This window comes from Paractinoplanes deccanensis (assembly GCF_016862115.1).
GTDB classification, from domain to species: Bacteria; Actinomycetota; Actinomycetes; order Mycobacteriales; family Micromonosporaceae; genus Actinoplanes; species Actinoplanes deccanensis.
On the sequence record NZ_BOMI01000007.1, the window covers coordinates 1 to 55,345 of the forward strand.

At 72.3% G+C, this 55,345-nt stretch carries 56 protein-coding genes and 1 riboswitch (1 of these 57 cut by a window edge); of the genes, 17 read left to right on the forward strand and 39 right to left on the reverse strand.

The window, feature by feature from the left end; translation table 11 throughout:
- Positions 1 to 195 precede the first annotated feature (195 nt).
- The 6 genes from Ade02nite_RS02610 to Ade02nite_RS02635 all read right to left on the reverse strand — a co-directional run bounded on the left by Ade02nite_RS02610 (position 196) and on the right by Ade02nite_RS02635 (position 3,933).
- Positions 196 to 1,239 carry a glycosyltransferase family 2 protein gene (locus tag Ade02nite_RS02610; RefSeq protein WP_203759857.1) on the reverse strand — a complete coding sequence of 348 codons (1,044 nt, stop codon included), beginning with the start codon at positions 1,237 to 1,239 and terminating at the stop codon, positions 196 to 198.
- A gap of 17 nt (positions 1,240 to 1,256) precedes the next feature.
- Positions 1,257 to 1,799 carry a dihydrofolate reductase gene (locus tag Ade02nite_RS02615; protein ID WP_239168472.1) on the reverse strand — a complete coding sequence of 181 codons (543 nt, stop codon included), beginning with the start codon at positions 1,797 to 1,799 and terminating at the stop codon, positions 1,257 to 1,259.
- Between the two features lie 8 nt (positions 1,800 to 1,807).
- Positions 1,808 to 2,608, reverse strand: coding sequence for a thymidylate synthase (locus Ade02nite_RS02620; protein ID WP_203759859.1), 801 nt, complete (start codon positions 2,606 to 2,608; stop codon positions 1,808 to 1,810).
- 102 nt (positions 2,609 to 2,710) lie between these two features.
- Positions 2,711 to 2,968 carry a hypothetical protein gene (locus Ade02nite_RS02625; RefSeq protein ID WP_203759860.1) on the reverse strand — a complete coding sequence of 86 codons (258 nt, stop codon included), beginning with the start codon at positions 2,966 to 2,968 and terminating at the stop codon, positions 2,711 to 2,713.
- Positions 2,969 to 2,996: 28 nt separating this feature from the next.
- Positions 2,997 to 3,605 carry an NAD(P)H:quinone oxidoreductase gene (gene wrbA / locus Ade02nite_RS02630; protein ID WP_203759861.1) on the reverse strand — a complete coding sequence of 203 codons (609 nt, stop codon included), beginning with the start codon at positions 3,603 to 3,605 and terminating at the stop codon, positions 2,997 to 2,999.
- 73 nt (positions 3,606 to 3,678) lie between these two features.
- The gene (locus Ade02nite_RS02635; RefSeq protein WP_203759862.1) at positions 3,679 to 3,933 is read right to left on the reverse strand and encodes an early set domain-containing protein; all 255 of its coding nucleotides are present in this window, start codon (positions 3,931 to 3,933) and stop codon (positions 3,679 to 3,681) included.
- Between the two features lie 82 nt (positions 3,934 to 4,015).
- Here Ade02nite_RS02635 and Ade02nite_RS02640 point away from each other — a divergent pair, with 82 nt between their 5' ends.
- Entirely contained in the window at positions 4,016 to 4,465 is a 450-nt protein-coding gene (locus Ade02nite_RS02640) for a GNAT family N-acetyltransferase (protein WP_203759863.1), read from the forward strand.
- On the opposite strand, the gene hemQ is transcribed toward Ade02nite_RS02640, so the two are convergent.
- The 3 genes from hemQ to hemE are packed head-to-tail and all read right to left on the reverse strand — an operon-like array spanning position 4,462 to position 7,646.
- Positions 4,462 to 5,163 carry a hydrogen peroxide-dependent heme synthase gene (hemQ, locus tag Ade02nite_RS02645; protein WP_203759864.1) on the reverse strand — a complete coding sequence of 234 codons (702 nt, stop codon included), beginning with the start codon at positions 5,161 to 5,163 and terminating at the stop codon, positions 4,462 to 4,464. The genes Ade02nite_RS02640 and hemQ overlap by 4 nt on opposite strands.
- Positions 5,164 to 5,167: 4 nt before the next feature.
- On the reverse strand, positions 5,168 to 6,559 hold the full coding sequence (gene hemG, locus Ade02nite_RS02650) for a protoporphyrinogen oxidase (protein WP_203759865.1): 1,392 nt from the start codon (positions 6,557 to 6,559) through the stop codon (positions 5,168 to 5,170).
- A 49-nt stretch (positions 6,560 to 6,608) separates the two neighbouring features.
- Positions 6,609 to 7,646, reverse strand: coding sequence for a uroporphyrinogen decarboxylase (gene hemE / locus Ade02nite_RS02655; RefSeq protein WP_307871192.1), 1,038 nt, complete (start codon positions 7,644 to 7,646; stop codon positions 6,609 to 6,611).
- 73 nt (positions 7,647 to 7,719) lie between these two features.
- On the opposite strand from hemE, the gene Ade02nite_RS02660 reads away from it, so the two are divergent.
- Complete coding sequence (locus tag Ade02nite_RS02660) at positions 7,720 to 8,292, forward strand: DUF3000 domain-containing protein (protein WP_203759866.1); 573 nt, start codon at positions 7,720 to 7,722, stop codon at positions 8,290 to 8,292.
- Here the strand turns inward: Ade02nite_RS02660 and Ade02nite_RS02665 are convergent.
- Positions 8,279 to 9,313, reverse strand: a complete 1,035-nt coding sequence (locus tag Ade02nite_RS02665; protein ID WP_203759867.1) for a S1C family serine protease — start codon at positions 9,311 to 9,313, stop codon at positions 8,279 to 8,281. The genes Ade02nite_RS02660 and Ade02nite_RS02665 overlap by 14 nt on opposite strands.
- A gap of 143 nt (positions 9,314 to 9,456) precedes the next feature.
- Here Ade02nite_RS02665 and Ade02nite_RS02670 point away from each other — a divergent pair, with 143 nt between their 5' ends.
- From Ade02nite_RS02670 to Ade02nite_RS50200, 5 genes are all read left to right on the forward strand, one after another.
- Positions 9,457 to 10,773, forward strand: a complete 1,317-nt coding sequence (locus tag Ade02nite_RS02670; RefSeq protein ID WP_203759868.1) for a ribonuclease D — start codon at positions 9,457 to 9,459, stop codon at positions 10,771 to 10,773.
- Between the two features lie 213 nt (positions 10,774 to 10,986).
- On the forward strand, positions 10,987 to 12,183 hold the full coding sequence (locus Ade02nite_RS02675; protein WP_203759869.1) for a thiolase family protein: 1,197 nt from the start codon (positions 10,987 to 10,989) through the stop codon (positions 12,181 to 12,183).
- Positions 12,180 to 14,240, forward strand: a complete 2,061-nt coding sequence (locus tag Ade02nite_RS02680; RefSeq protein ID WP_203759870.1) for a 3-hydroxyacyl-CoA dehydrogenase NAD-binding domain-containing protein — start codon at positions 12,180 to 12,182, stop codon at positions 14,238 to 14,240. Before Ade02nite_RS02675 ends, Ade02nite_RS02680 begins: the two co-directional genes overlap by 4 nt.
- 179 nt (positions 14,241 to 14,419) lie before the next feature.
- The gene (locus tag Ade02nite_RS02685) at positions 14,420 to 15,532 is read left to right on the forward strand and encodes a hypothetical protein (RefSeq protein WP_203759871.1); all 1,113 of its coding nucleotides are present in this window, start codon (positions 14,420 to 14,422) and stop codon (positions 15,530 to 15,532) included.
- Positions 15,533 to 15,679: 147 nt separating this feature from the next.
- On the forward strand, positions 15,680 to 16,999 hold the full coding sequence (locus Ade02nite_RS50200; RefSeq protein ID WP_275409865.1) for a DUF2637 domain-containing protein: 1,320 nt from the start codon (positions 15,680 to 15,682) through the stop codon (positions 16,997 to 16,999).
- Positions 17,000 to 17,135: 136 nt separating this feature from the next.
- Here the strand turns inward: Ade02nite_RS50200 and Ade02nite_RS02695 are convergent, their stop codons facing one another.
- The 6 genes from Ade02nite_RS02695 to dxs all read right to left on the reverse strand — a co-directional run bounded on the left by Ade02nite_RS02695 (position 17,136) and on the right by dxs (position 25,105).
- Positions 17,136 to 18,377 carry a sensor histidine kinase gene (locus Ade02nite_RS02695; RefSeq protein WP_203759872.1) on the reverse strand — a complete coding sequence of 414 codons (1,242 nt, stop codon included), beginning with the start codon at positions 18,375 to 18,377 and terminating at the stop codon, positions 17,136 to 17,138.
- Entirely contained in the window at positions 18,374 to 19,048 is a 675-nt protein-coding gene (locus Ade02nite_RS02700) for a response regulator transcription factor (RefSeq protein ID WP_203759873.1), read from the reverse strand. Before Ade02nite_RS02700 ends, Ade02nite_RS02695 begins: the two co-directional genes overlap by 4 nt.
- A gap of 67 nt (positions 19,049 to 19,115) precedes the next feature.
- Positions 19,116 to 20,381: an outer membrane protein assembly factor BamB family protein gene (locus Ade02nite_RS02705; protein ID WP_203759874.1), complete on the reverse strand. Its 1,266-nt coding sequence runs from the start codon at positions 20,379 to 20,381 to the stop codon at positions 19,116 to 19,118.
- 54 nt (positions 20,382 to 20,435) lie between these two features.
- The gene (locus Ade02nite_RS02710) at positions 20,436 to 21,800 is read right to left on the reverse strand and encodes a PQQ-binding-like beta-propeller repeat protein (RefSeq protein WP_203759875.1); all 1,365 of its coding nucleotides are present in this window, start codon (positions 21,798 to 21,800) and stop codon (positions 20,436 to 20,438) included.
- A 3-nt stretch (positions 21,801 to 21,803) separates the two neighbouring features.
- Positions 21,804 to 23,102: an outer membrane protein assembly factor BamB family protein gene (locus tag Ade02nite_RS02715; protein ID WP_203759876.1), complete on the reverse strand. Its 1,299-nt coding sequence runs from the start codon at positions 23,100 to 23,102 to the stop codon at positions 21,804 to 21,806.
- An 80-nt stretch (positions 23,103 to 23,182) separates the two neighbouring features.
- Complete coding sequence (gene dxs / locus Ade02nite_RS02720; protein WP_203759877.1) at positions 23,183 to 25,105, reverse strand: 1-deoxy-D-xylulose-5-phosphate synthase; 1,923 nt, start codon at positions 25,103 to 25,105, stop codon at positions 23,183 to 23,185.
- 101 nt (positions 25,106 to 25,206) lie between these two features.
- Positions 25,207 to 25,289, forward strand: a riboswitch (ZMP/ZTP riboswitch).
- Positions 25,290 to 25,305: 16 nt separating this feature from the next.
- On the opposite strand from dxs, the gene Ade02nite_RS02725 reads away from it, so the two are divergent.
- Entirely contained in the window at positions 25,306 to 26,175 is an 870-nt protein-coding gene (locus Ade02nite_RS02725; RefSeq protein WP_203759878.1) for a bifunctional 5,10-methylenetetrahydrofolate dehydrogenase/5,10-methenyltetrahydrofolate cyclohydrolase, read from the forward strand.
- On the opposite strand, the gene Ade02nite_RS02730 is transcribed toward Ade02nite_RS02725, so the two are convergent.
- From Ade02nite_RS02730 to Ade02nite_RS02740, 3 genes are all read right to left on the reverse strand, one after another.
- A complete protein-coding gene (locus Ade02nite_RS02730) occupies positions 26,159 to 27,178 on the reverse strand; it encodes an NADP-dependent oxidoreductase (RefSeq protein ID WP_203759879.1) in 1,020 nt (339 codons plus the stop codon). The genes Ade02nite_RS02725 and Ade02nite_RS02730 overlap by 17 nt on opposite strands.
- 577 nt (positions 27,179 to 27,755) lie before the next feature.
- Entirely contained in the window at positions 27,756 to 29,015 is a 1,260-nt protein-coding gene (locus tag Ade02nite_RS02735; RefSeq protein WP_203759880.1) for a class I SAM-dependent RNA methyltransferase, read from the reverse strand.
- A complete protein-coding gene (locus tag Ade02nite_RS02740; protein WP_379035264.1) occupies positions 29,012 to 31,051 on the reverse strand; it encodes an APC family permease in 2,040 nt (679 codons plus the stop codon). The genes Ade02nite_RS02735 and Ade02nite_RS02740 overlap by 4 nt, the downstream gene beginning before the upstream one ends.
- 65 nt (positions 31,052 to 31,116) lie before the next feature.
- Here Ade02nite_RS02740 and Ade02nite_RS02745 point away from each other — a divergent pair, with 65 nt between their 5' ends.
- Both Ade02nite_RS02745 and Ade02nite_RS02750 read left to right on the forward strand, forming a co-directional pair.
- Entirely contained in the window at positions 31,117 to 31,782 is a 666-nt protein-coding gene (locus tag Ade02nite_RS02745; RefSeq protein ID WP_203759882.1) for a potassium channel family protein, read from the forward strand.
- The gene (locus Ade02nite_RS02750) at positions 31,779 to 32,456 is read left to right on the forward strand and encodes a potassium channel family protein (protein WP_203759920.1); all 678 of its coding nucleotides are present in this window, start codon (positions 31,779 to 31,781) and stop codon (positions 32,454 to 32,456) included. Before Ade02nite_RS02745 ends, Ade02nite_RS02750 begins: the two co-directional genes overlap by 4 nt.
- Here the strand turns inward: Ade02nite_RS02750 and Ade02nite_RS02755 are convergent.
- From Ade02nite_RS02755 to dut, 4 genes are read right to left on the reverse strand one after another with little or no spacing between them, the layout of a single operon-like run.
- Positions 32,440 to 33,201 (reverse strand): DUF3159 domain-containing protein, encoded by a 762-nt coding sequence (locus Ade02nite_RS02755; protein ID WP_203759883.1) that lies wholly within the window; start codon positions 33,199 to 33,201, stop codon positions 32,440 to 32,442. The genes Ade02nite_RS02750 and Ade02nite_RS02755 overlap by 17 nt on opposite strands.
- On the reverse strand, positions 33,198 to 33,578 hold the full coding sequence (locus Ade02nite_RS02760) for an OB-fold nucleic acid binding domain-containing protein (protein ID WP_203759884.1): 381 nt from the start codon (positions 33,576 to 33,578) through the stop codon (positions 33,198 to 33,200). The genes Ade02nite_RS02755 and Ade02nite_RS02760 overlap by 4 nt, the downstream gene beginning before the upstream one ends.
- Positions 33,579 to 33,618: 40 nt before the next feature.
- Positions 33,619 to 34,293 (reverse strand): DUF3710 domain-containing protein, encoded by a 675-nt coding sequence (locus Ade02nite_RS02765; protein WP_203759885.1) that lies wholly within the window; start codon positions 34,291 to 34,293, stop codon positions 33,619 to 33,621.
- The gene (gene dut / locus Ade02nite_RS02770; RefSeq protein WP_203759886.1) at positions 34,280 to 34,762 is read right to left on the reverse strand and encodes a dUTP diphosphatase; all 483 of its coding nucleotides are present in this window, start codon (positions 34,760 to 34,762) and stop codon (positions 34,280 to 34,282) included. Before dut ends, Ade02nite_RS02765 begins: the two co-directional genes overlap by 14 nt.
- A 104-nt stretch (positions 34,763 to 34,866) precedes the next feature.
- Between dut and Ade02nite_RS02775 the strand changes: the two genes are divergently transcribed.
- A complete protein-coding gene (locus tag Ade02nite_RS02775; RefSeq protein WP_203759887.1) occupies positions 34,867 to 35,346 on the forward strand; it encodes a DUF3093 domain-containing protein in 480 nt (159 codons plus the stop codon).
- On the opposite strand, the gene Ade02nite_RS02780 is transcribed toward Ade02nite_RS02775, so the two are convergent.
- Complete coding sequence (locus Ade02nite_RS02780) at positions 35,343 to 36,158, reverse strand: hypothetical protein (RefSeq protein ID WP_239168474.1); 816 nt, start codon at positions 36,156 to 36,158, stop codon at positions 35,343 to 35,345. The genes Ade02nite_RS02775 and Ade02nite_RS02780 overlap by 4 nt on opposite strands.
- Before the next feature lie 138 nt (positions 36,159 to 36,296).
- Complete coding sequence (locus Ade02nite_RS02785; protein ID WP_097322121.1) at positions 36,297 to 36,593, reverse strand: DUF4193 domain-containing protein; 297 nt, start codon at positions 36,591 to 36,593, stop codon at positions 36,297 to 36,299.
- A gap of 352 nt (positions 36,594 to 36,945) precedes the next feature.
- Between Ade02nite_RS02785 and Ade02nite_RS02790 the strand changes: the two genes are divergently transcribed.
- On the forward strand, positions 36,946 to 37,485 hold the full coding sequence (locus Ade02nite_RS02790; protein WP_203759888.1) for a LytR C-terminal domain-containing protein: 540 nt from the start codon (positions 36,946 to 36,948) through the stop codon (positions 37,483 to 37,485).
- 27 nt (positions 37,486 to 37,512) lie between these two features.
- Here Ade02nite_RS02790 and Ade02nite_RS02795 read toward each other — a convergent pair whose 3' ends face one another.
- Positions 37,513 to 38,367 carry an inositol monophosphatase family protein gene (locus tag Ade02nite_RS02795; RefSeq protein ID WP_203759922.1) on the reverse strand — a complete coding sequence of 285 codons (855 nt, stop codon included), beginning with the start codon at positions 38,365 to 38,367 and terminating at the stop codon, positions 37,513 to 37,515.
- A gap of 319 nt (positions 38,368 to 38,686) precedes the next feature.
- Here Ade02nite_RS02795 and Ade02nite_RS02800 point away from each other — a divergent pair, with 319 nt between their 5' ends.
- Both Ade02nite_RS02800 and Ade02nite_RS02805 read left to right on the forward strand, forming a co-directional pair.
- Positions 38,687 to 40,303 (forward strand): RNA polymerase sigma factor, encoded by a 1,617-nt coding sequence (locus tag Ade02nite_RS02800; protein WP_203759889.1) that lies wholly within the window; start codon positions 38,687 to 38,689, stop codon positions 40,301 to 40,303.
- A 242-nt stretch (positions 40,304 to 40,545) separates the two neighbouring features.
- Positions 40,546 to 40,785 carry a DUF7455 domain-containing protein gene (locus tag Ade02nite_RS02805; RefSeq protein ID WP_203759890.1) on the forward strand — a complete coding sequence of 80 codons (240 nt, stop codon included), beginning with the start codon at positions 40,546 to 40,548 and terminating at the stop codon, positions 40,783 to 40,785.
- Positions 40,786 to 40,998: 213 nt separating this feature from the next.
- Here Ade02nite_RS02805 and Ade02nite_RS02810 read toward each other — a convergent pair whose 3' ends face one another.
- From Ade02nite_RS02810 to Ade02nite_RS02830, 5 genes are all read right to left on the reverse strand, one after another.
- A complete protein-coding gene (locus Ade02nite_RS02810) occupies positions 40,999 to 41,256 on the reverse strand; it encodes a helix-turn-helix transcriptional regulator (protein ID WP_203759891.1) in 258 nt (85 codons plus the stop codon).
- Positions 41,256 to 41,747, reverse strand: coding sequence for a hypothetical protein (locus Ade02nite_RS02815; protein WP_203759892.1), 492 nt, complete (start codon positions 41,745 to 41,747; stop codon positions 41,256 to 41,258). The genes Ade02nite_RS02810 and Ade02nite_RS02815 overlap by 1 nt, the downstream gene beginning before the upstream one ends.
- A 65-nt stretch (positions 41,748 to 41,812) precedes the next feature.
- Positions 41,813 to 43,546, reverse strand: a complete 1,734-nt coding sequence (locus tag Ade02nite_RS02820; protein ID WP_203759893.1) for a DEAD/DEAH box helicase — start codon at positions 43,544 to 43,546, stop codon at positions 41,813 to 41,815.
- Positions 43,547 to 43,628: 82 nt separating this feature from the next.
- Positions 43,629 to 44,225, reverse strand: coding sequence for a trimeric intracellular cation channel family protein (locus Ade02nite_RS02825; protein ID WP_203759894.1), 597 nt, complete (start codon positions 44,223 to 44,225; stop codon positions 43,629 to 43,631).
- 8 nt (positions 44,226 to 44,233) lie between these two features.
- Positions 44,234 to 44,458 carry a DUF3039 domain-containing protein gene (locus Ade02nite_RS02830; protein ID WP_203759923.1) on the reverse strand — a complete coding sequence of 75 codons (225 nt, stop codon included), beginning with the start codon at positions 44,456 to 44,458 and terminating at the stop codon, positions 44,234 to 44,236.
- A 125-nt stretch (positions 44,459 to 44,583) separates the two neighbouring features.
- On the opposite strand from Ade02nite_RS02830, the gene Ade02nite_RS02835 reads away from it, so the two are divergent.
- The gene (locus Ade02nite_RS02835; RefSeq protein WP_203759895.1) at positions 44,584 to 45,531 is read left to right on the forward strand and encodes a pseudouridine-5'-phosphate glycosidase; all 948 of its coding nucleotides are present in this window, start codon (positions 44,584 to 44,586) and stop codon (positions 45,529 to 45,531) included.
- Positions 45,513 to 46,421, forward strand: a complete 909-nt coding sequence (locus tag Ade02nite_RS02840) for a carbohydrate kinase family protein (RefSeq protein ID WP_379035335.1) — start codon at positions 45,513 to 45,515, stop codon at positions 46,419 to 46,421. The genes Ade02nite_RS02835 and Ade02nite_RS02840 overlap by 19 nt, the downstream gene beginning before the upstream one ends.
- Here the strand turns inward: Ade02nite_RS02840 and Ade02nite_RS02845 are convergent.
- The 3 genes from Ade02nite_RS02845 to sigB form a co-directional block, all read right to left on the reverse strand.
- The gene (locus Ade02nite_RS02845; RefSeq protein WP_203759896.1) at positions 46,403 to 46,804 is read right to left on the reverse strand and encodes a DUF3099 domain-containing protein; all 402 of its coding nucleotides are present in this window, start codon (positions 46,802 to 46,804) and stop codon (positions 46,403 to 46,405) included. The genes Ade02nite_RS02840 and Ade02nite_RS02845 overlap by 19 nt on opposite strands.
- An 84-nt stretch (positions 46,805 to 46,888) precedes the next feature.
- Positions 46,889 to 47,458: an HhH-GPD-type base excision DNA repair protein gene (locus tag Ade02nite_RS02850; protein ID WP_203759897.1), complete on the reverse strand. Its 570-nt coding sequence runs from the start codon at positions 47,456 to 47,458 to the stop codon at positions 46,889 to 46,891.
- 94 nt (positions 47,459 to 47,552) lie between these two features.
- Positions 47,553 to 48,524 (reverse strand): RNA polymerase sigma factor SigB, encoded by a 972-nt coding sequence (sigB, locus tag Ade02nite_RS02855; protein WP_203759898.1) that lies wholly within the window; start codon positions 48,522 to 48,524, stop codon positions 47,553 to 47,555.
- 245 nt (positions 48,525 to 48,769) lie between these two features.
- Here sigB and Ade02nite_RS02860 point away from each other — a divergent pair, with 245 nt between their 5' ends.
- Positions 48,770 to 49,558, forward strand: a complete 789-nt coding sequence (locus tag Ade02nite_RS02860) for a sporulation protein (RefSeq protein ID WP_203759899.1) — start codon at positions 48,770 to 48,772, stop codon at positions 49,556 to 49,558.
- A 9-nt stretch (positions 49,559 to 49,567) separates the two neighbouring features.
- Here the strand turns inward: Ade02nite_RS02860 and dtd are convergent, their stop codons facing one another.
- From dtd to Ade02nite_RS02885, 5 genes are all read right to left on the reverse strand, one after another.
- On the reverse strand, positions 49,568 to 49,990 hold the full coding sequence (dtd, locus tag Ade02nite_RS02865) for a D-aminoacyl-tRNA deacylase (protein ID WP_203759900.1): 423 nt from the start codon (positions 49,988 to 49,990) through the stop codon (positions 49,568 to 49,570).
- Positions 49,991 to 50,686: a phosphotransferase gene (locus Ade02nite_RS02870; protein ID WP_239168475.1), complete on the reverse strand. Its 696-nt coding sequence runs from the start codon at positions 50,684 to 50,686 to the stop codon at positions 49,991 to 49,993.
- Positions 50,687 to 50,990: 304 nt separating this feature from the next.
- Positions 50,991 to 51,341, reverse strand: coding sequence for a hypothetical protein (locus Ade02nite_RS02875; protein WP_203759901.1), 351 nt, complete (start codon positions 51,339 to 51,341; stop codon positions 50,991 to 50,993).
- 815 nt (positions 51,342 to 52,156) lie between these two features.
- A complete protein-coding gene (locus Ade02nite_RS02880) occupies positions 52,157 to 54,703 on the reverse strand; it encodes a bifunctional acetate--CoA ligase family protein/GNAT family N-acetyltransferase (protein WP_203759902.1) in 2,547 nt (848 codons plus the stop codon).
- Between the two features lie 50 nt (positions 54,704 to 54,753).
- Positions 54,754 to 55,345, reverse strand: partial view of an acetoin utilization protein AcuC gene (locus Ade02nite_RS02885; protein ID WP_203759926.1) — the 3' portion only. Its footprint extends 590 nt past the window's final position; only the last 592 of its 1,182 coding nucleotides appear in the window; the start codon falls outside the window, past its right edge — the gene reads right to left on this strand; it ends in the stop codon at positions 54,754 to 54,756.

A 55,345-nucleotide genomic window follows, 5' to 3' on the forward strand; every position in this document is an offset into this window, starting at 1 on the left:
GCGCCCCGGCACAGAAGGCCGAGAGCGCCCCGGCACAGAAGGCCGAGAGCGCCCCGGCACAGAAGGCCGAGAGCGCCCTGGCGCAGAAGAAGGCCAGAAAGCGGCCCGCTCGCGGCGCGGCGTGATGCCGCGCCGGGCGGCGGAGTGGCGGCAGGCCAGGCCGGCCACCGGCAGGTCAGGCCGGCTGGTGGCAGGTCAGGCCGGCTGGTGGCTCGTCGGGGTCGGGGTGGCCAGCTCGACAGCCTCCACGTCGTCGGTGATCGGGCCGCCGGGGACGGGCCGGGCGATCGTCGCCACGTCGAGGGCCGCGGTGTCGAAGGCGACCAGGAACGCCGGCCGCCCCTGGCTGGCCGCGTAGATGCGGCCGATGTACTCGCCGAGCAGGCCCACACAGACCAGCTGGATGCCGCCCAGCAGCAGCACCGCCAGGTAGAGCGACGTCCAGCCGGGCACCGTCTCGCCGGCCAGCCACCGGATCAGCGCGACCGCGATCAGCACGACGCAGGCGAAGAAGCTGAACAGGCCGAGCCAGGTCGCCGCCTTCAGCGGGGCCGCGGAGAAGCTCGTCACGCTGTCGATGGTCAGCTTGATCATCTTGGAGAGCGGGTACTTCGTCTCGCCCGCGACACGCTCGGCGCGCACGTAGGGCACCTCGGCGCTGGCGAAGCCCAGCGACGGCACGATGAGGCGGTAGACCGGGCGCGGCTCGGGCAGCTCGTTGAGCACGTCGACGACCGCGCGGCTCATCAGGCGGAAGTCGCCGGCCTGGTCGGAGACCCATGGGCCGACGAGCCGGCGCATCATCCGGTAGTAGAGCCCGGCGGTCTGGCGCTTGAACGCCGTGTCGGTGCTGCGGTCGCTGCGGACGCCGTAGACCACGTCGACCTTTTCGCGGCGGGCCGCCTCGAGCATCTCGCCGATCACCTCGGGCGGGTCCTGCAGGTCGGCGTCGATGCTCACCACGTACCCGCCCCGGGAGGCCCGCAGGCCGGCGCGCAGGGCGGTCTGGTGGCCGACGTTGCGGCGCAGGGCCACCACGCGCAGCTGCGGCCAGTCGGCGCGCAGCTGCATGAGCCGCGAGACGGTCGCGTCGCTGCTGCCGTCGTCGACCGCGACGACCTCGTACGGCTCGTCGAGGGCGTCGAGGACGGGCCGCAGGCGCGCGACGAAGTGGTCGACGGCCTCGCGTTCGTTGAACATCGGCGTGACCACGGAGAGTGTCACCGGCGACAAAAGCATGAAGTGACCTCTTCCTGCTAGGGCTCGAGACGATCGGCGTCGGCCGGAAGATTAGCCGCTGCACCGCCCCGACGCGTGCCCAGGTCGGCAGCTTGCCCGCTGCGAACCAATTCCTCGACCACGTAGCGCAGGCCGCTCTCCGAAGTCTGCCAGTCCGAGCTGGACGTGACGACCCATCCGTCACCCAAGTCGGGGGCGTACGTGTCGCCGTCCACCGCCAGGTCGACCCGGGTGCGCAGGATGTGGTCCGCCACCGGGAGGAAAGCCTCGTACACGGCCTGACCGCCGATCACCCACACGTCGCCGGAGAGATCCACATCACTCACCGAGTGCACCACCTCGGCACCCTCGGCCGACCACGCAGGGTCACGCGTCAGCACCACGTTGTGGCGCCCCGGCAGCGGGCGAAACCGGGCCGGCAGCGAGTCCCACGTGGCGCGCCCCATCACCACGGTGGCGCCGGTGGTGCGCTCCCGGAAGGTGCGCTGATCCTCCGGCAGCCGCCACGGGATGGTGCCCTTCACGCCGACGACGCGGCCGTGCGCCTCGGCCCAGATCATGTGGACCGTCATACGGCGACGGGCGCCTTGAGCGCGGGGTGGTGCTCGTAGCCCACGACCTTGAAATCCTCGTACTTGTAGTCGAAGAGCGACGGCGCCGGCGCGATCTCGAGCGTGGGGAAGGAGTAGGCCTCGCGGGACAGCTGCTCGCGCACCTGCTCGACGTGGTTGCTGTAGATGTGGCAGTCGCCGCCGACCCAGATGAAGTCGCCCGGCGCCAGCCCCACCTGGTCGGCCACCATGCGGGTGAGCAGCGCGTAGCTCGCGATGTTGAACGGCACGCCCAGGAACAGGTCGGCGCTGCGCTGGTAGAGCTGGCAGGAGAGCTTGCCGTCGGCGACGTAGAACTGGAACATCGCGTGGCACGGCGCCAGCGCCATCTCGGGCAGGTCGCCCACGTTCCACGCCGAGACGATCATGCGGCGCGAGTCGGGGTCGCGGCGCAGCGTGTCGAGCACGCCGCTGATCTGGTCGACGTGGCCGCCGTCGGGCGTGGGCCACGAGCGCCACTGCACGCCGTAGACCGGCCCGAGCTCACCGGAGGCGTCGGCCCACTCGTCCCAGATGGTCACGCCGTTGTCGCGCAGCCAGGAGACGTTGCTCTCGCCGCGGAGGAACCACAGCAGCTCGACCGCGACGGACTTGAAGTGCACCCGCTTGGTGGTGATCAACGGGAAGCCGGCCGACAGGTCGTAGCGCAGGCGCTCGCCGAACAGGCTCACCGTGCCGGTGCCGGTGCGGTCGCTCTTCGGGGTGCCGGTGGTCAGGACCCGGCGCAGCAGGTCCTCGTACTGGGTGTCGACGGGCATGGCAGCCAACCTACCCGCCGGGAGGCACCGCACGGATGTACGGCCTCCCGGCGGGTCCCGGTCGCGGCCGGCGGCCGGGTTTCACCCCGGTGGCTGGGGTGGTCAGCTGGCCCAGGTGTCCGACATCTGCGGAAGGTGCTCGTTGAGCGCCTGCAGGTCCCGCTGGGGCCGGCTCTGGTCGGGCGGCGGCGACTGGTTGGCGACGAAGCCGAGGTCGGCGCCGAGCTGCTGCCACCGCTCGTAGAGGATCTGGTCCTGCAGGACGGCGCGGACATCCTGGTGCGCCGCCCGCAACTCTTCCAGGGCGGCCTCGTACCGGGCGACCCGGGTGTGCAGGTCGACGGTCTCGTACGTGGTCATGGTGTCAGATTAGCGGCGAACGCGACTTTTATTCGCTTTTCAGCCGACCGCCGACCGACACGATCCGCTGCGCCAGGTGATCGAGGGCGTTCAGCTGCGCGTCCTCCAGCGGCGCGTCGTTGCTTCCGCCGGTGACGTGCGAGACGCCGTACGGGTTGCCGTCGGCGAACTTGAGCGGGTCGGTGTAGCCGGGCGCCACGACGATGCCGCCGAAGTGGTAGATCGTGTTGTAGAGCGCCAGCAGCGTCGACTCCTGCCCGCCGTGCGCGGTCATCGAGGCGGTGAAGCCCGCGTACGCCTTGTTGGCCAGCAGCCCCTGGCTCCACTGCGGGCCGAGCGTGTCGATGAACTGCTTGAGCTGGCTGGCCACGTTGCCGTACCGGGTGGGCGAGCCGAACAGGACGGCGTCGGCCCAGACCACGTCGTCCGCCGTGGCCTTCGGCTCGTCCTTCGTCCGGTCGAAGTGCTGGCTCCACGCCGCGTTCGAGGCGATCGCCTCCGCGGGCGCCAGCTCGGGCACCTGACGCAGGCGCACCTCCGCGCCGGCCTTCTCCCCCGCCGCGGCGAGGCGCTCGGCCATCTTGTGGATGGTGCCGGTGGACGAGTAGTAGATGACGGCGAGCCGCGTTCCGGCCATGGTCTCCTCCTCAGGATCTGCTTGCCAAGTCAAGCGAATCCCCGGAGGTACCGGGCCGAAACCGCGAAACGGGCTACACGCGCAATTCGCCGCCGAGCTCGTCGTCGAACCAGACGCCGCCGGTGGCGAGGTAGCGGAACTGGTAGTGGCCGGGCCCGACCGTCACGCTGACCGTGCGGGTGCCGTCGCGGCGCGGCTTGAGCTCGTGCCGGCCCGGCTCCCAGCCGTTGAACGTGCCGACCACGCTGACCTGCCCGTCGACCGCCTTGTCGGGCAGGCAGAAGGTCACCCGGGTCTTGTTGCCGAAGAGCTTGCTTCGCTTGATCATGAAGGCCTCCACACCTCGGGCTTCCATCCGTACAACGGACGGCCGCGATACGGGTGACGCCGCGCCGCATAGGCTCGCAGTCATGCATCCGGAGCCTCGCGACGAAGTCAGGACCGCGTCCTTCCGCGACCTCGACACCACGACCCTCTACGCCATCCTCAAGCTGCGCGCCGACGTCTTCGTGGCCGAGCAGGAGTGCGCCTACGCCGACCCCGACGGCCGCGACACCGAGCCCGGCACGCGGCATGTGTGGGTGTCCCACGACGGCGAGGTCAGGGCCTACCTGCGCATCCTGGACGACGGCGACGTCCAGCGCATCGGCCGCGTGGTCACCGCCAAGAGCGCCCGCGGCGCCGGGCTGGCCGGCCGGCTGATGGCCGAGGCGCTCACGGTCATCGGCAACCGCCCGAGCGTCCTGCACGCCCAGGCGTACGCCAGCGGTTTCTACGCCAAGTTCGGCTACCGGCAGACCGGCCCGGAGTTCCTCGAGGACGGCATTCCGCACGTCCCCATGCGGCGCGAAGCGCCCTAGGGCAGGGCGGCCACGATCTCGCTGACCGAGCGGCGGCGGCCCGTGTAGAACGGGACCTCCTCGCGCACGTGCCGCCGCGCCTCGGAGGCCCGCAGGTCACGCATGAGGTCGACGATGCGGTAGAGCTCGTCGGCCTCGAAGGCCAGCATCCACTCGTAGTCGCCGAGCGCGAACGACGCCACCGTGTTGGCCCGCACGTCCGGGTAGCCGCGCGCCATCTTGCCGTGCTCGGCGAGCATCTTGCGGCGCTCGTCGTCGGGCAGCAGGTACCACTCGTACGACCGCACGAACGGGTAGACGCAGAGGTAGGGCCGCGCCTCCTCGCCCGCCAGGAAGGCGGGGATGTGGCTCTTGTTGAACTCGGCGGGCCGGTGCAGGGCCATCTGCGACCAGACCGGCGCCAGGTGCCGGCCGAGCCCGGTGCGGCGGAAGAGCGAATAGGCCTCCTGGAGCGCGTCGGACGACTCCGAGTGCCACCAGATCATGACGTCCGCGTCGGCGCGCAGGCCGGACACGTCGTAGGTGCCGCGGATCGTCACGTCCTTGGCGGCGAGCTGCTCGAAGAGGCCGTCGACCTCGCCCGCCAGCTCGTCGCGGAGCGCCGGCAGCGGCGCCTGCGCCCGGAAGACCGACCACATCGTGTACCGGATCGTCGCGTTCAGCTCGTTGAGCCGCGCCGCGTTGGTCTGCTCGCTCATTTCCTCAGCCCTCCCATGCCTTGCTCACGTCTTCGGCGGCTCGCTCGCCGCTCGCGATGCACACCGGGATGCCGATGCCGTCGAAGGCCGCTCCGGCGAGCGCGAGGCCCGGCGGCAGGGCGGCCCGGGCCGCGGCGAGGCGGTCGAGATGTCCCGGCGCGTATTGCGGCAGGCCGCCGCCCCAGCGCTGCACCCACGAGGCCACCGGCGGCGGCAGCTCGCCGCCGAGCAGGGCACCCAGGTCGGACATGGCCCGCTCGAGCAGCACCGCGTCGTCGAACTGCAGCCGCTCCTGTTCGCCGGCGCGCCCCAGCGACGCCCGCACGATCACCGGCCCGTCGCCCGGCAGCGACCACTTCGTGGTGACGAACGTGGCCGCCTTGACGAGGGTCCCTTCGCTCGGCGGCACCAGAAATCCGGAGAGATCCGGAAGCGGCGTCCCGGGCGGCAGCGCCAGGCCCACCAGAGCCACGCTCGCGTAGTCGAGAGCGCCCAAGGCCGCGGCAGCGGCGGGAGCCACACCGGACAAAAGCCGCGCGGCAGGAGAAGCCGGCACGGCCAGCACCACCGCGTCCACGTCGTCGGTCTGCGGCGCCGGCACCGGTCCGAGCAGCAACCGCCACCCGTGCGCGGTGCGGGCGATCTCGCGGACCGGAAGTCCCAGGCTGATCCGGGCGCTACTGGCCGCGGCGGCCGCGCCCACCAGGCGGCTCATGCCACCCTCGACCGCGCCGAAGATCGGCTTGCCGGGCACTCGCCGGCCGGCCCGCTGCGCCGCTCGCACCGCGTCGCGCAACGTGTGCTCGACCCGGGCCGTGCGCGCCAGCTGCGGCATCGTCACCTGGAGCGACAGCCCGTCGGCCCGCCCCGCGTAGACGCCGCCCAGCATCGGATCGACGAGCCGGTCGACGACCTCGTCGCCGTACCGCTCGCGGACCAGCGCGCCGACCGCCACGTCCTCGCCCTCGGCGAGCAGCGGCCGGCCCGCGTCGTGGTCGCGCTCCGCGTCGGCGTGCGCCACGTCGCCGAGCTGCGCCAGATCACCCGGCACACCGACCAGCGTGCCCCCGGGCATCGGCGCGAGCCGGCCGCCGAACGCCAGCGCCGCCGGGACCCGGGCCGGATGCCTGATGGCGTCGCCGAGGCCGAGCCGCTTCACCAGAGCGACGGCGGCCGACTCGGCACCGTCGGCGCCGGTCATCAGGAACGACTCGGCGCCGCGCTCGACGGTGACCCCGCCGAGCTCGCCGGTGCGCAGCTTGCCGCCGAGGGCGCCGCTCTGCTCGTACACGATGATCTCGGTGTCCGGCGGCGTCAGGTCCCGCAGGCGCACGGCGGCCGCGAGGCCGGCGATGCCGCCTCCGATGACCGCAACCCGCTTCCGCACGTTTCCCACCCTCCCAGGTCGCGCCCCCGGGCCCTCGGCGGGGGTTCGCGAATGTGACCTAGTGTGCCGACGTCTCGTGGACGAAGGCGACCAGCCTGGTCAGCGCGTCCGGATCGGTCTCGGGCAGCACGCCGTGGCCGAGGTTGAACACGTGCCCGGGCGCCGACCGGCCCTGCTCGAGCACCCGGCGGGCCTCGCGCTCGACGACCTCGCGGCCGGCGAAGAGCACGGCCGGGTCCAGGTTGCCCTGCACCGACTTCGCCGGGCCGATCAGCTGCGTCGCCCGATCGAGGGGCGTGCGCCAGTCGACGCCGACCACGTCTGCGCCCGCCTCGCCCATCGCCCGCAGCAGCACCGCGGTGCCCACGCCGAAGTGGATGCGCGGCACGCCCGCGCCGGCCAGGCCGGTGAGCACCCGCGACGAGTGCGGCAGGACGTATTCGCGGTAGTCGGCCTCGCTGAGCGCGCCGGCCCACGAGTCGAAGAGCTGGACCGCGCTGACACCGGCGTCGATCTGGGTGCGCAGGAACGCGAGCGTGATGTCGGCGAGGCGGGACAGCAGCGCGTGCCAGAGCTGCGGCTCCGCGTACATCATGGCCTTGGTCTTGAGGTACGTCCGGGACGGGCCGCCCTCGATCAGGTAGCTCGCCAGCGTGAACGGCGCGCCCGCGAAGCCGATCAGCGGTGTGGCGCCCAGCTCCTTGACCAGCAGCCGCACCGACTCGGCGACGAAGCCGACGTCGTCGGAGGTGATCCGGCGCAGCCGCTCGACGTCCGCCGGGGTGCGCACCGGCTCGGCCACCACCGGGCCCGTCCCGGCGACGATGTCGAGGTCGATGCCGGCCGCCGCGATCGGCACGACGATGTCGCTGAACAGGATCGCCGCGTCGACGTTGTGCCGGCGCACCGGCTGGAGCGTGATCTCGGTGACCAGGTCGGGACGCCGGCACGACTCCAGCATCCCGATGCCCTCCCGGATCTTGCGGTACTCGGGCAGCGAGCGCCCGGCCTGCCGCATGAACCAGACCGGGGTGTGCGGCACGTCGAGGCCGCGGCAGGCGCGCACAAAGGGCGAATCGTTCAAGACTGAGGTCACCGCGCCATCGTGCCACGACACGCGGGGAGCGCCGATCGGCTACGGACACGCGGCGGCGGCATAGTCTTCCCCCATGGCGTCCCCCTCCGCTGAACCTCCGGCGTTCGCCCGCGCGGTCGCCGGCCTGCGGGTGCCGGCGCCACGGTCCGAGATCCTCCTCGAGGAGATCGCGGCTCCGCAGCGGCTCGCCCCGTGGTCGTTCGCGCTGAGCGCGACCGTCCTGCGCTCCGGCGACGAGGTCGCCGGCGGCCGGCTGATCCTGCTGCACGACCCGGCCGGCCACGAGGCGTGGCACGGCGACATCCGGCTGGTCACGCTGGTCACCGCCGAGCTCGAGGAAGACCTGGCCGACGATCCGCTGCTGCCCGAGGTGGCGTGGACGTGGCTGACCGACGGCCTCGACCAGCACGCGGCGGCCTACACGGCGATCGGCGGCACGATCACCCAGACCACGTCGACCCGCTTCGGCGAGCTGGCCGGCCCGGCGCCCACCGCCGACCTGGAGGTCCGCGCCTCGTGGACGCCGACCGCCGACGACTTCACCGCCCACCTGCTGGGCTGGTGCGCCATGCTCGCCTCCACCGCCGGCCTGCCGCCGCCGGGTGTGGCGCTGCTGGGTCAGAACAGCCGCTCTAACACACCGTGAAGGTCTCGCAGGCCGTCTTGATCGGGATGGCCAGGCCGATGCCCTCGGCGTCCTTGGCCTTGGCCGTGGCCAGCCCGACGACCTGGTTGGCCGCGTTCACGACCGGCCCGCCCGAGTTGCCCGGGTTGATCGGCGCGTCGAACTGGATCGTCGGCCCGTCCGGGTCGTCCGGCCGATAGGCGCTGATCACGCCGGTGGTCACGGAGTCGTCCAGGCCGAGCGGCGCGCCGACCACGACCACCTGCTGGCCCGGCTTGACCGTGGCGGTCGCCGTCGCCAGCCCCGCGATCTTGGTGTCGGCGTGCAGCAGCGCCAGGTCCTTGCCCTTGTCGACGTCGACGATGGTGGCGGTGATGCGGGTGCTGCCGCGCTCGAGCGACACCCGGCGCCCGCCGTCGGTCCACACCTCGGCCACCACGTGGTAGTTCGTCATCAGGTTCGACTCGTTGCCCTTGGCCTTCCTGCCGACCGAGAACGCGGTGCCGGTGAAGCTGCCGGCGCGCACCCGGAAGACGCTGGGCAGTGCCGCCGACGAGACCGCCTCGGGGTCGAAGACGCCCGCCAGCTGCTTCTCCAGCCGGTCGGTCCGGTCCTTCTCGGCCGCGAGCACCGTCGCCAGGTCCTGGTTGTGGTCGCTCATTCCCTCGATGCGGTACGCCTGCCAGCCCGCGACCAGGAGCAGCAGCACCACCACGCCGACCACCACCGGCTTGAAGCGCCCGCCCGCCGCGGCCCGCCGTGGCACCGGCTCGGGCTCGGGGCTCGCCACCTCGCCGGGCCGCCCCTGCTGGTGCTGCTGCGGCGGCGGCACCTGCCATTGCGGGTCCTCGATCCACTGCTGCTGGGCCGGTTGTCCCCAGGGGTCGCTCGCCGGATCGTTCCACCGCGGCGCCGGCTCCTCCCAGCGCGGCGCCTCGTCCCACGCCGGGGCGCCCGTGCGCTCCTCGGCCCTCCGCCGCCCGTCGTATCGGCGCTGCTCCGTGGAGCCCGCGGGCGTGAACGGTTCGAAGGTCATGGTCATCCGGCGCGGCCTCCCGGGTATCGGCGCTGCGGGAGGTAATACGGAGCGGAGCGCCGTTCGGATCAGCCCGGTTGTGGATCAGGAAACGGCGCGCCGGGACCCGGCTGCGCACGGGCAGGGGGGCGCCCCCGTACGGTTACGGAGTGACCGACGATGCATCTCTGATCCGTCGGGACACACCGGAGCCCGCAAGGGACGGACGACCGCAGGCCGAGCCGCCCGACCCGACGTCTGGTGGTCCCGACGCCGCGCCCGCTACTTCCGTCCCCCTGACCGCGCCGCGCGAGGGCACGCCGCGTCCCGTGGAGACCGCCGCCGAGCTGGCCGACGTGGTCGCCCGCATGGCGTCCGGCAGCGGCCCGGTGGCCGTGGACGCCGAGCGCGCTTCCGGCTACCGCTACACCCAGCGCGCCTACCTGGTGCAGTTGCGCCGGGCCGGCGCCGGCACCGTCCTGATCGACCCGCTCCCCCTGGACGACCTGCGCACCCTCGACGACGCGCTGGCCGACAGCGAGTGGGTGCTGCACGCCGCCTCCCAGGACCTGGCGTGCCTGGCCGAGATCGGCATGAAGCCCCGCCGCCTCTTCGACACCGAGCTGGCCGCCCGCCTGGCCGGCTTCGAGCGCGTCGGGCTGGCCGCCCTCACCGAGCAGCTGCTCGGCTACTCGCTGGAGAAGCACCACTCGGCGGCCGACTGGTCGACCCGCCCGCTCCCCGAGTCCTGGCTCACCTACGCGGCCCTGGACGTCGAGCTCCTGACCGACCTGCGCGACCACTTGGCCGCCGAGCTGGACCGCCAGGGCAAGTCCGCCTGGGCCGCCGAGGAGTTCGCCGCCCTGGTGGCCAGCGCCGACCGCCCGCCCAGGGTCCGCCCCGACCCGTGGCGCCGCACGTCGGGCATCCATCGCGTACGAGGCGCGCGAGCACAGTCCCGCGTCCGCGCCCTGTGGTACGCCCGCGACAGCGTCGCCGCCCGCCGAGACTCGGCCCCGGGCCGCGTCCTCCCCGACTCGGCCATAGTCGCCGCCGCCGAACAGGACCCGAAGGACGAGCGAACCCTGCTGGCCATCCCCGGCTTCGGCGGCCGCTCGGTCCGCCGCCTGGCCCGGGTCTGGCTGGACGCCCTCGACGAGGCAAGGTCCCTGCCGGACGACGCGCTCCCGGTGAACCAGCCGGTGGACGGCCCACCCCCACCCCACCGCTGGGCGGAACGTGACCCGGTGGCCGCCGCCCGCCTGACCAGATGCCGCGCGGTGGTCATAGCCACGGCCGAGGAACACACCCTCCCCCCGGAAAACCTGATCAGCCCCGACTACATCCGCCGCCTGGCCTGGTCACCCCCAGAGGACATAACGGCACAAACAGTGGCCGACACGCTAAGAGGCTTCGGCGCCAGAAACTGGCAAACAGAACTCTTGGCCACGCGACTAGCAGAGGCCCTGCCAGACCCCACGGCCTAGGGGTTTGGGTGGTCCCGTTGCGACGGCACAAGGGACCACCCAAACCCCGCCACCCACCAACCGCAAGCTCCTAACCTGGGTCCCAGCAGCGATGGCCGGGGTCTGGGGCAGAGCCCCAGGGTTTTGTTGCTGTGACGTTTCCACACGCCGCTGGCCCCGATTAGTTACTGGCGAGTAGCATTCACCGCACACCCGCCCGCAAGGAGGCTTGCTGTGCCCCGTGAGATACGCGAGGTCGTCTTCGTAGACGGCGTCCGCACCCCCTTCGGCAAAGCGGGCGGCATGTACGCCGAGACCCGCGCCGACGACCTGGTCATCCGCTGCATCCGCGAGCTCATGCGCCGCAACCCGCAGCTTCCGCCGGACCGCGTCGACGAGGTTGCGATCGCCGCCACCACCCAGATCGGCGACCAGGGCCTGACGATCGGCCGCACCGCCGCCCTGCTCTCCGGCCTCCCCAAGACCGTTCCCGGCTACGCGATCGACCGCATGTGCGCCGGCGCGATGACCGCCGTGACGAACGTGGCCGGCGGCATCGCCATGGGCGCGTACGACGTGGCGATCGCCGGCGGTGTCGAGCACATGGGCCGCCACCCGATGGGCGAGGGCGTCGACCCCAACCCGCGCATCCTGGCCGAGAAGCTGGTCGACCCGAGCGCCCTGGTCATGGGCTCGACGGCGGAGAACCTGCACGACCGCCTTCCGAACATCACCAAGGAGCGCACCGACCGTTACGGGCTCAACTCGCAGCTCAAGACGGCCAAGGCGTACGCGGACGGCAAGCTCCAGCCCGACATGGTCCCGGTGGCGATCCGCAGCGCCGAACAGGGCTGGGGGCTCGCGACCGTCGACGAGGCGCCGCGTGAGACCTCGATGGAGAAGCTCGCCACCCTCAAGACCCCGTTCCGCCCGCACGGCCGGGTCACCGCGGGCAACGCGGCCGGCCTCAACGACGGCGCCACCGCCGCGCTGCTGGCCAGTGAGGACACGGCCCGCGAGTTGGGCCTGCCGGTCGCGATGCGGATGGTGTCCTACGGCTTCGTCGGCGTCGAGCCGGAGATCATGGGCTACGGCCCGATCCCGTCGACCGAGAAGGCGCTGAAGAAGGCCGGCCTGACGATCGACGACATCGGCCTGTTCGAGCTGAACGAGGCGTTCGCGATCCAGGTGCTCGCCTTCCTCGACCACTACGGCATCGCCGACGACGACCCGCGGGTCAACCCGTGGGGCGGCGCGATCGCCATCGGCCACCCGCTGGCCTCCTCCGGCGTCCGCCTGATGACGCAGCTCGCGCGCCACTTCGCCGAGCACCCCGAGGTCCGGTACGGCCTCACCGCCATGTGCATCGGCATCGGCATGGGCGGCACGGTTATCTGGGAGAACCCGAACTGGGAGGGCTTCGCCAAGTGATCTCGCACCCGCAGGAAGTCGTCACCAAGGCCCTGCTCCGCCTCGTGGCCGTGCCCGGCCTCGAACGCCCGGCCGCGTTGATCACTCTCGACAACGGCCTCGACTACAAGAAGCCGAACAGCTTCGGCCCGGGCGGCCTCGCCTCCCTCGACGAGGCGATCACCAAGGCCACCGAGGCCGAGCCGGCGTTCATCGCGCTGACCGGCAAGCCGTACATCTTCTGCGTCGGCGCGGACATCACCGGCATCCCGTACATCACGTCGCGGGAGCAGGCCGTCGAGCTGGGCGAGCTGGGCCACCGTGCCTTCGCCCGCCTGCGCGATTCGCGCATTCCGACCTTCGCCTTCATCAACGGCGCGGCGCTGGGCGGCGGCCTCGAGGTCGCCCTGCACTGCCACTACCGCACGGTCTCCGGCGGCGCGGCGGCGCTCGGCCTGCCCGAGGTCGCGATCGGCCTGGTGCCCGGCTGGGGCGGCAGCCAGCTGCTGCCCAACCTGATCGGCGTGCCCGGCGCGGCCCAGGTCATCCTGCAGAACCCGCTCACCCAGAAGACGCTGCGCCCCAAGCAGGCGGCCGAGCTCGGCGTCGCCGACCAGCTGTTCGAGCCGGCCGACTTCCTGGAGCGCTCGCTCGAATGGGCGGCCGGGGTCGTCAAGGGCGACGTCACCGTCGAGCGGCCCGAGGTCGACAAGGACATGTGGGAGGGCGTGCTCTTCTTCGCCAAGCAGCAGCTCGACGAGAAGCTGCACGGCGCGGTCCCGTCCGCCAACAAGGCCCTCGAGCTGCTCGCGCTGGCCAAGGACGCGTCCTTCGCCGACGGCACGGCCGCCGAGACCCAGGCGCTCGCCGACCTGATCATGGGTGACGAGGCGCGGGCCAGCCTGTACGGCTTCGACCTGGTGCAGCGCCGGGCCAAGCGGCCGGTCGGCGTGCCCGACAAGTCGCTCGCCCGCAAGGTCACCAAGGTGGGCGTGATCGGCGCCGGCCTGATGGCCTCGCAGCTCGCGCTGCTCTTCGTCCGCCGCCTCCAGGTGCCGGTGGTGCTCACCGACCTCGACCAGGAGCGGGTCGACAAGGGCGTGCGCTACGTGATCGACCAGATCGACAAGCTGGTCGCCAAGCGCCGCCTCGACGAGGGTACGGCCGCGAAGCTGCGCGGCCTGGTGAGCGGCTCGGTCGACAAGTCCGTCTTCGCGGACGCCGACTTCGTGATCGAGGCCGTCTTCGAGAACCTGGAGCTCAAGAAGCAGATCTGGGCCGAGATCGAGAAGATCGTCTCGCCCGAGGCGATCCTCGCGACCAACACCAGCTCGCTGTCGGTGAGCGCGCAGGCCGCCGACCTGGAGCACCCGGAGCGGGTCGTCGGCTTCCACTTCTTCAACCCGGTCGCGGTGCTGCCGCTCCTCGAGATCATCCGGGGCGAGCAGACCGACGACGCGACGCTGGCCACGGCGTTCGCGGTCGGCAAGGAGCTGAAGAAGTCGTCGGTGCTGGTCAAGGACGCCCCGGCGTTCGTGGTCAACCGCCTGCTCACCCGGGTCACCAGCGAGATCTTCCAGGCGATCGACGCGGGCACCCCGCTCGACGTGGTGAACGTGGCGATGGACCCGCTCGGCCTGCCGATGCGCCCGATCGCGCTGCTCCAGCTCGTCGGCCCCGCGGTGGCGTACCACGTCGGCGAGACCCTGCACCGGGCGTTCCCGGACCGCTTCGCCGACTCGCCCAACCTCAAGCGGATCGTCGACGCCGGCCTGCCGGTCATGGTGGACGACGAGATCAACCCCGAGGTCGTCAAGCTGATCGAGGGCGGTTCCGCGCCGCTGACCGCCGACGAGGTACGCCAGAAGGCGATGGACGCGCTCGCCGAGGAGATCCGGATCATGCTCGACGAGGGCGTGGTCGCGGAGCCGCAGGACATCGACCTGTGCATGATCCTGGGCGCGGGCTACCCGCTGCACCTGGGCGGCGTGACGGCCTATCTGGACCGCAGCGGCACCTCGGAGCGGGTCACCGGCAAGCGGTTCCTGCCGAAGGGCGTGGCCTCGCTGCCCGCCTGATCGCCTCGCCCGATCTCCCTCGGACGCCCGTTTCGTGATGCCCCGTGCCGTTTGCCGGCGCGGGGCATCGCCGTACGGCTCCGCCGGGCGCCGCCTGTGGCGTTTCCCCTAGTCCTGGGTGGCTGCGCCATTGCCGCAGGCCGATAGGCTCCCGGGGTACCCGATTGTTGGAGCGCTCGATGTCGCAGCCCCCGTACCCCGGCCAGCCCTCTCCGGGCGAGCCCTCCGGCCAGCCCGATCCGACTCAGCCCTATCAGGGCCAGCCGCCCTACCAGCCTTACCCGGGGCAGCAGCCGCCGGACGCGCCGGGGTCGGTGCCGCCCGCGCCGCCCGGATACCCGCCGACCACCGCCTACCCGGCGCCCGGCTCTGGCCCTGGTCAGCCCTACGGCCAGCCGCAGTACGGCGCGCCGCAGGATCCCACCCAGCCGCAGTGGGGCCCGCCGCCGTCGGACCCCGGCCAGCCCCAGTGGGGCGGGGTGCCGTCCGATCCCACCCAGCCGCAGTACGGCGGGGTGCCCTCGGATCCGACCCAGCCGCAGTACGCGGCCTCGCCGTACGGCCAGCCGCCCTACGGCCAGCCACTCTACGGTCAGCCCGGCTACCCGCAGGCGCCGAAGCAGAAGAGCAAGGTGCTGCCGATCGTGCTGACCGCCGTCGCGATCGTGCTGGTGCTCTGCGTCGGCGGTTCGGTAGCGCTCTACCTGATCGGCAAGAACGCCGACTCCGACACGACGACCACGGGCGGCAGCACCGACCCGACGCCGACGGCCACCTCGACGGCGGAGCCGACCGACGCGGCACCGACCACCCAGCCCACCAAGCCGGCGGCGCCCGTCATCAAGATCGTCGAGCCGGCGAAGCTGGGCGGCCGCCCCAAGCTGACCAACCAGCAGTTCGCGCCACAGACCGAGCGCCTGGAGTCGAGCCTCAAGGGCATGCCAGGCGTCACCAAGGCCATCGGCGCCCTGTACGGCACGGTCGGCGAGCAGGACATCGTCGTCCTCGCCGCCGCCGCGGTCCCGCTCACCAACCCCAAGACGGAGCTCGACTCCACCTTCTACGGCGCCGGCCTCGGCGGCCTGAAGATCGACAACATCGTCACCGCGCCCACCGGCGCCCTGGGCGGCTACGCCAAGTGCGGCTCCGGCGACGCCTCCGGCACCGACTTCACCCTCTGCGCCTGGGCCGACGAGGGCAGCTACGGCATGATCATCAGCTACTTCAAGTCCGTCTCCGCCGCCAAGGCCGAGTTCCCGAAGTTGCGTGCCCAGGTAGAGAGCAAGAGCTGACCGCGAGTCAACCCGACACGCCGCTCAACACGATCACATAGTCGCGTCGCCTCCGGCACGGACCGGTCACGGTTCCCCGCCGGAGGCGCACGCGTAATGTCGACCGGTCACGATGGCCGGGTCGTCGATCGGTTGAGGAGAGTTGCGGTGGTCCTGGAGCACCTGCGCCGCGTCCGCTGGGCGGTACGAGCCACACTCCTGCTGGGCGTGGCCGCGTCGGTGGTCGCCAACGTCCTGCACGCCCTGGACAACCCCATCAGCCAGGCCATCGCCGCCTGGCCGCCGCTGGCCCTGCTGCTGACCGTGGAGCTCATCTCCCGAGTCCCGGTCCACCGCAAGCTGCTGGCCGCCGCCCGCTTCGTCGCCACCGCCACCATCGCCGGCATCGCCGCGTGGGTCTCCTACTGGCACATGGCCGGCGTGGCAGCCCGCTACGGCGAGACCGGCGCCTCCCCCTACTTGCTCCCGCTCTCCGTCGACGGCCTCATCGTCGTGGCAAGCATCTGCCTGGTCGAGCTCGGCGGCCGTATCTCCACCCTGGAACGAGCCGCCACTCCCGACCTGGCCGCGCCCACCCCCGCCGGCACGCCATCCGCCCACAGCCCCGCAGCCCCGGCCGGCACCGCCACTCCGGCCGCCGGCTTCCCCACCAATGGCACCCCCACGCCGACGGCCACCACGACCACGACCGGCATCCCCACAGCGGCCCCAAGCCTCGCCACGACCGGTGTCTCCACGACGGCCCCGGGCCTCACGGCGACCGGCGTCCCCACGCCCGCGGGCCCCACCACCAGCACTCCTTCCTCAACCGTCGCTCCGAGCCCGGCCACCCTCGCCGCCCCTCCCGTGGCCCACATAACCGAAATTTCCGACATGCGCAGCATGTCGGAACAGGCCGAGCCTTCCGAGGTCGCCACCGCTTATCCGGGCCTCATCCCGGCCCCCACCGCACAGACCGCTTCCGGCCACCTGGCCGCCTCAAGCGCGACCACAGCACACAGGGCCGGTGGGCACGTGTCCGCCGCGCAGCCCCGCTCTCGCAACGCCGGCACCGGCACACGGGCGACGACCGCCGCCGCGCTCGCGGAAGCCGCCACCGCCCTCCCCCGCGCCTCGGACACCGCGGCCTTCACGCCCGCCATGACCCGCCAGGGCCGCCCAGCCGGCAACGCTCCCCGCCCGGCCACCGGCGCCCCACGCCCGACCGCCGGCGCGGCCGCCACGTCTCGCCCGACCGGCTCCGCGCGGGCCGTCCCCGCCCAGCGGACCACGCGCCCGGACACGACCACCGCCCGCGCCGAGAAGCCGGCCAAGCCGCGCCGCAGCCCCGCCGAGACGGTCGCCCTCGCCCACCGCATCAAGGCCGACCGCCCCCACCTCACCGAGGCCGAGCTCGCCGCCGAGCTGGGCATCAGCCTGTCGCGCTGGCGCACCATCCGCCGCGAGGCCGAGAACGTCGCCGCCTGACGCACCCTGACGCGAGGCCGGTGAGAACGTCGCCGCCCGGCGCGCCCTGCCGCGAGGGCGGTGAGAACGTCGCCGCCCGGCGGCACGCCGCCGCGAGGCACCCGCCGGGCTGCGCGGCCAAATCACTGCCAGGCCGCTATTGCGACGGCGCCACGCCCAAACCTTTCGCGCGCTTCACCGTTGCCGAGGCCGCCACCACCGGGGTCGCGTCGGCCGTCGGGAGCTTCACCGTCACTTCGAGGCCGCCGCCCTCCTGGGCCACCGCCGACACCGTGCCTCCGTGGGCGTCGCAGACCGCTCGGACGATCGACAGGCCCAAACCCGAGCCTCGGGAGCCGGTGCGTTCCCAGCCTCCCCGGCGGAAGGGCTCGAACAGGCCCGGCACGTCCCCCGGCTCCACCTCGTATCCGGTGTTTCCCACTACCAGCACCGCCTGGCCGTCCACCGTCGATGTTCGAAGCCAGAGGCGGCCCAGCAGGTGGTTGTAGCGGATCGCGTTCTCGATCAGGTTGCCGGCCAGGCGGTCGAGCAGGGACGGGTCGCCGACCACTGTGGCCGGGCGCAGGTCCGTCGTCACGTCGAGCTTCAGGCGCTCGGCCTCGGCACGGACCGCCGACAGGGCGTTCGTCACGCTGGTCGCCAGGTCGGCGGGGACCTTGCGGACCAGGCGCCGGCCCGACTGGGCCTCGGAGCGGGCCAGCACCAGCAGCGCGTCGACCAGGCCGTTCGCTCGCTCGGAGGCGTTGCGCACCACCTTGGCCATGCGGCGGTATTCGGCCACGTCGGCCTCGTCGTCGCTGAGCGTCACGTCGATCTCGGTGCGCATGACCGCGAGCGGGGTGCGGAGCTCGTGGGAGGCGTTCGCCACGAAGCGTTTCTGGGACTCGAACGCGCCGGCCAGCCGGTCGAGCATCGCGTCGAACGTGCGGGCCAGCTCGGCGACCTCGTCGTCCGCCCCGGAGTAGCGGATGCGCTGGTCGAGGGTCTCCTCGCCGAGGCGCCGGGCCGTCTGGGTCACCGCGTGCAGCGGGCGCAGCGCCCGCCCGGCCACCGCGTAGGCACCCGCCGTGCCGATGATGCCGATCGCGAACAGTGCGACCAGGCCCTTGACCAGCACTTCCTGGGAGGCCTGGGACACCAGCGTGCTCTGCCAGGCCACCGCGTCGCGGGTCTCGCCGTTCTCGAGGATCACCGTGGTGCCGGGGCGCAGGCCCTCGCCGGAGCTCATCACGTCGCTGACCAGCAGCCACGCGAGCAGCACCAGGATGGCGCCGGCGCCGACCAGCAGGATGCCGTTGAGCAGGGTGAGCCGGAGCCGCAGGGTGGGGCGCAGGCTGAGCCGCAGGCTGCGGTGGGTGCTGCCGGAGTAGACCGTCATGAGAGGACGACCGGTTCCGGCACCCGGTAGCCGGCGCCGACCACGGTCTCGATCAGCGGTGGGTCGCCGACCTTCTTACGCAGCGTCATCACTGTCACCCGCACTGTCGTGGTGAACGGGTCGGTGTTGGCGTCCCAGACCCGTTCCAGCAGCTCTTCGCTCGACACCACTCCCCCTCGGGCCTTGAGCAGCTCCTCGAGGACGCCGAACTCCTTGTTGGTCAGCTCGATCGGGGTGCCTCCGCGGGTGACGACCCGGCGGGTCTGGTCGAGCACGAGGTTGCCGACGGTGAGCACGGGCGGGGCGGCCGGGGTGGCCCGCCGGCCCAGTGCCTGCACGCGGGCGACCAGCTCGTCGAAGGCGAACGGCTTGGGCAGGTAGTCGTCGGCGCCGAGCTGGAGGCCCTCGACGCGGTCGGCGACCGTACCGCTCGCGGTCAGCATCAGCACCCGGGTGAGCGTGCCGCTCTCGACCAGCGCCGCGCAGATCTCGTCGCCGTGCATGCCGGGCAGGTCGCGGTCGAGGACGACCACGTCGTACCGGGTGACATAGGCCATCTCGTGGCCCTGCAATCCGTCGTACGCCACGTCGACCGCCATGCCCTTGCGTCGCAGCCCTCGGGCGATGGCGTCGCAGAGGTTCCGCTCGTCTTCCACTACCAGCACACGCACCGCAGACCTCCGTCACCGACCGGGTACAGCCTCGTCGACGGGGTGTGAAGAGGCCGTAAGAGGAAGGCTACCGAAGCGGCCACAGGGCGACCGAGGCGTCGATCAGCCGGCAGATCAGCATGCCGGCGCCGGCACGGCAGCTCCCGGCGACGCCGGTGGCCGTGCCGGTGACGCGGACGCGCCGGGTCGCGGGGTCGAGCACGCCGTAGTGCGTGACGTACCGGCCATGAATGTCGATCTTGCCGTAGAGCAGGCCGTCGCCGGCCGGGCCGAGGCTCTCCCAGCGGCCGAAGTTGCCGATCGTCGCCCCGGTGGCCGGGTCGAGCAGCCACACCGCGGGCTCGAACGTGCGCCGGTCGAGGCGGGTGGCGGCGAGGTAGGAGCCGGCCGGAGCGGCGTACGCCCAGAGCTCCGACGACCAGAGGGCCCGGCCGGTACGCCGGTCGAGCGCCACGATGCCGGTCTGCTGGCGGAAGGTGCAGATCAGCGACCCGCAGTCGGCCTGCATCCAGCTCTGCGACAGGTCGGCGGCGGTGTGCCAGCGGTACGCGAGGTCGGGCAGGCGGTAGGCGCTGAACCCGTCCCGCGTGCCGACCGTGACCAGGTCGCCGACGGGCCAGACGTTCCCGGATCCCGCCGGCACGGAACGGGTGGCGAGGAGCCGCCCGGTCAGCGCGTCGTAGGTCCGCAGGCGCCCGTCCCCGGACTGGACCACCAGCCACCGCGGGTAGGCGGGCGCGCCGGACTCGGCGATGGTGCCGCCCGGCGGGCGCGGCACCGACCAGCGCACCGTGCCGGTGGCGGCGTCGACGGCGAGCGCTGCCTCGTCCGTCGCGAGCAGCACCTGGCCGCCGGCCGTGGCGCCCAGCAGCCGGGCGGGGCGCCGCCACAGCGTGCGGTCCGTGCCGGCGGCGACCGCCACGACGGCCGAGTCGCCGTTCACTTCCAGCTGGTACGACGCCACGACGGTGTCACCGGCTCGCAGCACCTGATCGACCGCGCCCGCGACGGTGACCATGGTGCTGTCGACGAGGCGCGCGGCGGGCAGCTCGTACGTGTCGACGCCGCGCACCCGCACACCCGGCCCCACGACCGTCGAGCCGCCGGCCACGAAGAGCAGACCGCCGGCGACGAAGACGGAGTCGCCCAGGCGGGCCGGGATGACGATCGGCCGCTCCGGGCGGGGCAGCGGCGCGGCGGCCGCGAGCAACCCCACCAGCACGAACGCCAGCAGGCCGAACAGTGCCCGCAGCGGCGGCGGTGGCGGCGGCGAGGCGGGCGGCGGGACGTCGCCGCGCGGCGCCTCGCCGAGGTCGATCAGGACGTTGGTCATGCCGCCCTCCCCGACGACATTGTGCGCCGCGCGCGGCCGGGGCGCCACGAGGCGTCAGAGGCGGTACGCCCAGGCGCGCAGCCCGTTCTCCGTACGGCACAGGACATGCCGCGAGTCGGACGTGCAGTCGCTGACCACCCCGCCGGTCACGCCGAGCGGCTGCACCTCGTCGCGCCCCGCGTCGACCACCCCGAAGGCGCTGGATCCGCCGTCGAGCCCGCGCCGCAGCACGATCGGCTCCTCGGCGGCGCCTGCCACGTCGGACGGCCACCCGGACAGGTCGACGCGTGTCTGCCCGGTCGCCGCGTCGACGAGGCGTACGGGCTCGCCGCTCTTGCTCCCCGTCTCGAGCACGTAGCCGCCGTGCCGGGTCAGGTCGACCCCGGCGGGCGCACGCCAGCTCGGCCGGCCGGTCGCCGGGTCGAGCACGTCGAGCGCCGCCTGACTCTCCGAGCACAGCAGGCCCGCGCAGACCGCCCGCTGCACCAGGACCTCCGGTACGGGCCGCGTCCACCGGCGGGCCAGGGTGTCCGGCGCGTAGGCGACCTCGTCCGTCACGTACCCGTGGGGGTTGTAGTAATAGATCATCATGACGTCGCCGATGAGCTCGCCGCTCTGCGGGGCGCGCCCGTCGAGCCGGGGCAGCGCGATCCGGCGTACCACCTTGCCGGTCCTGCCGTCGAGGCGCTGCATGCCGGCCGACGAGAGCAGCAGGACCGCGGGACCGTCGCCCGGCGCGGCGTCGGCGATGACCGAGCCGGCGACGCTGACGGTCCAGACGGTCACACCCGTGTAGAGGTCCACGGCGCGGATGTCGGTGCGGGTCGGCGGTTCGACGTGCGGCTCGCCGCCGGCGGTGAAGTAGAGCGTGCCCGGTTCGCCGGAGTCCTGGTCGTAGACGGTGCCCGGACGGAACCGCGGCTCCTGGACCAGCCCGAGGCGGCCGCCGGTCATCGGGACGACCGGCATCGGCGCCGACCAGCGGGTGACGCCGCTGTGCGCGTCGAGCACGGTGGTCGCCGGTCCGTCGGAGACCAGCAGCACGTCGCCGGTCTGCCGGGCGTCGGTGCCGCCGTAGCCGACGGCGTCCGGGTCCTCCGCGGGCAGCTCGTACCGGGTGCGCCAGACCTGGCGCGGCGGCTCGGTGAGGGTCCACGAGGTCACCTCGCGGGCCGTGCCGGTGGCCGTCATCGTGTAGGCGCGGCCGCCGGTGAGCTGGAACCGCAGCTCGGGGTCCGGCGCGGCGGGCACGACGCCGAGGTAGCGCCAGAGCGTCGGCATGGCCGGCGCGCCGCCGCCGGCGACGAGCACGAGCACGGCGGCGACCAGCAGGCCGGGGATCCGGTAGCGGTGGGCGGGTGGTGGCGAGCTGAGCGCCGGGTCGGGCTGGTCGGTCAGGTCCAGCTCGATCAGCGCCAACGCCTACCCCTTCAGGCCGTACGCCCAGACGACGAGCTGGCCGTACATCGTGCGGCACACCAGCCGGCTCGGCACCGCCTGGCAGTCGCCGGTGCCCGAGGGCAGGTCGGCCAGGAGCCGCGGACGCCGCTCGCCCGGCCGGGCGACGGCGACCATGGTACGGCTTCCCGGTTCGAGCGAGCGCGTCACCAGCAGCCGGCCGTCGGTGCCGCTGCCGCTGACGGGCCGCCAGCCGGTGAGGTCCACCTCGAGCGCGCCCCGGTCGGGGTCGATCAGGCCCAGCGTGGTGGTGTGCTCGGGCGAGCCGTACGCCACGTAGGCCGCCCCGAACTGCGCCAGCCCGCGCCACGACGGCTGCCGCCAGCGCACGTCCCCGGTGAGCGGGTCGATCGCGCGCATCCCCTCCGGGCCGCTCAGGCAGGCGAGCAGGCCGCACGCCTGGATCTCGTACGCCCCGTCGGCCGGCATGGTCCAGATGTTGCGCAGCGTCTCGGGGTCGTACGCGGAGATCTCCATGCCCGGGTTGCCGGGGTGGCGCAGCAGGATCAGCCCGCCGACGATCGAGGGGTTGGCGGGGTCGTAGTCGGCCGGCGGCACCAGGCGCGCGGCGAGCAGCCGGCCGGTGACCAGGTCACGGACCTCCATCCGCCGGTCGTCGTGCACCAGCAGCATCCGGGTGCCGGAGTCGCCGGGGCCGGGGAGCCCGGTCAGCACCGCGCTGGCCGGCACCGGAACGGACCAGCGGGTCTCACCGGTCCGCGGGTCGACCGCCTGGATCGGGCCTTCGACCCGCCGGCCCACGCCCGCCTGGCTGCGGCGCGGCGTGACGGCGAGCAGGGTGGGCGACCCGGCCAGCGTGATCACCTGACCGGCCCGGGTCCACCGCGACACCCCGTCGTCGACCGAGACCGCGGTGGTGCCCGGGTCGCGCATGCCCACGTTCCAGGGGCGCATCAGCACCAGGCCGCCGCCCAGGCGCAGGCGGTAGGCCGGTGTGGACTGCCCGGCCTCCCACAGCGTCCGGCCGGACTCCAGGTCGTACGAGCTGAGCAGCCCGAACGTCTGCGCCAGCAGCCGGCCGTTGTCGGTGAGCGCGTACGCGTCGGCGGGCCCGATCTGGAGGCTGAACACCTCGCGGAGCGGCGACTTCGCCGGCTGGGCCGACGCCGACGCGGTGAAGAGCACGAGAACGGCCAGAAGAGCCGCGGGAAACCAGCCGGGGAAGGCCGAGCGCCCCGGCCTGTCGTACGTCTCCGGCTCGCCCCGTTCGAGACCGAGGTCGATGACCACCGTGTCGCTCATTCCCCAAAGGTAACGAGCAGATAACGGCGCCGCCTCGCCCCGGTCCCGTTCCGCGGCTTTTCAGCGTTTATTCAGGGGTGTCAGACCTGGGCGGCGGGTGCCGTGGCGTCCGCTTCGACGCGCGAGACCCAGCCGGTGACGTCGCGGGCGATGTCCTGCGCGGTCAGGCCCAGCGACGTGAGGATCTCGGCGCGGGTGCCGTGCGGGTGCCAGCCCGACGGGATGCCGAAGTCGCGCAGCGGCACGTCGACGTCGGCGTCGCGCAGCGCGGCGGCCACCGCGTCACCGACGCCGCCGGCCCGGATGCCGTCCTCGAGCGTCACCACGCGCCGGTGCTGGGCGGCCAGGCCGGTCAGCTCGATCGGCACCGGGCGCACCCAGCGCGGGTCCACCACCGTGACGCCGTAGCCCTGCTCGGCGAGCCGCTCGGCGACGTCCAGGCCCAGGCCCGCGAACGAGCCGACCGCGATCAGCAGCACGTCCTTGCGGTCGTCCTCGCGCAGCACGTCGACCTGGCCGACACGGCGCACGGCCGGCAGGCCGGCGGGGACCGAGCCGGTCGGGAAGCGCACGATCGTCGGGCCGTCGTCGACAGCGACCGCCTCGCGCAGCTCCTCGCGCAGCGTGGCGGCGTCGCGCGGCGCGGCGATCCGCATGCCGGGCACCGCGCCGAAGACGCTCATGTCCCAGATGCCGTAGTGGCTCGGGCCGTCCGGGCCGGTGATGCCGGCGCGGTCGAGCACGAAGGTCACCGGCAGCTCGTGCATCGCGACGTCGAGCAGCACCTGGTCGAACGCCCGGTTGAGGAAGGTCGCGTAGACGGCGACGACCGGGTGCAGCCCGCCCATCGCGAGGCCGGCGGCCGAGGTGGCCGCGTGCTGCTCGGCGATGCCGACGTCGTACACCCGGTCGGGGTGCTTGCGGGCCAGCTCGGCGATGCCCGTCGGCTCGCCCATGGCGGCGGTGATGCCCACGACGTCCAGGCGCTCGTCGGCGATCTTGATGAGCTCCTCGGAGAAGACGTGCGTCCACTTCACCGACGGCTTCGCGGTCAGCGCGCCGGTCTGCGGGTCGAACGCGCCCGGGCTGTGCAGGCAGTCGGCCTCGTCCTGCTCGGCGGGACGGTAGCCGTAGCCCTTGCGGGTCACCGCGTGCACGATCACCGGGGCGTTGAAGCCCTTGGCCCGGCGCAGCGCCGACTCCATGGCCTGCACGTCGTGCCCGTCGACCGGGCCGAGGTACTTGATGCCGAGGTCCTCGAACATCGGCTGCGGGCTCACCGCGTCCTTGATGCCGCGCTTGACCGCGTGCAGCACCTCGTAGACCGGCTTGCCGACCACCGGCGTGTTGCCGAGCGCGTCCTTGACGAGGTCGAGCACCCGCTCGTAGCCCGGGTTGAGCCGCAGCGTGGAGAGGTGGTCGGCGAGGCCGCCGATGGTCGGCGCGTACGACCGGCCGTTGTCGTTCACGACGATCACCAGGCGCTTCTTGGCCGTGGCGATGTTGTTGAGCGCCTCCCAGCACATGCCGCCGGTCAGGGCGCCGTCGCCGACCACAGCGACCACGTGACGGTCCTCGCCGCGCAGCGCGAACGCCTTGGACAGACCGTCCGCGTACGACAGAGCGGTCGACGCGTGCGAGTTCTCGATCAGGTCGTGCTCGCTCTCGGCCCGGCTCGGGTACCCGGACAGGCCGCCGCGCTGGCGCAGCAGGTCGAAGCCGCCCTGCCGGCCGGTCACGATCTTGTGAACGTACGCCTGGTGGCCGGTGTCGAACAGCACCCGATCGCGCGGCGAGTCGAAGACCCGGTGCAGCGCGAGGGTGGTCTCGACCACACCCAGGCTGGGACCGAGGTGGCCGCCGGTGCGCGAGACCTTGGCCACCATGAAGTCCCGGATCTCCGCCGCCAGCAGGGTCAGCTGCTCGGGGCTGAGGCGCTTGAGGTCACCCGGTGAGGTGACGGACGCCAGGAGGCCGTCGGGGGCGGGGAGGGATTCGCTCATGAGCGCAAAGTCTATCGGCGTGGCGCACTGGCGCATCCGCCGAGCGGTCGCCGGGCGCCGTCCTACACACAACCGTCACATCCGTTCGGTCTGGCATGCTTGTCCCCGAACGCGACTGGCGGCACAGAGGATGGGTCAACCATCGGGGAGCTCGTCACGGGGGTCGACCGCCTGGGCGCCCGTGCTCGCGGAGGCCTGCCATGACTTCAGCCCGACTCCTGCCCGGCAAGCCCGTCGCCGAGGCCGTCCTCGCCGACGTCGCCGAGCGCGTGACCCGCCTGCGCGAGCGCGGCGTCACCCCGAGCCTCGCCACCATCCTGGTCGGCGACGACGACGCCAGCGCCGGCTACATCCGCATCAAGCAGAAGCAGGCGGCCGAGCTCGGCTTCGAGTCCCCGCACGTCCACCTGGGCAGCGACGCCACCCAGAAGGACCTCGAGGCGGTCATCGCCGACTTCAACGCCGACCCCGGGGTGCACGGCGTCCTGATCCAGTACCCGATCCCCGGCCACCTCGACTACGACGCGGCGCTGCAGACCCTCGACCCCGACATGGACGTCGACGGCATGCACCCGCTCAACATGGGCCGCCTCGCGCTGGGCATGCCCGGCCCGCTGCCCTGCACGCCGGCCGGCATCGAGGCGCTGCTCGCCCACTACGAGATCCCGGTCGCCGGCCGCGAGGTGGTCATCCTCGGCCGCGGCGCCACGCTCGGCCGCCCCCTGGCCATGCTGCTGGCCCAGAAGCGCCCGACCGCGAACGCCGCGGTCACCGTCGTGCACACCGGCGTGAAGGACTGGCCGCGCTACACCCAGCGCGCCGAGATCCTGGTGGCGGCCGCCGGCGTGCCCGGCATCATCCAGCCCGAGCACGTCAAGCCGGGCGCCACGGTCATCGGCGCCGGCGTCCGCTACGAGGGCCGCCGCCTGCTGCCGGACGTCGACGAGTCGTGCGCCGAGGTGGCCGGCGCCATCACGCCCCGCGTGGGCGGTGTGGGCCCGACCACCGTGGCGATGCTCTTCCGCAACGCCGTGCAGGCCGCCGAGCGCGCCACTACTCGGTCAATCTGACGACCATCTTTCCGGTGTTCTCGCCGCGCAGGAGACCGAGGAACGCGCCGGGCGCCTTCTCGATGCCCCCGTCCACCACGGTCTCCTGCCAGGCGATCTTCCCCTCGCGCAGCCACCCGGCCATGTCCGCGGCGAACGCCGGCATGCGGTGGCCGTGGTTGTTGACGATGTAGCCGCGCAGGTTCAGCTCCTTGCCGATGGCGACCGCGAGGTTGCGCGGCGCCGCGGGCGGCTCGGTGTCGTTGTACTGCGCGATCATCCCGCAGAGCGCCACCCGGCCGTACTTGTTCAGCGACCCGATAGCCGCCTCCAGGTGGTCGCCGCCCACGTTGTCGAAGTAGACGTCGATCCCGTCCGGCGCGGCCGCCCGCAACTGCTTGCGCACCGGCGCGTCCCGGTAGTTGAAGGCCGCGTCGAACCCCAGGTCACCGGTCAGATGCGCGACCTTCTCGGCCGACCCCGCGCTGCCGATGACCCGCTTGGCACCGCGCAGCCGCGCGATCTGCCCCGCGATGCTGCCGACCGCGCCCGCCGCCCCCGACACGAAGACGGTGTCACCCTCCTTGAACTGGGCGATGTCGAGCAGCCCCACGTACGCGGTCAGCCCCGTCATCCCAAGCACGCCGAGGTACGCGGACAGCGTCGGCGCCGCCTTCGGGTCGACGACACGCACCTTGGCACCGTCGAGCACCGCGAACTCCCGCCATCCGAGCCCGTGCAGCACGGTCGCTCCCACCGGCACAGCCTCCGCGGCCGAGGCCACCACCTCACCGACCGCCGACCCGTCGAGCGCCGCCCCCACCGCGAACGGCGGCATGTAGGACTTCACGTCGTCCATCCGCCCCCGCATATACGGATCGACCGACATGAACAGGTTACGCACAACCACCTGCCCCGGCGCGGGATCCCCCACGGTGACCTCGGCAATCTCGAACGTCTCCGCCGTAGGCCATCCCTGCGGCCGGGCGGCAAGCCGAACCTCACGACCGGTGAACGTGCTCATGCGAACTCCCTGAGGTGGTTACTCGACAGTAAGTTCGCTCAGCCTAGGGGCGGTTCGCGCTTTTCCCCAGGGCCGCGCCGCCCTTGTCGCCGCCGGCCACGGGTGCCCACGCCGCCCTTGCCACGCCGCCACCGGCGCCCTCAGTCCACGCCGTCCCTGTCACACCGCCGCCGAAGCCCACGCCGCCCTTGTCTCGCCGTCACCGACGTCCCAGCCCGCGCCGCCCGCGTCTCCTCGCCGCCGACGACGCCCACAGCCGACGCCGCCGTCCGCCTGCCACAGACGCCCACAGTCCACGGCACCCGCGTCCACCACCGACGCCTACAGCCCGCTCCGCCCGTGTTCCCCACCACCGACGCCCACAGCCCGCGCCGCCCGCGCCACCCGCGTCCCCCACTCCCGACGCCCAGGCCCGCGCCCATCCACAACCCGCGTTGTCCACAGCCCACGTCATCCACAGTCCGCGTTGTCCACAGGGCCGCCTCCCAAGATCGGGCTTCTCCGTCAGACTGGTGCAGGACGGGGGCCCCCAAGGGAGGGCGGGGGCTGCGTTTCGGGCTGCTGCCTGGACGCCGGTCTACTGCTCGACAGCCGGCACCAGCAAGGCCACGCACTCCACATGCTGAGTCATCGGAAAGCAGTCGAACGCCCGCAAATCAGCCAACTCCCACCCAAGCGACCGAAAGGTCCCGATGTCCCGAGCCAGCGAAGCCGGATCGCAAGCGACATAGGCGACCGCCCGCGGCCCCGCGGCAGCCACCGCACGCACCACTTTTGCCCCGGCCCCCGCCCGGGGCGGGTCCAGCACCACCAGGTCGACCGGTCCTGTCACCCGGCGACGGCTCAGCGCGTGGTCGACCCGGGCCTCCACGACCTCGGCGCCCGGCAGGTCGGCCAGGTTCTCGCGGGCGGCGGCCACGCCGGTCGAGGAGGCTTCGACGACCGTGGTGCGGCCGCCGGTGCGGGTGGCGAGCGCGGCCGCGAAGAGCCCGGCACCGCCGTAGAGGTCCCACGAGATCTCGCCCGGGGCGGGCCGCAGCATCTCGACGACCGTGGACACGAGCGTTTCGGTGGCCGCCGGGTGGACCTGCCAGAAGCCTTCCGGCGGGATCCGCCACGAGCGGCCGTCGGCGAGCTCGGTGACCTCGGCGGGGCCGCGGAGCCGGGTGCGGAAGCCGGCGGGCGCCTCGGTCGGGTCGTCGACGGGGACGCTGCCGCGCCGGGCCAGGACGGCGATGTCGCCGCCGGTGGTGGCCACGGCTTCCAGGGCGTCGGCGTCGGGCCACTCGATCCGGAGCAGGTCGAGCTCTTGGATGGCGGGGTGGGCGATGCGGCACCGGTCGATCGGCACGACCTCGTGCGAGCGGTGCTTCAGCAGGCCCGGGCGGCCCAGCGCGTCCACGGCGTAGCGGACCCGGCTGCGCCAGCCGAGCAGCGCCGCCGGATCGCCTCCAGCCGCCGGGAGCGGCTCCACCCGTACGGAATGGGTGATCCCCGCCAGGCGACTGAGCTGTTCGCGCACGACGGCCGTCTTCCAGCGGAGCTGGGCGTCGCCCGTCGCGTGCTGGAGGTCGCAGCCGCCGCACCCGCCGGGATGGGCGTAGGGGCACGGCGGGGTGACCCGGTCGGGCGAGGCGACGTGGATCTTCACCGCGTCGGCGCGGAGGAAGCCCTTGTGCAGTTCGGTGATCTCCGCGGTGACCTCTTCGCCGGGGAGGGCGTGGCGGACGAAGACGACGCGGCCGTGCGGGCCGCCGAGGCGGGCCACGCAGTGGCCGCCGTGTGCCGGGGCGCCGACGGTGAGCTCCACCAGGTCGCCCTCTACGAGGTCGGTCATCGGCTGTCCGCGGGGGTGTCGGCGGGCGGTGTGGGTTCCGGTTCGGCCGCCCGGGTGCGGGGGCCGCGGGCGGGGGTGCGGCTCAGGCCGCGGTCCATCCGGTCGAGGTCGCGGTCCTGGCTGGAGCGCAGCTGCCACGGCACGCTGGTGACCATGACGCCGGGCTCGAAGAGCAGCCGGCCCTTGATGCGCAGGGCGCTCTGGTTGTGCAGCAGGTTCTCCCACCAGCGGCCGACCACGTATTCGGGCACGAAGACGGTGACCACGTCGCGCGGGGAGCCGCGCCGGATGCCCTTCACGAAGTCGATGATCGGGCGGGTGATCTCGCGGTACGGGGAGTCGACGACGGTGAGTGGCACCGGGATCTGGCGGCGCTCCCACTCCTCCTGGATGGCGCGGGTGTCCTTGTCGTCGACGTTGACCGTGACCGCGGTGAGCGAGTCGGGCCGGGTGGCCTGCGCATAGGCGACCGCGCGCAGGGTCGGCTGGTGAACCTTGCTGACCAGGACGACCGCGTGGTTGCGGGACGGGAGGATCGGGCGCTCGTCGGTGGGCTCCAGCTCCTGAGCCACCCGGTTGTAGTGCCGGCGGATGGCCAGCATCAGGGCGTAGATGACCACCATCGCGGCGATCGCGATCCATGCGCCGAGCAGGAACTTCGTGACCAGCACGATGATCAGGACCGCGCCGGTGAGGCACATGCCGAACGTGTTGATCGCGCGCGAGCGGATCATGCGGCGGCGGCGCTCGGGGTCGCGCTGGGTGCGCAGCAGGCGGTTCCAGTGCCTGATCATGCCGCCCTGCGACAGCGTGAACGAGACGAAGACGCCGACGATGTAGAGCTGGATCAGCCGGGTCACCTCGGCCTGGAACGCCACCACCAGCACCATCGCGGCGATGGCCAGGAAGACGATGCCGTTGGAGAAGGCCAGCCGGTCGCCGCGGGTGTGGAACTGGCGGGGCAGGTAGCGGTCCTGGGCGAGGATCGAGCCGAGCACCGGGAAGCCGTTGAAGGCGGTGTTCGCGGCCAGGAAGAGGATCAGGGCGGTGACCGCGCCCACCACGTACAGCAGGAAGCCCTGGCCGAAGACCGTCTCGGCGAGCTGGGTGGTGACCGTCTTCTGCACGTAGCCGTCGGGTGCCGAGACGATCTGGAGGTCCGGGTCCTCCACGAACTGGAGGTTGGTGACGCGGGCGAGCAGCACGATGCCGACCAGCATGACGATCGCGATGCCGCCGAGCAGCATCAGCGTGGTCGCCGCGTTCTTGCTCTTCGGCGGCTTGAAGGCGGGCACGCCGTTGGAGATGGCCTCGACACCGGTGAGCGCCGCGCAGCCCGACGAGAAGGTCCGCAACAGCAGGTAGGCGAAGCCGAAGCTGGTGAGATGGTCCTCCTCGGCCGCGATCGTCAGGCCGGCGCTGGGCGCCTGGAGGTCCTGGCCGAGCACGAAGACCCGGAACAGCCCGGTGAGGATCATGCCGACGATCACGATGATGAACAGGTACGTCGGGATGGCGAACGCGGTGCCGGACTCGCGCAGGCCGCGCAGGTTGAGCGCGGTGAGGATCGCGATCGCGCCGATGGCGCAGGCGACCTTGTGCTCGGCGACGAAGGGCACCACCGAGCCCAGGTTGCTCACGCCGGAGGCGGTCGACACGGCCACGGTGAGGATGTAGTCGACCAGCAGGGCGCTGCCAACGCCGAGCCCGGCGCGCGGGCCGAGGTTGACCGTCGCCACCTCGTAGTCGCCGCCGCCGGAGGGGTAGGCGTGGACGTTCTGCCGGTAGCTGGCGACGACGGTGACCATCACGACCGCGACGGCGAGCGTGATCCAGGGCGAGATGTAGAAGGCGCCGGCACCGGCGATGGACAGGGTCAGCAGGATCTCGTCGGGGGCGTAGGCCACGCTCGACAGCGCGTCGCTGGCGAAGACGGGCAGGGCGATCCGCTTGGGCAGCAGCGTGTGCTGCAGCTTGTCGGAGCGGAACGGCCGGCCCAGCAGCAGCCGCTTGGCGAGAGAGGTCGTACTTGCCACGAGTGCCAAGCGTACGTACCCCGCCCCGCCCGCCGCCTCGGGGAGGCGCATGCGACCCTCATCGGATGCACGTGGTCATCATGGGATGTGGGCGGCTCGGCTCGACGCTCGCCCAGAACCTCGAAGCCCGCGGTCACTCGGTGGCGGTGATCGACCAGAACTCCGACGCGTTCCGCCGCCTCGGCGCCGACTTCGGCGGCATCACGGTGACCGGCATCGGCTTCGACCGGGACGTGATGCGCGAGGCCGGCATCGAGCGCGCCGACGCGTTCGCCGCGGTCTCCAGCGGCGACAACTCCAACATCATCTCGGCTCGGCTGGCCCGCGAGACGTTCGGCGTGACCCGGGTGGTGGCCCGCATCTACGACGCGCGCCGCGCCCAGGTGTACGAGCGGCTCGGCATCCCCACGGTCGCGACGATCCGCTGGGCCGCCGACCGGATGATGCGCCACCTGGTGCCCGAGGGCACGATCGAGGTGTTCCGCGACCCGACCAGCGTGGTGTCGATCGTCGAGGCGCCGCTGCACCGCGACTGGGTGGGCCGCACGCTGCGGTCGCTCGAGGAGCGCACGGGCGCCCGGGTGGCCTACCTGATGCGCTTCGGCATGGGCACGCTGGGCACGCCGTCGACCGTGATCCAGGACGGCGACCAGGTCTTCATGCTGGTCACCGACGAGACCGTGGCCGCGGTGCTCGACATCGCCTCCGGATCCGAGAAGGAAGGGCTCTGACCATGCGGATCGCCATCGCGGGCGCCGGCAACGTCGGCCGGTCGATCGCGCAGGAGCTGATCGGCAACGGCCACCGGGTCATGCTGATCGAGCGGCAGCCCCGTCAGCTGCGCCCCGAGCGGGTGCCGGAGGCCGACTGGGTGCTCGCCGACGCGTGCGAGCTGAGCAGCCTCGAGGAGGCCGACGTGGCCTCCTGCGACGTCGTGGTGGCCGCGACCGGCGACGACAAGGCCAACCTGGTGGTGTCGCTGCTGGCCAAGACCGAGTTCGCGGTGCCGCGGGTGGTGGCCCGGGTCAACCGCGCCGAGAACGAGTGGCTGTTCACCGAGCAGTGGGGCGTGGACGTGGCGGTGAGCAAGCCGCGCCTGATGGCCGCCCTGGTCGAGGAGGCGGTGACCGTCGGCGACCTGGTCCGGCTCATGACGTTCCGGCAGGGCGAGGCCAACCTCGTCGAGATCACGCTGCCGCGCAACGCGCCGTACGAGGGTCAGCCGGTGCGCTCCGTGCCGCTCCCCCGCGACTCGGCGCTCGTGGCGATCCTGCGCGGCAAGCGCGTGATGGTGCCGACCGGCGACGACCCGCTGGAGGCCGGCGACGAGCTGATCTTCGTCTGCACCGCCGAGGTCGAGGAGCAGATCCGCGCGGTCGTGCTGGGGGCTAGCTCGGCTGAGTGAGGCGCGACGTGACGCGGTGGATCGCCCACGCCGAGAAGGCGAAGGTGGCCGCGTAGATCGGCCAGCTGATCAGGATGCGGACGATGCCGAGGGCGTTCGCCTCGCCCTGCGCCCACAGGTAGTACTGGATGCCGGCGCGGACGGAGAGCGACACCACCCACACGAGCGTCAGCCACTGGAACGTCCGGAAGAGCTGCGGCTTGTCGAACCAGTCCTGCCGGCCCTTGTTGGCCATGATGCCCCAGGCATAACCGATCAAGGGCTTGCGTACGGCGACCGACAGCAGCAGCACGGCCGCCTGCCCGAAGGTGAGCAGGATGCCGGGCAGGTAGAAGTTCTCCGCCTTGCCCGTGCGCCACGCCAGGAACGCGCCGATCGCGATGCCGAACAGGCCGTTGACGGCGTGGCGCACCGGCTCCTTGCGGATCAGGCGGTAGGCGCCGATGCCCAGCGCCGACAGGACCGCGCCGCCGATGGCCCAGGCGAGCGCCGTGCGCTTCTCGAGCCCGGCCACGGAGTCGCCGAGGACCACGTTGAGGATCACGAAGGCGAAGACCGGGAGGCTCGACTCGATCAGGCCGCGCACACCGCCGAGCTGCTCGGCGATCTGCTCGCTCATCGAGGGATAGGGCTCTTCCTCCGGCTCCTTCACCGGGTGGAGGTCGAGTTCCTCGACGACCTCCTCGGCGAGCCGTTCCTCCACGGTTTCGTGCGCGGCGTGACGCGGCTCGCTGCCGGGTGTCACCGGGGCGCCTCCAGCTCGTAGTACGGGTTGTAGATCACCTTACGGTCGTCGCGGATCGCGATGCGCCCGCGCGCGGTGAGCTGGCGGCCCGGCTCGATGCCCGCGATCGACCGGCGGCCCAGGAAGACCAGGGTGACCACGTCGCTGCCGTCCCAGAGGTCGGCCTCCAGCGTCGGCAGGTTGGTGCGAGGAGTGTACGCGACGGTGCGCAACCGGCCGTTCACCGAGACGACCTGACCCCGGCTGCACTGGCCGGCCGGCATCGCGCCGCACTTGGCGACCTCGCGCTGGAGGTCGCGCGCGTCGAGCTCGGAGTCGGTGGCCGTCAGCCGGTCGAGGAACTTGCGCAGACCCGTGCGCTCGTCCGTACTGCTCATGAAATACACCGTACGCCTCTGGTGATCCCGGTCACGACCCCTACTGCGCCTGGTGGCCGTTCGCCTGAGCCTCCTGTGCCGCGGCGGCCTGCTCGGTCATCTCCTTGGGCAAGCGCAGCGGCAACGCCTCGCGCACCGGGCGGGCCTCCTGGTCACGGACGACCACCAGACCGGTGAGCACCTCGCCGAGCCGGCCCTCGCGGGACGGGTCGGCCGCGGCCGCGCCCTGGTAGAGCGCCCGGACCATCCAGCGGGGACCGTCCACGCCGACGAACCGGACGTCCGCCGGGCCCTCCGGAGTGTTCACCCGGGCGGCCAGCTCGGTGCCGTACGGCCCGGCGATCTCGCGGGGCGACACGCCGTCGGCGGTCATCGCCTGCGCGATCTCCTCGCGGACCTCGTCCCAGATGCCTTCGGTACGCGGCGCCGCGAACACGCCGAGCTGCAGCGCGCTCTCGCCGTCGACCAGCACGATCTGCTCGACCGCGCCGTCCGGGTTGGCCTGCACGCGCACCTCGACGCCGTCGACCGCCGGGATCAGCAGGCTGCCGAGGTCGAGGCGCTGCACCCCCTCGGGGGCGTGCTTTTGGTCCCAGGGACCGCGCTCGGGCGCCGGCGGCTCGTCGTCCGCGGCGAGGCTCTGCGCGAGCGCTGCCGAGGGCGGCGCGTCGGTCGCACGCACGTGCTTGGGGCCGCCGCGCTTACGGGAGAACATCACTGCCACCTTCCGTCTTCAAAGCTGAGTGCCCACCGGTCGAGCCGTGCCCGCCGGCACCGCGAGCGGTGTCGTCGAGCTCGTCGACCTCGTGGAACGCGGCTCGCTCGACCCGCTGGACCACCAGCTGGGCGATGCGGTCGCCGCGAGAGATCTTGACCGGGTTGGACCGGTCGTGGTTCACCAGGATCACCAGAACTTCGCCGCGGTAGCCGGCGTCGACCGTACCGGGCGCGTTCAGCACGGTCACACCGAGGCGCGCGGCCAGGCCCGAGCGGGGATGGACCAGGCCCACGTAGCCGTCCGGGATGGCCACCGCGATGCCGGTGCGGACTGCCTTGCGGGCGCCCGGGGCGAGCTCGGCGTCCTCGGCGGCGACCAGGTCGGCCCCGGCGTCGCCGGGATGCGCGTACGCCGGCAGCGGCAGGTCGGGGTCGATCCGGCGGATCCGGATGACTACATCGGTCAAGGCAGAGGTTCCTCACTCGTGCGGCGGCGGGCGGCTGCGTCGGGCAAGCGCCACCCTGCCATCCTGCCGTGCCCGGTCGCGGAGGCGCGCCGTACCCTTCCAGGGTGACACCGGAGTCTCCCGCCCGCACCACCGCGCCCACCAGTTACCGCGAGCGCCTCACGCTCAAGTGGTGGATGTGGCCGGTCGCGCTGCTGGTCGTGGTGATCCTCGGGGTGGAGATCACTCTCGGGTTCGCGTCGCTGCCCATCTGGGTTCCCTTCGCCGCGCTGACGCCGGCCACCGTCGCCGTCATGATCTGGATAGGCCGGATCACGATCGAGGTCTCCGGCGGCGAGCTCCGGGTGGACGACGCGCGGCTGCCCGTGGAGTTCATCGCCGACGTCGTCGCGCTCGACGCCGAGGGCAAGAAGGAGGCGCTGGGCATCGGGGCGCACCCGCTCGCCTTCGTGATCCAGCGCCCGTGGATCGGCCCGGCCGTGCAGGTGCTGCTCAACGACCCGGACGACCCCACGCCCTACTGGGTGATCAGCACCCGCCGCCCCGTCGAGCTGGCCACCGCGCTGCTCGAGGCGCGCCGCTAGGCCGCGTCGATCACCTTGTGCCGCTTCTTCTGAAGATCCTTCTGTACGCGCTCGCCCACGGTCCTGGTCGCCCGGCGGTTCAGGTACCCGGCCACCGCCGCGCCGGTGAGGAACGGGCCGAACATGGTCAGGTGGCGGCCGAAGCGCTTGAGCAGGCTCTGCTGGAGCTCGCGGCGCGCGGCCGTGCCGAGCACGGTGGCCACGCCGACACCGGGCACCAGCGGATTCACGCCACGCTGGTCGGTCCAGCCCTGCACGAGCGCCACGGCCTTCTGCCCGAACGAGCCCGGGATCGGCTGCCCGTACACCTCGTGCAGCTCGCCGATCAGCTTCATCTCGATCGCCACCACGGCGACCGTCTCGGCGGCCAGCAGCACCGGGGCCGAGAGCAGGGTCGGGGTGGCGACCCACTCCACCGTCGCGACGCCTCCGCCGGCCGCACCCACGCCCGCCGTCGCGCGCGCGGCGTTACGGATCAGGCGGTCGGCCAGGTCGTCGTCGCTCAGCCCGGGATAGTGCCGGCGCAGGGTCGCCAGGTCGCGCACGGGCACGTGCGGGGCGACGTCGGCGACCACGTCCGCCATCCAGCGGATCGCCGCCTTGGGCCGGAACACCTGGCCCAGTCCCCGCCGCCGCACGTCGCCGACGAGCCTGCCGAGGAGTTGCCTCCGCCCCTCGGGCTCCAGATCGTCGGCGGTCAGTGCGGCGACTGTCTTGCTCAACTCGACATCGGCTGCCGTCTGCGCCGGATTCTCGGCGGGATCGTTCGCTATGTCCTGCGCTACGTCCGGAACGGACTGCTCGGAGCTCATCGTCGTCCTCCCGCCGTCGGCCGAGGCTGCTGATGTCATCGTGATGCCCGGTGTCGACCCCCCGTCAAACCGGGCAACGGCCTCAATCCCGACCGCCTCCGTGCGGCCGGGTGTGACGCGCTGCGCGCGAGTGCCGGGTCAGGCACACTCGCGGCAGATCAGTTCCCCGTTGCGCTCCGTCGCCAGCTGGCTGCGGTGGTGCACGAGGAAGCAGCGAGCACAGCGGAACTCGTCGGTCTGCATCGGCAGAACCTTGACGGTGAGCTCCTCGTCGGCAAGGTCGGCGCCGGGAAGCTCGAAGCTCTCCGCCACCTCGACCTCGTCGACGTCCACTGCGCCCGACTGCGAGTCGGCGCGGCGGGACTTCAGCTCCTCGAGGCTGTCCTCGCCGAGGTCGACCTCATCGCGACGCGGGGCGTCGTAGTCGGTGGCCATCGGTTTTCACTCTCCTGTATCGATGTGTCACTTGGCGTTAGTAACGTCAAGGACGTTGTTTCGGTTCCCGGTTCCGCCGGACGATTTCTGACACTGCCCCCAACACTTGAAACCTGCCCCGGCGAGCGCGGAACCATACCGCTGATGCGGCAGTGTTGTACGCGCACGGGCACGCCATTGTTCCCGATGTGACCGAGGCGACATCAAGGTAGGGGTACAAGCGTCTCGATCATCGTCGGCGCGCCGGAAGTATTCCCTGTTTCCGCATGCCTGGCGCACAGACGCTAACCTTCCGACAGGTCCCGCTCCTACCCCGGCGGGCGCGACACCCCGGATCTCTGGAGCCAGCCCCATGAGTTTTGCGCGCGTACGAGCGCTCGTCGTCGTCGGCGTCCTCGCCGTGGCCGCGGTCGTCTTCGTCATCGTGGCGCTCGTCCAGGACTCCCAGGGGGGAGCCACGAGCGGGGCGGGTTGCCCGGAGGGCGCCCCCATGGTCGACACGCGGCTCCCCGACGACCCGGCCGAGGTCACTGTCAAGGTCTTCAACGGGACCAACACGACGGGCCTGGCCGACAGCGTGACCACGGAGTTCAAGAACAGGCGCTTCACGGTGCAGAAGCCGGCCGAGAGCAAGACGAAGTACAAGGGCGTGGCCGAGATCCGGTACGGTCCGGACGCCGTCGGCAAGGCGCAGCTGCTCCGCGCGTACTTCCTCGCCCAGTCCAAGATGTCGTACAACGCCAAGCGCAAGGGCGCGGTGATCGACATCGTGATCGGCAACGAGTTCCGTCAGCTCGCCACCACGACCGAGGTCAACCAGTCCCTGGTCGAGGTGGGCGAGCCCACGGTGCCGCCGGGCGCCTGCCTCAAGAAGTCCGACGACGACTCCTGATCTCTTCCTCGGCGGCCGCTCCCTTTCTCAGGGGCCGCCGGCCGCGTCCAGCTCCACCAGCGCGTCGTGCAGGGGCTGGAAGATGGCCGGCGGGGCCGCGACGACCATGTCGAGGCCGGGCGGCGCGCCGTCCAGGCCGGCCACGATCACGCCGGCCTCCCGGGCGATCAGGCCGCCCGCGGCGTGGTCCCACGGGTTGAGGCCCTTCTCGAAGTACGCGTCGAGGGTGCCCTCGGCGACCGCGCACAGGTCGAGCGCCGCCGCGCCGAACCGGCGGATGTCCCGCACCCGGGTGATCAACCCGGCCAGCACGCGGCCCTGATGGGCCCGCCGCCGGGCGTCGTAGCCGAAGCCGGTGCCGACCAGGGTCTGGCTCAGCTCGACGGGCCCGGTCACCTTCCGCAGGCGCCGCTCGCCCCGGTAGGCCCCGCCGCCCAGGTACGCGGTCCACTCGTCCCCGGTGGCCGCGTTGATCACCACACCGGCGACCACCTCGCCGCCGGCCTCGGCCGCCAAGGAGACCGCGTACTGCGGCAGCCCGTACAAGTAATTGACCGTGCCGTCGATCGGGTCGAGGATCCAGCGGACCGCGCCGCCGCCGGCCGCCGCGCCATGCTCCTCGCCCGCCGCGCCGCCGTGCTTCTCGCCGGCCGCGCTGCCGGAGGTCTCGCCGGCCGCCTCCCCGTACTCCTCGCCGAGCACGCCGTCGCCCGGGCGCAGGCGCCGCAGGGCCTCGATGACCTGGCGTTCCACCGCCTTGTCGGCCGCCGTCACCACGTCCGTCGCGGTGCTCTTGGTCTCGACGTCGGCGATCGCCTCGGCCCGGAGCCGGCGCGCCGTGGCCGCCGCCTCACGGGCCAGGCCGACCGCGATCTCCAGCAGAGCGCCGGGCGTCGATGCCCCCGCTGCCGTCTCCCCCGCCGCCCCGTCCGCGGCCTCGCCCGCCGCCTCATCCGCCGCCGAAGTCGCCCGAAACTCGCTCACCTTTTCGCCCTTTCCGCCGATACCATTCTCGCGCCGAGGGTCTTCGGCGAGGTCGGCGGCCCCTGGCGGCGTGCTGCAACGGGAGGATCTCGCAGGACGGCGCTACAATTCACGCCTACCCACCGCTTCGCGGACACCAAGACCATCGAGGTGCCGCGTCCCGGGGGTCCCCACACCAACACCGGCCAGCCTCCTCGCCGTGCGCTGTGCTGGGCTCATGGCCGTGCTCAACCTCATCGCCTCCGGAAGGTCTTTCGTGACAGAAGCCCACCAGAACGGTGCCGACGTTCGCTCCCTCACCGAGGCCCTGATCGCTCATGCCCAGGGCGCGGGCGGGCAAATCACGTCGGCCGAGGTCGCGCGAACGCTCGAGTCCGCCGGGGTGAATCCGGCCCAGGCCAAGAAGATTCTTCGCGGTCTCGTCGACGCCGCCGTCACGGTCGTCGTCGACGGCTCCGCGACCACCCGTCGCAAGGTCGCCGCGGCCCGCGCCGCCACCCCGGCCTCCAAGGCCACCACCGCCAAGGCCGCTCCCGCCCGCAAGGCGCCCGCGGCCCCGAAGCAGGCGGCCGCCGCCGCCTCCCCCGCCGCCGGCGCCCCGGCCGCGGCGGAGGGTGCCGCGCCCGCCAAGAAGGCCGCGGCCAAGAAGGCGGCGCCCGCCAAGGCCGCCCCCGGCAAGAAGGCCGCTCCCGCCAAGGCCGCCGCCCCCGGGCAGGACGGCCCCGGCGACGGCGAGGAGATCGATCCCGAGGAGCTCGCCGCCGAGATCGAGGACGTGGTCGTCGACGAGCCGGCCGCCATGGTCGAGGCCGCCGCCACCGACGCCGCCAGCTCGGCCACCGACGGCGACTTCGAGTGGGACGACGAGGAGTCCGAGGCGCTCAAGCAGGCGCGCCGCGACGCCGAGCTCACCGCGTCGGCCGACTCGGTCCGCGCCTACCTCAAGCAGATCGGCAAGGTCCCGCTGCTCAACGCCGAGCAGGAGGTCGAGCTCGCCAAGCGGATCGAGGCCGGCCTCTACGCCGCCGAGCGCCTGCGGGCCTGCGAGGAGGGCGAGGAGAAGCTCGAGCGCAACATGGAGCGCGACCTCCGCTGGATCGGCCGTGACGGCGAGCGCGCCAAGAACCACCTGCTGGAGGCCAACCTCCGCCTCGTGGTCTCGCTGGCCAAGCGCTACACGGGCCGGGGCATGGCGTTCCTCGACCTGATCCAGGAGGGCAACCTGGGTCTGATCCGCGCGGTCGAGAAGTTCGACTACACCAAGGGCTACAAGTTCTCGACGTACGCCACCTGGTGGATCCGGCAGGCGATCACCCGCGCGATGGCCGACCAGGCCCGCACCATCCGCATCCCGGTGCACATGGTCGAGGTCATCAACAAGCTCGGCCGCATCCAGCGCGAGCTGCTCCAGGACCTGGGCCGCGAGCCCACCCCGGAGGAGCTGGCCAAGGAGATGGACATCACGCCCGAAAAGGTGCTGGAGATCCAGCAGTACGCTCGGGAGCCCATCTCGCTGGACCAGACGATCGGCGACGAGGGCGACAGCCAGCTCGGCGACTTCATCGAGGACTCCGAGGCGGTCGTCGCGGTCGACGCGGTCTCGTTCTCGCTCCTGCAGGACCAGCTCCAGCAGGTGCTCCAGACGCTCTCCGAGCGCGAGGCGGGTGTCGTGCGGCTGCGGTTCGGCCTCACCGACGGCCAGCCCCGCACGCTCGACGAGATCGGCCAGGTGTACGGGGTCACCCGTGAGCGGATTCGTCAGATCGAGTCCAAGACGATGTCGAAATTGCGACACCCGTCCCGCTCTCAGGTACTCCGCGACTACCTGGACTAAGGCGCGAAGTCAACAGCGCGTGCCCGAATGATCACCACCCGTACATCAACGGGTGGTGATCAGACCGTTGTGTCGAAGTGATCGTTGACGTGGCACCCTTGGATCACGGCACACTTAGCCCAGCACGTGTGACCTCGGTCCCCCCGGGGCACAGTGGGAAGGCTGCAACGGTGCAGGGTGTTGCACGATGGTGAGCAGTAGCCGAGGAACGTGTTCATCGGTTCGAACAGAGGAGGAAGGCGATGACCCCGACTCTCACGCCGCCGGCGGATAGTGTGGCCGGCACCGCAGCCGATGAACGGTGCGACCGCTGCAATGCAGCCGGAAAGCTCCGTTTGACCCTGGCTGGTGGCGGTGAGCTGGTGTTCTGCGGACACCACGCCAACCGGTACGCCGAAGACCTGGTGAAGATCGCAGTGCAGTACGCGGCGGATCCGGAGTTCACGTGGCGCGGCGCGGACATGATGTCTAACTCCAACTAAAGATCCGATTCCCCCCGAACGGACTTGAAAGGGGCGCCCACGGTGTGGGGCGCCCCTTCCCGTGCTTCCAGCCGACCGGGCAGGCACCACGCGCCGCTGGCCCCCGCCACGCGCAGAGGCCGACGCGCACGCACACGCCGCTAGCCCAAGCTGCAAGCCCCACGCCCACGCCCACGCCCTCTGGCGGCCTCAGCGCCCTCTGGCGCGCCGAGGTCAGGCCGGGGCCGGTGGGGGAACGTCGTCGCCCCAGAGGCGCTCCACGGACGTGTTGAGGGCCTTGGCGACCTTCAGCGCGAGGTAGACCGACGGGGCGTAGTCGCCCGTCTCCATGGCGATGATGGTCTGGCGGCTCACCTGGACGGCCGCCGAGAGCCCCTGCTGGGTCAGGCCGGCCTCCTTGCGCGCGGCCCGGATGCGCATGCCCGCGGCGCCACCCGCCTCCGGAGCACGCACCGGGCCCGCCGGCGCCATCAGTCGTCGTCCCCGGCCAGCGCCAGGGCGGCCTCACGGCGCCGCCGGCGACGGGTCTCCACCACCTGTGCCACCAGGCCCGCGAGAGCGCCGAAGACGCCACCGAACGCCGCACCGCGCCACGTGGCCCCCTGCGGGTCGTAGACGTAGAGCGAGCCGATCAGGAACACCGCCGCCGGCGTGCCGCTCGCGAGGGTGAGGAACACCCGCTTGGCGTTCCAGGAGCGCGGAGCGGTGTCGACCCGGCGACGGCGCACGTAGACCGTGCTGAGGAGCGTCGGGACGTAGAGCAGCACCAAGACCACGGCGAGCGGCAGCACCGCCGGCTTGCCCAGCGGCCACACCATGATCGCCGCGGCCCACGGGATCGCCAGCCACTGCAGCGAGGCGGCCGTGGCAATGCCCTCATACCACCGGTAGCGCTCACGCTCGTCGCCATAGAGATCGCCATCGAGATCAAGATTCCACCGCACGACCCTGTCGAGAACCATGCGTCCATTCTCGTGTTAAGTCCTCTTGACGTCAAGAGGACTTAACACGATGACGCCGGCTTGGGTCAGAGCGTCTGGATCGTGGCGATCCGCTCCTCCAACTGCTCGATCGTGGCCTGGGCGCTCGGCGGGCCGCCGCAGAGGCGGCGCAACTCGGCGTGGATCTTGCCGTGCGGCAGGTTGGTGCGGTGGTGGTGCGCCGCCACCAGGGTGTTCAGCTGCCGCCGGAGGCTGTTGCGCCGCTCCCCGGCCGTCATCGGCGGTGGCGGCGCCTCGCGCTGGGCCGGCACCTGGTCGGCGGCTTTCTGCTTGTCGAGCCTCTGCTGGGCCGCCATCTGCTCCTGCTGCCTCTTCGTCAGCAGCAGCGACACCTCGTCGGGCGTCAGCAGGCCCGGCAGGCCCAGGTAGTCCGCTTCCTCGGCCGTGCCCGTGCGGGCACCCATGCCGAAGGACGTGCCGTCGTAGATGACCTGGTCGAGCTCCGCCGTCGCGCCCAGCGCCTCGAACTGCTTCTCCAGCTCGCCCTCGGCGCTCTCCTCGCGCTGGGCCCGCTCGAGCAGGTCGTCGTCGAGGCCGTCCTTCTCCTTCTTCGCCCCCAGGATGTGGTCGCGCTGGGCCTCCATCTCGCTGGCCAGCCCGAGCAGGTGGGGCACGCTCGGCAGGAACACCGTCGCCGTCTCGCCCTCACGCCGGGCGCGCACGAAGCGGCCGATGGCCTGGGCGAAGTAGAGCGGCGTGGAGGCGCTCGTCGCGTACACCCCCACGGCGAGGCGCGGGATGTCGACGCCCTCCGACACCATGCGGACCGCGACCAGCCATCGCTGCTGGGAGGCCGCGAACGACGCGATGCGGCCCGAGGCGCCCTCGTCGTCGGAGAGCACGACAGTGGCCTGCTCACCGCTGATCTCGCCGATGAGCTTCGCGTACGCCCGGGCGGTCTGCTGGTCGCTCGCGATGATCAGGCCGCCGGCGTCGGTCATGCCGTGCTCGCGGAGCTTTGTCAGGCGGGCGTCGGCGGCGCGCAGCACCTGGGGCATCCAGTCGCCCCGGTGGTCGAGCGCCGTGCGCCACGCCTGGGCGATCAGGTCCTTGGTCATCGGCTCGCCGAGGCGGGCGGCCAGCTCGTCGCCCGCGTTCGTGCGCCACCGGGTCTCGCCCGAGTAGGCCATGAAGAGCACCGGCCGCACGACCCGGTCGCGCAGGGCGTCGGCGTAGCCGTACACCGAGTCGGCCCGGGACCGCTGGAGACCGTCCTCGCCGCGCTCGTACTGCACGAAGGGGATCGGATTCTCGTCGGAGCGGAAGGGCGTTCCGGTGAGCATGAGGCGCCGTACCGCCGGCTCGAAGGCGGCCTTGACGCCGTCGCCCCAGCTGCGCGAGTCGCCGGCGTGGTGGATCTCGTCGAGGATCACCAGGGTGCGCCGGGTCATCGTGCGCCGGCGGTGCACGGCCGGGGCCATACCGACCTGGGCGTACGTGAGGACCGCCCCGTGGAAGTCGGCCGACGAGTGGATCTCGGAGTTGCGGAAGCGGTGGTCGAGCTGGATGCCGACCCGGCCCGCCGCGGCCGCCCACTGGGCCTTCAGGTGCTCGGTGGGGCAGACGACGGTGACCGCCTCGACCGTGCGGTCGGCGAGCAGCTCGGCCGCGATCCGCAGGGCGAAGGTGGTCTTGCCGGCGCCCGGCGTGGCCACCGCCATGAAGTCCTCGCTGCGGCGGCGCAGGTAGGTCACCAGGGCCTTGCGCTGCCAGTCACGCAGGGAAGGGAAGGTTTCCAGGCTCGGCAGTGGCGGGCTCAAAGCTCGAACGGTCCCCTCATACAAACAACGAACCCCCGGTCACGAGAGCCGGAGGCGCCAATCAGCATAGCCGCGGAAGGCCCTAGGGCGCCGCTACCGGAGCCGACCAGCGCCGATACAGCGCGACGAGCCGGACACCCGTGATGAACAGGGCCGCGGCGGCCAGCCACCAGAACGAGGCGTGCCCCAGGCCCCGCAGAATCGTGACAATAATCGCGCCGGCCAGGGCCACGACGGCGTAGATCTCCCGCCGGAGGACTACCGGGATCTCCCCGGTGAGCAGGTCGCGGGCGAGCCCGCCGCCGATGGCGGTGAGCATGCCGATCAGGCAGGAGCCCACCGCCGGCACGCCGGCGTCGAGCGCCTTGAGCGTGCCGGTGACGGTGAACAGGCCGAGCCCGGCCGCGTCCAGCACGAGGACGGGCCGGCGCAGCCGGGAGAGCTGGGGGTGGAACCAGAACACGCCGAGGGAGGCCGCCACCGCGGTCACGGCGTATCGCCAGTCGGCGAACGCGAGCGGCGGCACGGCGCCGATCACGAGGTCGCGCACGATGCCACCGCCGAGGGCGGCGAGGAAGCCGACGAACGCGACGCCGAAGAGGTCGAGGCGCTTCAGCACTCCGGCCGAGGCGCCCGACGCGGCGAAGACGGCGACACCGACCAGGTCGGCGGCGAGCATGCCCTCGTTCAGTGAGTCATCGCTTCGTAGATCTCCTTGCACTGCGGGCACACCGGCGAGCCGGGCTTCGGCGACTTGGTCACCGGGAACTTCTCGCCGCACAGCGCGACCACGAAGGTGCCCATCACGGCACTCTCGGCGATCTTCTCTTTGCGTACGTAGTGGAACATCTCCGGCCCGGTGTCGGCGTCCTTGGTCTCCGGACGCTCCAGGATCTGGGTGCTCACGTGAATCTGCCCTTCGGTTCGTGGTCGCCGCCGGTGCCCCCCGACCTGCGGTGGCGAGAACAAAGCTCCAACCCGCAAGTGTGACAGCAACCTCGGGACGGGTCCAACGATCAAAGCCGTACGGTAGGTGCGTGACTGACTTCGCGATTCGATACGGCGAGCACGTGACCCGTGCCCGCCGGGACGGCCGGCCGGTGGTCGCGCTGGAGAGCACCATCATCTCGCACGGGCTGCCGCACCCGGACAACCTCCGCGTGGCCCGCGAGATCGAGCAGACCGTGCGTGACCAGGGCGCCGTGCCCGCCACCATCGGCATGATCGGCGGCGAGCTGATCGTCGGCCTCGACGACGCCCAGATCGAGCAGCTGGCGCTGGCGCAGGGCGTCGCCAAGCTGTCGGTGCGCGACCTGGCGGTGGCCGCGGCCCGCCGTGCCGACGGCGCCACCACGGTCGCCGCGACCAGCGCGGTCGCCGCGGCCGCTGGCATCGGCGTCTTCGCCACGGGCGGGCTGGGCGGCGTGCACCGTGAGGCGAATGTCACCTTCGACGAGTCGGCCGACCTGACCACGCTGTCGAACACCCCGATCGTCGTGGTCTGCGCCGGCGTGAAGTCGATCCTCGACGTGGGCGCCACGCTGGAACGCCTGGAGACCCTGGGCGTCGCCGTGGCCGGCTACCGCACCAAGCGCTTTCCGGGCTTCTTCATCACCGACGGCGGCTTCGACATCGACTGGGAGCTCGACTCCCCCGAGCAGGTCGCCGACGTCATCCGGGCCCGGGCCGACCAGAACGTCGGCGCCGGCGCGCTGATCCTGGCCAACCCGCTGCCCACCGACGAGCAGCTCGACCCGGAGCTGCACGACCGCACCCTGGCCGAGGGCCTCGAGCTGCTGGCCCGCGACCACATCACTGGCAAGGCGGTCACCCCGTTCCTGCTGGGACACTTCCACGAGAGCACTCAGGGCCAGAGCCTGGCGGTGAACGTGCGCATCATCCTGCGCAACGCCGAGCTGGCCGCGAAGATCGCCGTCGCGACCGCCGGGTCGCCGGCCCCGCTCGGATTCGCCGTCCAAGCGTGATCGTCGTCGTCGGCGATCTGGTCACCGACGTCCTGGTGGTGCACACCGGCCCGATCGCGATCGGCTCGGACACCGGCGCGTCGATCACCGTGAGCGGGGGTGGCCAGGCCGCGAACACGGCGGCCTGGCTGGCCCGCGCCGGCCGTGACGTCACCCTGGTCGCCGCGGTCGGCGACGATCCCGCGGGACGCGAGCGGGTGGCCGAGCTGACCGCGGCCGGGGTGCGGTGCGCTGTGCGTACCCAGGAAGGGGCCTCGACCGGGAGCGTCGTGGTGCTGGCCGGTCCACAGGAGCGCACGATGATCACGGACCGGGGCGCCGCGCTGCTGCTCGGCGCCGACGACGTGCGCGCCGCGCTCGAGACTCCGGCCGCGCACCTGCATCTGTCGGGCTATCCGCTGCTGCACGCGGAGTCGCGGCCGGCGGGCCTCGCGGCCCTGCGTACAGCCGCCGGGTCGGGCCTGACGACGAGCGTCGACGCGGCCTCGGCGGCGCCGTTGCGGTCGGTGGGTGCCGGCGCTTTCCTGGCTTGGGTACGGGACACCGACGTGCTGCTGTGCAACGCCGACGAGGCCGACGTGCTCGCCGGTCCGGGCACGGCGGAGGAGCAGGCGCGCCGGCTCACGGAGCACGCGCGCAACGCCGTCGTGAAGCGGGGCGCGGCCGGGGCGACCTGGGCGTCCCGCGACGGCCGGCTGTGGTCGGTCGCGCCCGAGCAGGTGCGCGAGATGAAGGATCCGACGGGAGCGGGCGACGCCTTCGCGGCCGGCCTGCTAGCGGCCTGGTGCGCCGGAGCGGACCCGGAGGCGGCGCTGCGGGCCGGGTCGCAGCTCGGCGCCGAGGCGGTGGGGCAGGTCGGTGCCCGTCCGCGTCATCCCTTCTCGGGCTGACGGGGCTCGGCCGGCACCCAGCGCGCGCCGTCGCCGGTGGGTTCGACGTCGATGGTCAGGTATTCGACGTCGTCGGCGCTGTGCTGCGGCAGGGTCGCCTGCGGTTTCGCGGCCTGCGCCGCGGCGGCGGCGCGCTCGGCCTTGGTCTTGGCGGGGCGGTCGTTGGCGATGAGCACGGCCGCCCAGGGCAGGAAGACCATGCCGGCCGCGCACAGCACCAGCCAGAGGGCCAGCAGTGGGGGGCGGACGCTGACCAGGATCGCGCCGAGGACGAGGCACGCGGCGCGGAGCGACATCATGGTCACGTAGCGGACCTGGCGACTGCGGTATTGGTCGTCCTGGCTGCGGGCGGCGTCGGTGATCAGAACCGGCTGCTTCTTCACGATGGGGTCTCCGATCGACCCCCCATCATGGCACCGATGGCCGCCCTCCGCCCAGGGACCCGGCGCAAAGACGCAAGTCGATCTCTACTTCGCCTTGGCGGCGGCCTTCATCTCTTTCTTGTACGCGCGGACCTTGCCCAGGGATTCGGCGTCGACGATGTCGGCGACCGACTTGTGCGAGCCCTCGGCACCGTAGGCACCGGCGGCCTCACGCCACCCGGCCGGCTGGACGCCGTACTGCTTGCCCAGCAGCGCGACGAAGATCTGGGACTTCTGCTTGCCGAAGCCGGGCAGCGACGCGACCCGCTTGACCAGCTCGGCGCCACTGTCGACGCCGGCCCAGAGGTTGGCGGCGTCGCCGTCGTAGCGGTCGACGAGCGCCCGGCAGACCTCCTGCACCCGGCCGGCCATCGCCTTGGGGAAACGGTGCAGCGCCGGCGGCTCGGCGAAGATCGCGATGAGCGCGTCGGGATCGTAGTCGGCGAGCTCCTCGGCCGTGTAGGCGTGACCGAGCCGCTGAGCCAGCACCCACGGCGACGTGAACGCCTTCTCCAGCGGGATCTGCTGGTCGAGCGTCATGCCGATGAGCAGGGCCAGCGGGTTGGTGGAGAGCAGCTTGTTGGCCTCGGCGTCGATCGGCAGCGAAATCGTCATGACGCTCATCTTCGCAGGCGCGCCCGGCCCCGCGCCCGAACCGGTCTTCGCGGACGCGCCCGGCCCCGCGCCGGGACCGGGCGATGGCTGATGGTCAGCCGGCGTAGGCCTCGAGGCGGGAGGAGCGCTCGGGGTCGCGCAGCTTGAGCATGGTGACCTTTTCGATCTGGCGGATGCGCTCGCGGCTCAGGCCGAACTCGCGGCCGACCTCGTCGAGGGTGCGCTGGCGGCCGTCGTCGAGGCCGAAGCGCAGGCGGATCACGGCGGACTCGCGCTCCGAGAGCGTGGCGAGCACGATCTCGACCTCGCTGCGCAGCTCGCCCTGGCCGTGGCCGACGCCGGGCTGGTGCTCGACGGCGGCGACGAAGTCACCGAGGGCGCTCTCGCCGTCCTCGCCCACGGCCTGGTCGAGGCTGACCGGCTCGCGGTCGTAGGAGATGAGCTCGATGACCTGGAACTCCTGGACGCCCATGGCCGTGGCGATCTCGCCGATGCTCGGCTCGCGGCCCAGCGTGGCGGCGAGGTCACGGCGGCAGCGGACCATGCGGTTGACCTGCTCGACCATGTGCACCGGGATGCGGATGGTGCGGGCCTGGTCGGCCATCGCGCGGGTGATCGCCTGCCGGATCCACCAGGTGGCGTACGTCGAGAACTTGTAGCCCTTGGTGTAGTCGAACTTCTCGACCGCGCGGATCAGACCCAGGTTGCCCTCCTGGATCAGGTCGAGGAACGCCATGCCCCGGCCCGTGTAGCGCTTCGCGATGCTCACCACGAGCCGCAGGTTGGCCTCGAGCAGGTGGTTCTTGGCCGCCTTGCCCTCGGCGACGATGATGTGGAGCAGCGGCGCCAGGTCCTCGCCGGCGCTTGGCAGCTTCTCCTCGGCGTAGAGGCCCGCCTCGATGCGCTTGGAGAGCTCGACCTCCTCGACGGCGGTGAGGAGACGGGTCCGGCCGATGCCGTTGAGGTAGGCCCGGACCAGGTCTGCGGAGACGCCACGCTCGTCCGTCGCGTCCAGGTCGGTGAGGAGCTCGACACCGTCCGTCATGCTGTTGTCGGTCGCCTTCATCTGCAGGACCACCTTTCAGTCCCCTCCCCGCTGATAAACCGTCTCGAGCTGTCCAGCCACATGCGTGCCGGTGATCGATAGCTTGGCCCGGGACGCGTTAAGCCGAGGTGAGGCAAGCGTCCAGGTGGCATGAATCAGGGAGAACCCTGACGTCGCCAAGCCGACATGTGCCCGAAATGCCGGTACCGGTCGGTTGCTGTGCGTCGATACTGTTCCCCACACGCTCTCGACGAGGAGATGGTTCAGTGGTCTTCAAAAAGATGTTGCAGGCGCTCGGCGTTGGCGGCCCCTCGGTGGAGACCGTGCTGGCCAACCCCCATTGCCGGCCCGGCGGATTCCTCGAGGGCCAGGTGCACGTCGTGGGCGGCGATCACGCGGTCGACGTGGAATATCTCGCGGTCGGCCTGGTGACGAGGGTCGAGGTCGAGAGCGGTGACAGCGAGTACAACACCGATCAGGAGTTCCACCGTCAGCGGCTGACCGGTTCGTTCCGCCTGGAGCCGGGCGCGAAATACGACGTACCGTTCCGTTTCGACGTGCCGTGGGAAACCCCGATCACCGAGGTGTACGGGCAGCACCTGCACGGCATGACGATGGGGCTGGCCACCGAGCTCGAGGTCGCCCGCGCCGTCGACAAGTCCGATCTGGACACGGTGGCGGTGCACCCGCTCCCCGCCCAGGAGCGCATCCTCGACGCGCTGCTGCGGCTGGGCTTCCGCTTCAGCCGCGCCGACGTCGAGCGCGGCCGGGTGTACGGCGCTCAGCAGAGCCTGCCGTTCTACCAGGAGATCGAGTTCTACCCGCCGTCCGCCTACGCGAGCGGGGTCAACCAGCTCGAGCTGACGTTCCTCCCGACGCCGCAGAAGCTCCAGGTCATCCTCGAGATCGACAAGCGGGGCGGGCTCTTCACCGAGGGGCACGACGCGTTCGGCCGCTTCGACGTCGACTACGCGTCGGCCGAGCGGACCGATTGGGCGGCGCAGCTCGACAACTGGCTGCGGCAGTCGGCGCAGCGCCGAGGGCTGTTCTTCTAAATTGCGCTGTCAAATCTCGAGCCAGACCGAGCGTGGACCCACGTTGACGCTCTCGACCAGCATGTGCGCCCGGAAGCGGCCGGTCTCCACGGTCGCTCCCCGGGCGCGCAGCGCCTCCACGTAGCGGGTGATCAGAGGTTCCGCCCGCTCGGCGGGGGCGGCGGCGGTCCAGCTGGGACGGCGGCCCTTGCGGGCGTCGCCGTAGAGCGTGAACTGGCTGACCACGAGAAGCGGCGCCCGGATGTCGGCGGCCGACTTCTCCTCGTCCAGGATGCGCAGCTCGTACGTCTTGCGCGCCAACTGCTCCGCCTTCTCGGGTGTGTCGTCGTGCGTGACGCCGACGAGCACGAGCAACCCGTCCTCGATCTTGCCGACCACCTCGTCGCCGACGGTGACGCTGGCCCGGCTCACGGTCTGCACAAGAGCCCGCACCTACTTCACTCCTCGCACCCGGGCAACGGCCACGGGCAGTTGCTCGACCTCTTCCCGCGACAGCGTCGGCTGCGCCGCCTTGATCGCCACAGCCTCGTCCAGCATCCGCACGGGATCACCGGGCGCCCGCTCCAGGAAAAGATCGAGAAGCTCCCCCGCGCGGCTGCCCATCTCGTGCTCGATGGCGCCGACGGCCACCTGCCCGAGAATCAGCGCGGCCATCGCGGTGTCGAGATCGGCGAGCCCGTCACCGGCGTTCCGCCAGTCGATGAGCACGGGGCCGCGCCGGCTGAGGACGACGTTCTCCGGGTGAGCGTCGAGGTGGACGACGGTGGTCCCGTTTCCGCTCATCGGGGGCAGGTCGTGCAGGGCGCGCAACAGATCGGCGAGGATCGTGGCGCCGCGTTCCAGCGACACGTCCCCCGCGACCAGAGCCTCCGCCAGGGTCGGCCCGTCGAGCCGTTCCATGACGAGGTCGGTGCCGCGGGCCTCGTACACGTGGGGCACGGGAAAACCCCACTTGCCCGCGTACGCCATGACGGCCGCCTCGGGCTCGGCGTCACCGCCGTGGCGGTAGCGCCGCAGCACCCGGCCGTCGCCCAGCGCATAGACGTCGGCTTCCCGCCCGAAGGCGAACGGCAGCCCCAGCGATTCCCGTCCCGCCGTTTCCGGCTTCGTCGATTCGCGCTCCGTCACGCCCGTGACCGTAGCCGAACTCGGCTCCACTGCCACACCGCCGCACGGAACACCCGTCCCGCGGTTGCTCGCCGGCACGCCGCGACCTGTGCCCGCGGCGGCCCCACCACCGCCGCGCTCGGCCCCGCCGGCCCGGAGCCGTGAGCGGGCGCGGCGCCCAGAGCCGTGAGCTGGGGGCGCCCGGAGCCGTGAGCTGGGGGCGCCCGGAGCCGTGAGCTGGGGGCGCCCGGAGCCGTGAGCGGGCGCGGCGCCCAGAGCCGTGAGCGGGCGCGGCGCCCAGAGCCGTGAGCGGGCGCGGCGGCCGTCAGTCGACCGCGTTGCTGCTGGCGTCGCTGGTGTAGCTGTCCACCGGGGTCTCCATCGCGCCGGTGGTGGCGTCGCCGGTCGTCGTGTTGGCCACGCCCGGGCCGGAACGCGGATGCGTGCGGAAGCTGTTCGGCCCCGCCGTGCCACCCGTGGTGGTCATGACCCCGTGCTCCGGGTGCGGCCCGCCGTCCTGAAGCTGGTCGGTGTCGGTGCCCGCCGCGAGCGTGCTGGACAGGCCGGCGTCGTCGTCGCCCTTCTCCGGACGGTACGTGCTGGGCTCGTCGAAGACCCCGGGACCGTAGTCGCCCCCGGCGATCTCCCGCTCGATGCTCTCCTGCGAGTCGCTCATCTCGTTCATCCTTCCGAAGGTCAGCCGCTGCATCGTGCCCGACCGGCCGCCCGGTAAACCCTCGCTGTGGCAGCCATCATGCTCGCGGGCACATATCCGCCGCCCCTGACCCGATCTGAGCACCATCTGACTCACACGGTGCCCCCTTCGGCGGTCCGCGTCCTGCCCGCCCACCCGCTCACGGCCACCGACGTCGACAGCGCATGCCGGCGCGCAGCCTGCCGCCCAAGCACGCCCTGTCTGGTTACCCGCGAGGCGCCTCGGCACCCCAACACATGACGCCGACATCGCACGCCGACGCACAACCTCGCCATCCCCCCACGCCGCCAAGCACGTCAAGCACGTCAAGCACGTCAAGCACGTCAAGCACGCCAAGCACGCCAAGCACGCCAAGCACGCCAAGCACGCCAAGCACGCCAAGTTTGGTCACCCGCGAGGCATTTCGGCAGCCCAACACCACTCCGGGCCCGACCCGCCCACCGGAGCACCCACCACAGCAGCCCAAGCCAGGCCCACCCCGCGGACCGAGGTCGCGACAACCGGCCACCCCCGTCACAGAGTGCGCAAACGTCGCAGACCAGCGTCCGGACGACGGGCCACGCTGGTCACACAACGCGCAAACGCCGCAAAGCAGCGTCCGGACGACCGGCCACGCTGGTCACACAACGCGCAAACGCCACAGAGCAGCGTCCGGACGACGGGCCACGCTGGTCACACAACGCGCAAACGCCGCAGAGCAGCGTCCGGACGACCGGCCATGCTTTTCACAGAGGCATGAACGCCGCGGGCCGACGCTAAGGCGACCGGCACCCTCGTCACGGTGTGCGCAGGCGGCGTGGGCCCGTGTCGGGGCGGCGGGCTGGGTCGCCTATCTCGGCGGTGAGGTGCAGAACCGAGTAGCCGTCGGGGCGGGCCAGCACCGGGTTGAGCGAGAGGCTGCGCAGGCGGGGATGCTCGTCCGCCAGGCGGCCGACCCTGAGGAGGAGGTCGATCAGGGCGGCCCGGTCGACCGGGGCCGAGCCCCGGTAGCCGTGCAGAAGGGGGGCCGCCCGGGGCTCGTCGACCAGGGCCTCGGCGGCTCGGTCGGTGAGGGGGGCGGCGCGCCAGGCCAGGTCGCCCAGCAACTCGCTGGCCACGCCGCCCAGGCCGAAGCCGACGACGGGGCCGAAGGCCGGGTCCTCCATCACCTCGATGCGGCACGCCACGCCCGCGGGGACCATCGTCTGGACCAGCACGTCGGGGCCGAAGGCGCCGGCCAGCTCGGCGTACGCGGCTCGGACGTCGTCCTCGTCGGCCAGGGCCAGGCGCACGGCGCCCAGGTCGATACGGTGGCGCAGGGCGCCGCCGGCCGCCTTGAGGGCGACGGGATAGCCGAGGGCCGAGGCCGCGGCGACCGCCTCGCCGGCCGAGGCGGCCAGGGTGGACGGGACCACGTCGATGCCGTAGGCGGCCAGCAGCGCGGACGGTGGGCCGTCGATCTCGGCGGCGTCGGCGGCGATGCCGGCGAGCACGGGCAGGACGCCGGGCGGGCGGCGGAGCCAGTCGGCGTAGTAGGCGACCCGGGCCAGCGCGCGCACCGCCTCCTCGACCGACGGGTAGGACGGCACGCCGGCGGGCAGGCTGCCGAGCAGGAACGTCGCGACGGTGGGCTTCTCGCCCGCCAGCGCGACGCTGGCGAGGGCCGCGGCGAAGTCGGCGTCCTCGTCGGTGAGCTGGCCGGGCAGCGGCGGGGCGAAGACGACGACGAGCGCGTCGGCCCGGGTGTCGACGGCGGCGTCGGCCAGGGCGTCGGCGAAGTCGTGGGCGCCCGCCATCGGGCTGATGTCGACCGGGTAGCCCTCGGCGAGGGTGAGGCCGTTGGCGCGGCAGGCGGCCACCGCCAGCTCGGAGAGCGCCGAGGAGTTGCCGACCACGGCGACGCGGCGGCCGCCGGGCAGCGGCTGGTGGGCGAGCAGGAGGCCGACGTCGAAGAGCTCGCGCACCGTGTCGACGCGGATGACGCCGGAACGGGCGAACAGGGCAGTCACCGCATAGGGGTCGGGGCCGGGCCCGTCGCCGGCGAGCCCGGCCGGGCGGGTCGCGGAGGCCACCGCCACCACGGGTTTGACGCGGCTCATGCGGCGGGCGAGACGGGCGAACTTGCGCGGGTTGCCGAACGTCTCCAGATAGAGCAGAACGACGTCGGTGCCGGGGTCGTCCTGCCAGTACTGGAGGAGGTCGTTGCCGGAGACGTCGGCACGGTTGCCGGCGGAGACGAAGCTCGACAGGCCCAGGCCGCGACGATCGGCCTCGGCGAGCAGGGCGACACCGAGCGCGCCGCTCTGGCTGAAGAAGCCGACCCGGCCCGCGGCGGGCAGGCGCGGCGCGAGCGTGGCGTTGAGGCGTACGGCAGGGTCGGTGTTGGCCACCCCCATGCTGTTGGGGCCCACGACGCGCAACCCCGCGGCATGCGCGCTCTCGATCAGCTCACGCTGGGCGGCGGCGCCCTCGGCGCCGGTCTCGGCGAAGCCGGCGGAGACCACCACCAGGCCACCCGCGCCGCTTGCGGCAGCGTCGGCGAGAGCATCGGCGACACCATCCGGCGGTACGGCGATGAGCGCCAAGTCGACGGCGGCGCCCGCGTCGGCGGCCGAGCGATAGGCCCGGAGCCCCGCCACCCGATCGGCGCTGCGGTGCACCGGGACGATCGTGCCGGTGTATCCACCGTCGCGCAGGTGGCCGAGCATGGCGGCGCCGATGCCCTGGCCGCTCGCGCTGGCGCCGTAGACCGCCACCCCGCGCGGGGCCAGCAACCGGGCGATCGACCGCGCCTCGGTGAGCTGCTCGCGCGACTCCTGCACCTCGCGCGACTTCTCGGTGGGGGCGATCGGGAAGCTGAGGTGGACCACGCCGTCGGCGTATTTGCGCTGGATCTGGTAGCCGAAGTCGCTGAAGACGCGCAGCATGCCGGAGTTTTCGGGAAGAACCTCGGCGACGAAGCGGGTGATGCCGTTGGCACGCGCGGCCTCGGCGAGGTGCTCCAGCAGGACGGACCCGATGCCACGGCCCTGGTGGGCGTCCTCGACGACGAACGCGACCTCGGCGTCGGGCGCGTCGGGGCCGAGCCGCTCGTATCGCCCGACGGCCATGATGCGCGGGCCGCTGACGATGACGAACGCCTCGCGGTCGCGGTGGTCGACGTTGACGAAGCGCTCCAGGTCGCGCTCCGGAATGCGCGGATAGGGCGAGAAGTAGCGCAAGTAGCGCGTCCGGTCGCTCATGCGGGAGTGGAACTCCACGATGGCCGGCGCGTCGCTCGGCCGGATCTGTCTCAGGTGGACGGCTGTGCCGTCGGAGAGCAGCACGTCCGCGCTCGTGTCCACGCCGCCGCTCCTCTCGCGCGCTCGGTGAAGGAAAGTGATGGGGTGACGGGTCAGTCGCGGGGGTCGTGGGGGTCGAGGCCGTGCAGGGGGAAGACCTCCATGCGGCTGGCCAGGATCGCGCGGTCGACGGCGTCGGGGGTGGTGCCGGGCTGCCAGCGCTCGGCCGGGAGCTCGGCGCCGTCGGTCATCGAGCCGGGGATCTCGGAGCGCGGGCAGCGCTCGGCGGCCAGCTTGCGCCAGGGGGCCGGCGTCGGGGTGTGCGGGTCGAGGGGGTCGCCGGTCGCCACGGCCAGCAGGTGGGACCACGCGCGGGGCACGACCTCGACCAGGGCGTAACCGCCGCCGCCCGTGGCGACCCAGCGGCCGTCGCAGAGCTCGTCGGCCAGGTCGCGCATCGCCACGTAGGCCGCGCGCTGGCCGTCGACCGACAGGCGCAGGTCGGCGAGGGGGTCGAGCCGGTGGGCGTCGGCGCCGCACTGGCTGAAGATGATCTCGGGAGCCCAGGCGCGCAAAATCGACGGGACGATCGCGTGGAAGGCGCGCAGCCAGCCGCCGTCGCCCGTGCCCGGTGGCAGCGGGATGTTGACCGCGGTGCCCTCGGCGCCGGGGCCGCCCGTCTCGTCGGCGAAGCCGGTGCCGGGG

Bases quoted from the DNA above. Each gene is read 5' to 3' on its own strand.
- Ade02nite_RS02610 (WP_203759857.1), bottom strand. From the start codon at position 1,239: ATGCTTTTGTCGCCGGTGACACTCTCCGTGGTCACGCCGATGTTCAAC.
- Ade02nite_RS02615 (WP_239168472.1), bottom strand. From the start codon at position 1,799: ATGATCTGGGCCGAGGCGCACGGCCGCGTCGTCGGCGTGAAGGGCACC.
- Ade02nite_RS02620 (WP_203759859.1), bottom strand. From the start codon at position 2,608: ATGCCCGTCGACACCCAGTACGAGGACCTGCTGCGCCGGGTCCTGACC.
- Ade02nite_RS02625 (WP_203759860.1), bottom strand. From the start codon at position 2,968: ATGACCACGTACGAGACCGTCGACCTGCACACCCGGGTCGCCCGGTAC.
- wrbA (WP_203759861.1), bottom strand. From the start codon at position 3,605: ATGGCCGGAACGCGGCTCGCCGTCATCTACTACTCGTCCACCGGCACC.
- Ade02nite_RS02635 (WP_203759862.1), bottom strand. From the start codon at position 3,933: ATGATCAAGCGAAGCAAGCTCTTCGGCAACAAGACCCGGGTGACCTTC.
- Ade02nite_RS02640 (WP_203759863.1), top strand. From the start codon at position 4,016: ATGCATCCGGAGCCTCGCGACGAAGTCAGGACCGCGTCCTTCCGCGAC.
- hemQ (WP_203759864.1), bottom strand. From the start codon at position 5,163: ATGAGCGAGCAGACCAACGCGGCGCGGCTCAACGAGCTGAACGCGACG.
- Ade02nite_RS02660 (WP_203759866.1), top strand. From the start codon at position 7,720: ATGGCGTCCCCCTCCGCTGAACCTCCGGCGTTCGCCCGCGCGGTCGCC.
- Ade02nite_RS02665 (WP_203759867.1), bottom strand. From the start codon at position 9,313: ATGACCATGACCTTCGAACCGTTCACGCCCGCGGGCTCCACGGAGCAG.
- Ade02nite_RS02685 (WP_203759871.1), top strand. From the start codon at position 14,420: ATGTCGCAGCCCCCGTACCCCGGCCAGCCCTCTCCGGGCGAGCCCTCC.
- Ade02nite_RS02695 (WP_203759872.1), bottom strand. From the start codon at position 18,377: ATGACGGTCTACTCCGGCAGCACCCACCGCAGCCTGCGGCTCAGCCTG.
- Ade02nite_RS02705 (WP_203759874.1), bottom strand. From the start codon at position 20,381: ATGACCAACGTCCTGATCGACCTCGGCGAGGCGCCGCGCGGCGACGTC.
- Ade02nite_RS02715 (WP_203759876.1), bottom strand. From the start codon at position 23,102: ATGAGCGACACGGTGGTCATCGACCTCGGTCTCGAACGGGGCGAGCCG.
- dxs (WP_203759877.1), bottom strand. From the start codon at position 25,105: ATGAGCGAATCCCTCCCCGCCCCCGACGGCCTCCTGGCGTCCGTCACC.
- Ade02nite_RS02725 (WP_203759878.1), top strand. From the start codon at position 25,306: ATGACTTCAGCCCGACTCCTGCCCGGCAAGCCCGTCGCCGAGGCCGTC.
- Ade02nite_RS02730 (WP_203759879.1), bottom strand. From the start codon at position 27,178: ATGAGCACGTTCACCGGTCGTGAGGTTCGGCTTGCCGCCCGGCCGCAG.
- Ade02nite_RS02735 (WP_203759880.1), bottom strand. From the start codon at position 29,015: ATGACCGACCTCGTAGAGGGCGACCTGGTGGAGCTCACCGTCGGCGCC.
- Ade02nite_RS02745 (WP_203759882.1), top strand. From the start codon at position 31,117: ATGCACGTGGTCATCATGGGATGTGGGCGGCTCGGCTCGACGCTCGCC.
- Ade02nite_RS02760 (WP_203759884.1), bottom strand. From the start codon at position 33,578: ATGAGCAGTACGGACGAGCGCACGGGTCTGCGCAAGTTCCTCGACCGG.
- Ade02nite_RS02765 (WP_203759885.1), bottom strand. From the start codon at position 34,293: ATGTTCTCCCGTAAGCGCGGCGGCCCCAAGCACGTGCGTGCGACCGAC.
- Ade02nite_RS02780 (WP_239168474.1), bottom strand. From the start codon at position 36,158: ATGAGCTCCGAGCAGTCCGTTCCGGACGTAGCGCAGGACATAGCGAAC.
- Ade02nite_RS02785 (WP_097322121.1), bottom strand. From the start codon at position 36,593: ATGGCCACCGACTACGACGCCCCGCGTCGCGATGAGGTCGACCTCGGC.
- Ade02nite_RS02790 (WP_203759888.1), top strand. From the start codon at position 36,946: ATGAGTTTTGCGCGCGTACGAGCGCTCGTCGTCGTCGGCGTCCTCGCC.
- Ade02nite_RS02800 (WP_203759889.1), top strand. From the start codon at position 38,687: ATGGCCGTGCTCAACCTCATCGCCTCCGGAAGGTCTTTCGTGACAGAA.
- Ade02nite_RS02805 (WP_203759890.1), top strand. From the start codon at position 40,546: ATGACCCCGACTCTCACGCCGCCGGCGGATAGTGTGGCCGGCACCGCA.
- Ade02nite_RS02810 (WP_203759891.1), bottom strand. From the start codon at position 41,256: ATGGCGCCGGCGGGCCCGGTGCGTGCTCCGGAGGCGGGTGGCGCCGCG.
- Ade02nite_RS02815 (WP_203759892.1), bottom strand. From the start codon at position 41,747: ATGGTTCTCGACAGGGTCGTGCGGTGGAATCTTGATCTCGATGGCGAT.
- Ade02nite_RS02825 (WP_203759894.1), bottom strand. From the start codon at position 44,225: ATGCTCGCCGCCGACCTGGTCGGTGTCGCCGTCTTCGCCGCGTCGGGC.
- Ade02nite_RS02850 (WP_203759897.1), bottom strand. From the start codon at position 47,458: ATGACGATTTCGCTGCCGATCGACGCCGAGGCCAACAAGCTGCTCTCC.
- sigB (WP_203759898.1), bottom strand. From the start codon at position 48,524: ATGAAGGCGACCGACAACAGCATGACGGACGGTGTCGAGCTCCTCACC.
- Ade02nite_RS02875 (WP_203759901.1), bottom strand. From the start codon at position 51,341: ATGAGCGACTCGCAGGAGAGCATCGAGCGGGAGATCGCCGGGGGCGAC.